This is a genomic window from Marinobacter sp. es.042, assembly GCF_900188315.1.
Classification (GTDB): domain Bacteria; phylum Pseudomonadota; class Gammaproteobacteria; order Pseudomonadales; family Oleiphilaceae; genus Marinobacter.
Genome location: NZ_LT897781.1, coordinates 448,671 through 506,341, shown reverse-complemented (window position 1 = coordinate 506,341; position 57,671 = coordinate 448,671). Strand labels below are relative to the sequence as shown.

Here is a 57,671-nt window from a genome sequence, read left to right as displayed (position 1 = left end):
CCATCGGCATTCGGCTCCGCCTTGGTGCGCAGGGTGCCAAGATCGGAACCGCAGTGCGGCTCGGTCAGACACATCGTGCCGGTCCACTCGCCGCTGATCAGCTTGGTGAGGTAAGTCTGCTTCTGCTCTTCGGTGCCATGTTCTTCAATGGTGTTGGTTGCGCCGTGGCTCAGGCCGGGGTACATGCCAAAAGACCAGTTGGCAGTACCAACCATCTCGCTCATAACAATGCCCAGGGAACCCGGCAACCCTTGCCCACCATAGTTGGGATCAGCGTTCATGGACGGCCAGCCGCCCTCGACGTATTGCTGATAGGCTTCCTTGAAGCCAGTCGGTGTCTTCACACCGTCTTCGCTCCAGGTACAGCCTTCTTTGTCACCTACCTGGTTCAACGGAGACAGAACCTGCTCACAGAACTTGGCACCTTCCGCGATAATGGCATCCACCATATCCGGAGTAGCGTCTTCGGCACCTTCCAGGTTGGCATAGTGCTGCTCACTGTTCAGCAGCTCGTTCATTACGAATTTGATGTCACGCAGGGGCGCTTTGTACTCAGGCATGGAATCCACCTCGGTTCTCGGTCTCAGCTGAATCAGGTTTGACAGCTTCTGGCCTTGGGTTTGCTCAGACACCGCAACGCTCTGCGCTGCAGCCTTAATTAAACACTTGTTTGAAACATACGTTTAGAGGCACAGAATTGTCAATAGCCGGATGCAAAATTTGTGTTGCGATCTGTCACCGGATCACGCGCCACAGCAGCGCATGGAGCCGGATCGCACCTTAAGTGCCGGATATCCATGGAAGGACCTGGATGTTGAAAATTAACCGGTCAGGCAGACACCGGTTGGAAAGAGGAAACGCGGTTTTCGTCACCGTTCTGATCAGACTCTCCCATGGCGGAGACCTCACGATAAGCATCGCTCGCGGTTCTTGACGAAGCGCCCGTTTCGGCGGCCAGCTCCGACTGGGCCTGGAGCATGATCTGCATCGCCTGGGCAGCCACCGCTCGATCCTGGCCGGACGGCTCCGCCGGGGCCATGGCCGCCGCCCGGACAATTCGCATTTTCTCGATAGTGGCCTGGGGATCACCCTGCACCGGGGACAGGTCAATGGAGACTTCACCTCCCACCGCATACTGGGCGCCGTCCGGCCCCCGCTGGTAGGTGAACGACATGGCGCCGGCGTACTGGCCGCCAACCGCCTGGTGCGCGGCTTCGTGGGCACGAACTTCACGATCCCGCGCTTTCAGCTCGGTCAGTTGTTTCAGCTCTTGGTCTGTGAGTCCCTGAGGATTGTCGGCTTCCCCGCTTCTGGGCCCGGAGTCGGGATTTTCCCGCGCAGATTCGGCTTTGCCTGCAGCCTCAGTAGATCTGGCTCCGGCGGTCGGCGCCTCCGGCTTTGCCGATACTGGACCCGTGGCCTGGACTCGCGGAGAAGCCTGGCCCTGAAACGAGGCCGCTGGGATAGGTGGGGGAACAGGGGGGAGAGATGAAAGCACGAGCCGGGCGCCCTTTCAGTGCTCAGGCCATGATGTCAAGCAGCGTTCCGAGTGTTTCGTCGGCGGTTTTCACCACTTGTGCGGACGCTTCGACACTTCGCTCGTAAATCTTGAGATCAACAATGGGTTCAACGAGGCTACCCGCGCCTTCCGCGGTTCCCTGGGGACCATCGGTACCACCACGCGCAATCTTGCGGGCGGCATTTTCCATACCGACCATGCCATCCTGGATGCCCTGGATCCCAACTGAGAGAGTGTTACTGATCATAACTGCGCTGCCCGATGACCATAAATTGACTTTATTAAGCCACAAACCTGGTCAATTTTCAAACAGCCCATCAATATTCAGATAACCAGCCAGCATTTCAGGCCGCGCCTGCTCCAGCCACGGAAGAATACCCAGACAGGGCGCTCCCATGTGGTTGACCAGGTAGTTCAGGGTGTCCTGTTCGCAACTCATGGGCTCAGGCTCTGCGCGATTGGCAACCCACCCTGCCACTCTGAGACCGTCACTTCTGATGGCCTCTGCGGTAAGAAGCGCATGATTGATACAGCCAAGGCGCAGTGAAACCACGAGAATGACCGGCATGGACAGCTGTCTCGGAAACTCTGAATAGGTTTCCCGATCGTTGAGGGGGACCCGCCAGCCGCCGGCTCCCTCAACCAGCAGAAGGTCCGCCGGACGAATCTGCAATCCGCGGCAGAATCCAACCAGACGATCAGACGTAATGTGTCGCCCAGCCTGTTCAGCCGCAACATGCGGTGCAATGGCAGGCTCCAGCGCCACCGGGTTGATCAACTCGTAGGCCAGTGGCTCAGTAATGGCGTTCTGCAGAATAAGGGCATCTTCGTTGCGAAGGCCTTCCGGCGTCCGATCGCAACCCGAGGCGATGGGCTTCATCGCCAGGGTGTGCTTACCCATGGCCTTTGCCGCCTGAAGAATGGCTGCGGATACCAGGGTTTTCCCAACCCCGGTGTCGGTGCCCGTTACAAAAAAGGATTGCTTGGCCATGTGTGTTTCCAGTTAACGACTCTTATGGTTTTTGCCAGTACACCCAGGCAGCCTCATAGCTTGCCATGATAGTGCCGTCCGGCTCTTTGGGGTACTGCCTGCACATTTCCCGCATCCGCCCCGGTGCCGTGGCCGCTCGTCGACGCCCAGCGCCGCGGAAACCCGCGCCAAGATGGCGAAGCTCACCCGCCAGGGCCATCGGCGATGCGTAGGGTAATCTGATAGTGCGCTCTTCAACAACGGCATCCGGTAACTCGGCACGCACCTTGGCCTGCAAGGCAAGGCCAGTCTCGAAGCGATTTACGTGCAGGTGGCCAGGATCCGCCGCCTGCCAGGCCGATTTCAACTCACGGAGCGTACCGTCAAGGAGTGTAGAGACCATCAGATCCCCACCTGGACGCAAGATCCGGCGGCATTCCCGAAGCACGGCGCCGGGGTCATCACACCACTGAATCATGAGATTGCTGAAAATCACATCGACACTGCTATCCGGCAAAGGCAGGTGTTCGGCATCGCCCAGGATCCAGCTGATTCCCGCAGGCCCATTCTTGCGAGCCTGTTCCAACATTCCAGGCGACAGATCAACCCCGCTCAACGATTCAATCTGCCCGAAATCCGCAAACTTTCGGGTAAACCAACCCGTGCCACACCCGAGGTCCAGTAATGTTAGATCAAGATCCTGACTTTCCCGGAACTCAAACTTCTGCAGCATGGTATTGCCCATGAAGCGCTGCAGTCTGGAGGCACTTTCGTAGGTGCCACTGGCAATGCCAAAGCCCCGGGCAATATCAGACTTGCGAGTGTCGGAAATGCCCCTGGCTATCTGGTCGGTCGAGATGCTCATAACGCCCATGACAACGCCTTTTGAGTGGCAAAAAACGCCTGGATCGCCTCCCAGCAATCCGAAGCCGAGCAGCCGCCCGGCCAGTGCGCCATACCCGGTACGACCGCATGACCGCTTGACGTCGGGACAGCGAGATCATCCGTCCACGATCTGACCACAATATCGTTCTCACCCATCACATGGAGGGCCGGCGTGGCGAGTGAACGCCATAACGCCCTCTGATCCCCGCTTTCGAGCCAGGCAAGACTCTTGACGAGGTGTTCGTGCGAGACCAGAGTGCCTTTCTCAAGCCACGGTTTGAGCCTCTGCCGCTCCTGTTTTTCGTCCGCAGAACCGTTGATCATCAACAAAAGAAAGTGCAGCCAGTAGCGCTGTGGGTCCCGGCGGATACCACGGGCAAACGCCCGAAAGTCGCTTTCCGCCATACCACTGAGCCAGCGCTCGTCGGCCACAAACTTCGGAAAACCACCGAGGGTAATAACACAGGACACTGCACCGGTCTCACGCCCGGCGGCCTCCATCACAACCTGACTGCCCAGGGACCAACCCATCCAAACTGACGGCTCCGGATAAAGTGACAACAGCTCGTCAGTCACCTCCGAGAGCGATTGGCAGCGGCTCAGCAGCTCATCGTCCAGAGACACTGGAACCACCTCCCCCGGCCAATAACCATAGAGCCCAGATAACATTTCTGCACGAACGCCCCAGCCAGCAACCACCAACAGACGCGGACAGACCCTGCAGGAACTCATACCGCCATGTCCGTTTTTTGAACCAGATGCCGACAGTCTGACAGCGCGGTCAACAGACAATCCAGGTTCGCCTGGGAATGAGCGGCACTGAACGTAACCCGCAAACGCGCCTCCCCCGCGGGAACCGTCGGCGGGCGAATGGCCGAGACCAGCAAACCGCGCTCCTCCAATGCCTGACTGAGCGCCAGCGCGTCGTGATTGTCGCCAACCATGATCGGCTGGATCGGAGTACGTGAAGGCATCAATTCATACCCCATGGCCGAGGCCTCCCGACGAAACCGCGAAACCAGACCCAATACATGCTCGCGGCGCCCCTGATCCCGCTCAATAAGATCCAGACTCGACATGGTTGCCATGGCAAGAGCCGGCGGCATCGCCGTCGTATAGATATAGGTTCTGGCCCTCTGAACCAGATAATCCATCAGCAGCGATGGCCCGGCCACGAATGCGCCACTGGTTCCGACCCCCTTGCCCAGGGTGCCGATCAAAACGGGGACATCCTCTTCGGACAACCCCGCTTCAGCGACGCTGCCCCGCCCCTCAGGTCCGAGTACGCCAATTCCGTGAGCATCATCAACCACCAGTAACGCATCGTGGAACCGGCAGACCCGGGACAGCTCCGCCAGGGGCGCAGTATCGCCGTCCATGCTGAAGACCCCGTCGGTCACCACCAACTTGTGCCCGGACGTCTCCGCCAGCATCGCCTCCAGTGCCGCGACATCGCCATGGGCATAACGGCGAACCCGGGCCCGGCTCAGGATACAGCCGTCGATGATGGATGCATGATTCAGCCGATCCGAAAAAATCGTATCGCCCCGCCCGGCCAGTGCCGAAATAACGCCCATATTCGCCATGTAGCCAGTGGAGAAAAACAGCGCCGAACTGCGTCCGGTAAACTCCGCCAGACGAAGCTCCAACTGGTGATGGGCATCATGGTGACCACAAATCAGATGGGAAGCCGCGCCCCCAAGGCCTGTCTCCGGAAGCGCATCACGGAGGGCCTCGATATTGGCAGGGTTATTGGCAAGACCAAGGTAATCATTACTGCAGAACGACAACAAAGGTTTGCCGTCAGCAATGAGAGAGGGCCTCTGAGGACCGGCTACATGCCGACGCGTCCGATACAGACCGGCCTGTTTCCGCTCTTCAAGTTCAAGGGCAAAATCCCGCACGATAGCACCTGGAGGTTAACTCAACGGTCCGGGTAACGAGCGGGTAAGGCTCCCCGGGATTGTAGAGGGCCAAGGATGGCCCGAAACAAGCGCACATGGATGTGCTCGTAGCGTATCCCGGGGAGCCTTACCCGCTCGTTGCTTCCCCAGGATCAAGTACTCAGGCAGATTCCCGCGTAGCGTCGTAGAACATGTGACGGGTCGCCTCATACTCCACGGCCTCGGCAATCGCCTCCTCTTCCTGCTCCTCCGACGCACACTGCTCCCGCTGCTCTGGGCGAATACCCAGGCGTTTGAACAACAGCATATCTGCATCGGCCTCCGGATTGGCGGTGGTCAGCAGCTTCTCGCCGTAGAAGATCGAGTTGGCACCAGCCATGAAACACAGAGCCTGCATCTGCTCATTCATGTTTTCACGCCCAGCCGACAGGCGAACGTGGGAGGCCGGCATCAAGATCCGCGCCACCGCAATAATCCGGATGAACTCGAACGGATCCAGGTCCTCGACGTCCTCCAGAGGCGTGCCTTTCACCTTCACCAGCATATTCACCGGCACACTTTCCGGATGATGGGGCAAGTTCGCGAGCTGAACCAGCAGCCCAACCCGGTCATCCTCGTCTTCGCCCATACCCATAATGCCACCGCAACAAACCTTCATTCCGGCCTTGCGAACATTGTCGAGAGTGTCCAGTCGATCCTGGTAGGTTCGAGTGGTGATGATGTGACTGTAGTACTTCTCAGAGGTATCCAGGTTATGGTTGTAGTAATCCAGCCCGGCATCGGCCAGTTCTGCCGCCTGCTCCTCTTTGAGCATGCCAAGGGTCATGCAGGTCTCAAGCCCCAGGGACTTGACCTGTTTGACCATGTCCAGAACATAAGGCATATCCTTCTTCGAAGGGCTGCGCCAGGCGGCGCCCATGCAAAACCGGGAAGCCCCCTTTTCTTTCGCAGCCCTGGCCTCAACCACCACCTTTTCAATTTCCAGAAGCTTCTCTTTCTCGAGGCCGGTGTTGTAATGACCGCTCTGGGGACAGTATTTGCAATCCTCCGGGCAGGCGCCGGTCTTGATCGACAGCAAGGTGCTTACCTGCACCTCGTTAGGATCAAAATACTGGCGATGCACACTCTGGGCACGGAACAGTAGATCGTTAAAAGGGAGTTCGAAAAGCTCGCGAGCTTCCTGCAATGTCCAGTCGTGGCGGAGTTCTGTAGCGGTCATGTAAAAGTCCTGTTAACCTTTCCCGGTCTCTGGGTTTACGGATGAATCAGATGATAAAGGGACTGAACTGGCTGTCAACCTTCATGGATAAAAAGGTTAACAGCATCAGGCGCGGCGGACTGTGTGTCGCCTGCCTTTCCTCGCACGCTTTCAACGGCTTATGCCAGCCCTGCCGGGGCGACCTACCAGTGAACCGCTGGCACTGTCGCTGCTGCGCCCTGCCCCTGGCTTTTCCGTCGTCGGAGCTGCTCTGCGGTGACTGCATGAAACATCCGCCGGCTTTCGATAGCTCTTTTATACCCTGGCGCTACCAGTACCCGCTCGACGGCATGATTGGCCGATACAAGTATCGGGGCCAACGCAAGTTCGGAAGACCATTGATCGCGGATTTTGCTGACTTGGTGCAGAAGGCTCGGCTCGATGGTGCCATCGCAATGCCAGAGGTACTGGTACCCGCGCCAATGGATGCGCGGCGACGCCGGCAACGCGGATTCAATCAGGCCCAGGACATTGCCGAGACGATTGCCAGCGCCCTGGACCTCCCGGTCGCCAACGGACTTGTCAGAAGGGTTCGCCGTGTCCGGTCGCAACGGGAGCTGAACCGGGAGGCGCGACTGGCGAATCTTCGCGGGGTATTTGAGGTCATCCCGCCAGTGCCAGAGCGAATAGCGATTGTGGATGATGTGGTGACCACCGGCGCGACCGTCAGGGTTTTATCATCAGCACTTCGGGAGGCCGGGGCCCGGGACATTCAGGTTTGGGCACTAGCCCGGACGCCAGGTTAAGACAGCAAAGCTTTTACACGTTCAGCAATTGCCAGGCAGGATGTCAAACCCGGCGATTCGATACCGAACAGATTAACCAGTCCCGGCAAACCGTGCATCTCTGGACCATCAATACGGAAGTCCGCAAAGCCGCCATCGGGGCCTTTCAGCTTCGGTCGGATGCCGGCATAGGCGGGCTGAAGTCGGGCCGGGTCGAGTCCTGGCCACCATTGGCGGATGCCTCTGGCGAAGCTTTCCTGGCGACTGGGTTCCACGGTGTAGTCTTCCTTTTCGATCCACTCTACATCCGGACCGAAACGGGCCTGGCCAGCGAGATCGAGAGTCAGGTGGATACCCAGGCCCCCAGGTTCAGGAACCGGATAGATCAGGGTCCTGAAAGGTGTTCGTCCGCTGTAGCTGAAGTAGACGCCCCTCGCGAGCCATTGCCGGGGAATGCAGTTGTCGGGCAGACCTGCCCAGTTTTTTGCCAGGGGGACGGCGCCGAGCCCGCCGGCGTTAATGACATTTTTCGCTTCCAGAATTAGCGGGATTTCCCCTGCCACGTTAAGACGGTGCCGCTGGCTATCCGATTCAGCAGCCGCTACCGGCGAGCGCAGAACGAGCTGGCCGCCGGCATCATGGAGTTCGCCAAGCAAGGAGAGCATCAGCCCGTGGCTGTCGACAATACCGGTTTCGGGGGACCAGAGCCCCAAGCTGGCGCAAATACCCGGAACGCCTCGGGCGACTCTTTCGCCATCATACAGGTCCAGTTCAACACCGTTGCTGGCTGCCGCAACCTGAATATCACAGAGCTTGTCATTCTGTGCCTCGTCGACGGCAACAATCCACTTACCGCATTTACGGTGTCCAACCTTGTGCGTCAAGCAATAGTCATAAAGCTGCTGTCGACCCTCAACACACAATTCCGCCTTCAGTGACCCTTGCGGGTAATAAATGCCGGCATGAACGACTTCGCTGTTTCGTGAGGAGATGCCCTCACCAAACCGGTCTGAGCTTTCGAGAACGATGACCTCATGCCCGGCTCTCGCCAGAGCGCGGGCAATAGCCAGCCCAATGACCCCGGCGCCGATTACAACGGTTTGGATTTCCAGCACTTCTGTCGACACTTATGGTTGTCCCTGCTCCACTGACAAGACATTGAGCATATCCTATACCGCCAGCCCGGCGAAAACGGGCGCCGGCAGGCTCAATACATTACTCAAGAGCCCATACCGGTTATACTTGCCTCCGGAAAGTAGTGCATGGAGCCAGGCTCATGATGTCTGACAGAAAGCAGTTTGTTCTGGTAATGGTGGTGGCGGCCCTTTTTGTCGGGTGGCTAGGCTGGCGGGGCTTTGAAGTAATCAGCCTGAACGAGCGCCTGAAAGCGGATGATGTGGTTGCCAGCTACCCCTACAAGCACCGGGTACTGAGGGTGGAGGGCGACACGGCCATTATGAGCTCACTGCGGTCCCACACCACGTCTACCCACAAAGCGCTGAGCGCGGTATTTCCGAGCATGCGCAATCTTGGGGACAGTCATCGCGACTGGCAGCGCGCAGAGCGCGAGCTTGCACAGGTTCAGGCCCGTGCCGGAGACGTTATTCTTGGGGTCTCTGGCATCAGTCGTATCCGCTGGGAGCTGGACGAAAACTGGTACCATCTGCAAACCATGAAATCCAAATACGACACAAGGCTCTAAAACGCCCTTTATGACCCATGACCCCTCACTTGCGGCATCCACCCACCCCTACGATTCCCTGACGCCGGATATCATTCTGGATGCGATGAACGAGGCAGGGTTTGCGGTAAGTGGCCGGCTGTTCGCATTGAACAGCTATGAAAACCGGGTCTATCAGGTAGGCCTGGATGAAGGCGCCCCGGTAATTGCCAAGTTCTATCGGCCGGGCCGATGGAGCGAAGCGGAAATCCGTGAGGAGCATACGTTCACCCTTGAGCTCCTGGAAGCGGACATTCCGGTTGTCGCACCCATGAAGTTGGCGACCGAAGACACGCTCGGGCGTCATGGCGCGTTCCTGTTTGCGGTATTTCCGCAGCGTGGCGGGCAAGCACCAGACACCAGTGTCACTGATACCCTTTACCGGCTGGGGCAATGGCTGGGTCAGATCCACAATATTGGCGCCAAAAAACCGTTTGTCCATCGCTCGGGCATGGATTTGCTGGATGGCATCGAAGCCAGCAATCGGCTTTTGTTACGGGGTGACTGGATTCCGACGGATCTCAGGCCAGCCTGGGACAGCCTGATTCCTGACCTGCAAAGACTCTGCGCCGCTCGGGTTGACGAAGCCGGTCCGGTGGAAACCCTGCGACTTCATGGCGACTGCCATGCCGGCAATATTCTCTGCCGTGACGAACAGATGCTGTTCGTGGATCTCGACGATTGCCGCACCGGACCCGCCATTCAGGATATGTGGTTGCTGCTGAATGGAGACGACTTCGAGCGCGGCGCCCAGCTGGGAGAGTTGCTGGAAGGCTATGAAATGTTCCGTGATTTCAATCGCCGCGAGCGCCATCTGATTGAGCCGCTACGCTGCTACCGGCAGATTGCCCATTGCGCCTGGCTGGCAAAGCGCTGGGATGACCCTGCATTTCCGCGCTTCTTTCCCTGGTTTGCCCAGCCACGGTTCTGGTCAGATCAGATTCTGTCGCTCCGGGAGCAGTTATCAGCCTTGCAGTCACCGGCCATCACGGTGCCGGGACAATACTGAACAACACTTTTAATTCGCTTGATTTGAGGTATGCATGAGCCAGAATGAGGCCAGTTACACCGTCCGTAGCCTGATCGTAACCGCCGTGGTTGCGGCTATTGGCACCGTTCTTGTTTTGGAAATGAGCGGCAAGATCAGCCATAGCGAGAACAAGGATCACATGCCTGTTGGCGATTTCCAGGCCATCCATGTAACCGAGGAGGATCCGTTTCGCATGTCACCCAAAGCCTCGGAACTGCACGCCGTTTGCGAAAATGGTTACCTGGCGATTGCCGCCGATGTGGATCCCTCGTTCCGGGGAATCCTGGTGGACTATAAAAATCGCGGCGTCCGCTGCTCCAGGCCCTCCCCGACCGGGCCTGCCGTTCTGCCCGCTCCCGAGACTCCGGACACCAATGAATAAATCCCGCAAGCCGTCTGAGGCACCCGAGCAGATCACGGACCGGCTGTTTGCCACAGAGCGCCGGCCGGAGGACTTCCGATTCGACGCATCGGTGGCCAGGGTGTTTCCGGACATGATCCGGCGCTCGGTGCCGGGCTACACCACTATCATTCCGATGATCGAGGTTATTTCGGAGCAATATGCCCAGCCCGCCACCAACTGCTATGACCTGGGCTGTTCACTGGGCGCTTCCACGCTGGCAATGCGCCATGGTATCGCCCATGCGGACTGCAACCTGATCGGAGTGGATAACTCGAGCGCCATGATCGAACGCTGCGAGCATTACATTGCCCTGGACGACAGTGCGCTCCCCGTTACCCTCAGGTGCGAGGATATTCTGGACACCGAGCTGAGTAATGCCTCGGTGACCACTCTGAACTTCACCTTGCAGTTTGTCGATCCGGAGAAGCGGGCCGGCCTGCTTGCGCGCATTGCTGATGCCACTCGTCCTGGCGGTGTCCTGATCCTGTCGGAGAAAGTTCGCTTTGAATCTGACGGCGAGCAAGCCATTCAGACCCGACTGCATCACGAATTCAAGCGCGCCAATGGCTATTCGGATCTTGAAATAAGCCAGAAACGCACAGCGATCGAGCAGGTGCTGATTCCCGAAACACTGGCTGCGCACAAGGCGCGCTTGTTGTCGGCAGGCTTCGATGACGTGGTGGTGTGGTATCAGTGCTTCAACTTTGTTTCCATGCTCGCCATAAAGGCCAACCAAACCACCGAATGACCATGGCAGACTTTGACTGGAAAGCCCGGTTCGGGCCTATCATCAATGAACTTGCGAAAGACGGCCTGGATAACTGGGCGACGCAACTCCAACAACAACTCACCCACCGCTTTGAGGACCGCCCCCACGGCGATCTTGATCGCTGGCAAGCTGCCCTTGACCAGCTACCCGGCCTGGCTCAGGTAGACGCGCAACTCGACCAATCCGCGGTAACGCTGACCTCCAGACAGCCCCTGACCGTAGCACAACGGGAGCAACTGGAACTCGGATTACGCGGCCTGATGCCCTGGCGCAAAGGCCCCTTCGACTTCTTCGGTACCTACATCGATACCGAATGGCGCTCTGACTGGAAGTGGGACCGCGTGTCGCCCTACCTTTCAGACCTTTCCGGTCGCCGCATACTGGATGTGGGTTGTGGCTCCGGATATCACTGTTGGCGGATGCTGGGCGAGGGCGCGGGCCGGGTGATCGGCATCGACCCGGGGCTGCTGTTCCTGTTCCAGTTCTTCAGCGTCAAGGACTACCTCGGTGATGTCCCGATAGACCTGCTGCCCGTTCGGATGGAAGACCTCCCCGCCGACCTTGAAACCTTCGACACCACTTTTTCCATGGGGGTTCTCTATCATCGGCGCTCACCGCTCGATCATCTGCTTGAACTGAAGGGAACGCTTCGCAGAGGCGGGGAACTGGTGCTGGAAACACTTGTCGTTGAGGGCCCTGAGGGCTTCAGCCTGATGCCCGAGGATCGCTATGGGCAGATGCGGAACGTCTGGTTCCTGCCCTCCTGCGACACACTGCTGCGCTGGCTGGACCGCACCGGCTTCCGGAATGCCCGGGTGGTCGATGTCACCCCTACGACCACAGACGAGCAGCGAAGCACCGACTGGATGCGTTTCAACTCCCTCCAGGACTTTCTGGATCCGGACGACCCCTCAAAAACTGTGGAAGGATACCCTGGGCCGTTGCGTGCTACCGTGATTGCCGAGAAGCCCTGAACACAAAAAAACCGCCGTGCCTTTCGGCAGGGCGGTTTTTTAACGTTGGCGATTATTCGCCGAACGGGTGACGCAATGTGATCGTCTCGATACGATCCGGACCAGTGGAGATCACATCGATCGGCGCTTCGATCTGCTCTTCCAGGAAACGGATGTAGGCCTTGGCGTTCTCCGGCAACTGATCGACGCTGGTGAGGCCAACGGTGCTTTCGCTCCAGCCGGGCAGTTCCTCATAAACCGGCTCGATGTCCTTGTAGCTGTCGCAGCCGATGGGCGGCCGGAAGATCTCGCCGTTAGGCGTCTTGTAGCCAACGCACACCTTCACGGTTTCCAGTCCGTCCAGCACATCCAGCTTGGTCAGACAGATACCGGACACACTGTTGATCTGGATAGCGTGGCGCAGAGCCACCGCATCGAACCAGCCACAACGGCGGGCACGCCCGGTTGTGGTGCCGACTTCGTTGCCCTTCACTGCGAGGTGGTTGCCCATATCGTCGAACAGTTCGGTCGGGAACGGTCCGGAACCTACACGGGTGGTATACGCCTTGGTGATCCCCAGCACATAGTCGAGGAACAGCGGGCCGAAGCCCGAACCGGTGGCCGTGCCGCCAGCGGTGGTGTTGGAAGAGGTCACGTACGGATAGGTGCCAAGATCGATATCCAGCAGCGAGCCCTGGGCACCCTCGAACAGGATATTCTCTCCACGCTTGCGGAAATCATGCAGCATGTCAGTCACGTCTGCCGCCATGGGCAAAATTTCCTCGCCCATCTGCTTCAGCTCTTCCAGTGCGGCATCAATGTCCTCAGCCTCTTCCTTGAAATACTCGGTCAGGATGAAGTTGTGGTACGACATGATCTCCCGGAGCTTCATTTCGAAGTCGGCGGGATTGCACAGATCGCCCAGGCGCAGGCCACGGCGGGAAACCTTGTCTTCATAGGCCGGGCCAATACCGCGACCGGTTGTGCCGATCTTGTCGACACCACGAGCCCTTTCACGGGCCTGATCGATTCGAACATGAGTACGCAGAATGATCGGGCACGCCAGACTGATGCGGAGGCGATCGCGAACCGCCACGTCATTGGCTTCCAGCTCACGCACTTCTTTCAGCAGAGCCTCGGGCGACAGGACAACACCGTTGCCGATGAGGCAATAGACGTGTTGCCGCAGTATGCCGGAAGGAATCAGGTGAAGCGCTGTTTTCTTGCCGTCAATTACCAGGGTATGACCGGCATTGTGCCCGCCCTGGAAGCGGACAACCGCTGCAACCTTGTCGGTCAGCAGGTCAACAATCTTACCCTTGCCTTCATCACCCCACTGGGTGCCCAGCACAACAACATTTTTACCCATGATTCTCTCTCAGTGCGGCTGCCCCGCAGGACAGGCGTTTCGCAAGTTTACCTGTAAATGAATTCACCGAGGCCCCGGAGGCATCAGCCCAGCTTCTGCACAACCCATTGGCCACCCTGTTTGACCAGCTTACGGTCACAGCCTCTGGTAGCAGGGTTAACGCCCTGGTCTTCGGGAAGGGCACGAACAACGGTTTCCGTCATTCTCAGACCGGAGATCACGCCTTCCAGGGCGGGGTCGTCATCCGCCGGCGCCCAGACAGCGCCGGCACTGCGAGTCACGCGCTCGCCAAGCGAGACCAGAGAGCGAATATCAAGACTGAACCCAGTTGCAGGGCGGGCCCGACCAAAGTCACTTCCGATGGCATCGTAACGGCCACCCTTGGCCACGGAATCACCGTGGCCCGGCACGTAGGCTGCAAACACAAGGCCCGTGTGGTAGTTGTAGCCACGAAGCTCACAGAAATCGAATCCGAAGCTGATATCCGGGTAATCCCTTCCCAGCATGTCGGACACACGCCCAAGCTGGTCGAGTGCCGCATCCAGGCTGTCAGACGCACCCTGCAGGATCCGACGGGCCTCGTTCAGGGCTTCCGGGCCACCACTGACCCGGGCAAGCTCACGCAAACGAGCACCCGCAGAGCCTGGAGGGCATTGGCCTAGCAGTTGATCAAGCTCCGGCACCGATTTGCGAGCCATGGCGTCAAAAATTGCGCTCTCCGTATCCCGATCAAAATCCGCCTCGCCGATCAGACTCTCATAGATGGCAACATGGGCCAGATCCAGATGGATACGTGGCAAGCCGGCCACCCTGAGGGTTTCCAACATCAGGCTGATCACTTCCATATCGGCTGCTTCGGAGCCACTGCCAAATAGTTCGCAGCCAGCCTGAATCGGTGTTCGACCTGTCAGCATGTGCTTTGGGCGGGTATGGAGTACGTGCCCGGCATAGCAAAGACGGGTGATCCCTTCCTGACCCAGGGTATGGGCATCAATGCGCGCCGCCTGAGGTGTCATATCGGCGCGAACACCCATCATCCGCCCGGTCAACTGATCGGTGAGCTTGAAAGTCTGAAGCTCCAGATCGTTTCCGGTTCCGGTAAACAGGGATTCGAGATATTCAATGAGCGGTGGGATTACCAGCTGGTAGCCCCAGCGCTGGCAGGTATCCATTACATCCCGACGCAGGGATTCGATCCGTCCGGCCAGCGGGGGAAGAATGTCCTCTACCCCGTCTGGCAGTAACCAGCGATCAGATACTGTCATGAGATTCCGTTGTCCGTTATATCCGCTCCGGCACAGTCGGCTGGGGGATCACACAGGATTTAAGGCGGCACTCGGCAAAAGCCCGACACAAAACCGGCAGAATTTTACACGGTTGCCGGGCACAAAAAAACCGGAATACAGAGGTATTCCGGTTTTTGGTCTCAACGTGCAGGGTTAACGGGCGCCCTGCGGATCGTTCAGGAACTTCATGAACGCGCTGTTGGAATCAATCACCATGATGTCATCCTTGCTCATGAAGGTATTGCGGTAAGCCTGCAGGCTTCGGTAGAAGCTGTAGAATTCCGCGTCGGAGCCGTAGGCATCGGCGTAGATTCTGGCTGCTTGACCGTCTCCCTCACCCCGAGTCTCTTCTGACTGAGCGAAAGCTTCCGCAAGAACAACCGTTCTCTGACGGTCTGCGTCGGCACGAATACCTTCTGCGAGCTCCCGGCCCCGTGAACGGAATTCCTGGGCCAGCTTTTCGCGCTCGGTCGCCATCCGACGATAAACGTTTTCGCTCACCTGACCCGGGAATTCGATCGCCTTAACGCGAATGTCGAGGACTTCAATACCGAATTCATTCTGGGCAGTCTGGTTTACGCGATCCCGCAGGGTGTGCATCAGCTCATCCCTCTGGCCGGAAACGACTTCGACCATGGTCCGAATACCGAACTCGTCCCGCAGCCCGTTATCAACACGGGAAGAAAGCAGAGACTGAGCACGGAACTCATCACCGCCGGTCGCCCGGTAGAACTGATCCACGTCCCGGATTTTCCAGGCGATGTAGGAATCCACATCCAGCGGCTTCTTCTCCACGGTCAGATACTGCCTGGATGGCAGATCCATGGTCAGAACCCGGATATCGAATTCACGAACCTGGTCGATGACCGGGACCTTGAAATGGATACCGGCCTGGATATCGGTCTCTACCAGCTCACCGAACCGGAGCAGAACACCCCGATGGGTTTCCGGAATGATGTACACACTGGACAGTACCAGCAGGACAACGATCAGGGCGCCTGCAAGGCCCACTACACCTTTAGGTCCCATAATTATCTGCTCCTCCGAACGGTAGTATCCTGCCTGCTTCGCAGTTCCTGAAGAACCTGATCAGTCAGGGTCTGGATGTCCACGTTGCCCTGGTTGTTGCCGGAGGATGATCCACCGGTACGGGGCAGCGAACCCTGGGTCAGTCGATCGAGCGGCAGATACATCATGTTGCCACTGCTCTCTGTATCCACGAGGATCTTGCTGCTGTTGGCCAGGACCTGCTCGACCGTTTGCAGATACAAACGCTCCCGCGTAACTGTCGGAGACATCTGATAGACGGCCAGCAGTTCAAGGAAACGGGCAGTTTCACCACGGGCCCGTTCAATCACCTCTTGCTTGTAGGCATTGGCTTCTTCAATCATGCGCTGAGCCTCACCACGCGCTTCAGGTACAACCCTGTTACGGTAGGTTTCGGCTTCTTCTTTCACCCGCTGTTCGTCTTCCCGGGCACGCTGGACTTCGCGGAATGCGTCCTGAACCGCTGGCGGCGGCTGGGTGCTCTCCACGTTGACCCGTACTAATTCCAGACCTGTACCGTAGTCCTGCAGGAACATCTGAAGCCGTTGCTCTACCCGAACAGCCAGTTCCGCTCGTCCTTCTGTCAGCACGTCGTCGAGTGTCGAACTGCCGACCTCGTGACGAATAGCGCTGTCTGTCGCGAAGGCCAGTGCCTGGTTGGAGTCACGCACATTCAGCACGTAGGCTTCAGCGTCGCCAACGCGGTACTGAACCTGCAAGTCGACGGTTACCAGGTTTTCGTCCTGGGTCAACATCTGGCCACTGGACTCAGCAGTACGCACGTTAGTGACACGGACCTTGGTAACACTGTCAATCAACGGCACCTTGAATCTCAGGCCGGGATTCTCGGTCTGGTGGTATTCACCAAACCGGAGAACCACCGCCCGTTCCTGTTCGTCCACCGTATAGAAGGACTGGAAGATGACATAGCCGACTACCAGTATGGCCGCCAGTGCGAGAATCGCCCCGAAACCACCGGAGCTGCCGCCGCTACTGCCACCGCTGCCGCCTGACTTGCCTCCCTTGCCGCCCAGCATCTTGTTGAGCTTGTCGAGACCTTTTTTCAGCGCCTCATCAAGGTCTGGCGGCCCCTGATCATTGCCGCGTCGACCACCACCGGTACCCCAGGGGTCATTGTCGTTGCGGTTTCCACCCGGTTCGTTCCAGGCCATAGTGCTCTCCGTTACTGACTTATAAATAGAATGGCTGCAAATACTAGGGATTTATCTCCGCCCCGGCAATAGCCGCAGCGGTTTCAGGCGTGACCCACGTCCAGCCTGACTGACTTTTCATTCACACCGGCGCGGCTCAGCAGCTGATGCCAATCCCGGTTCTGCAGGCGCACCTCAACGACCGTATCGCCGGTATCCCGGTATTCCTCGCTGATCACCGATCCTGCCTCATGCAACAGTGCACGCAATTTGCCATCTGCGGGACCCAGCAGAACAAAGTGGTGAACGACATCTTCGGCCACCCGCTCCACGATCGCATCGAACAACCCGTCCAGGCCTTCGCCAGTCACCGCGGAAACCCACGCTCTCACCGGGATACCCTCTTCGTTGCGCTCAACCCGAGGCGTGAAATTTTCGAGCAGATCAATCTTGTTGAACACCTGCAGCATGGGAATGTCATCCGCCCCGATCTCCGCAAGCACTTCCTCAACCTGCTCAATATTCTCCTCGCGGCGCGGGTCATGGCTGTCGATGATGTGAAGCAGCAGCGTCGCCTGCGTTGTTTCCTCAAGCGTCGCCCGGAACGCCTCAACCAGCTTGTGCGGCAGATGCCGGATGAAGCCCACGGTGTCCGCCATTACGACCGGCCCGACATCCGGAAGTTCCAGCCGCCGCAACGTCGGATCCAGCGTGGCGAACAGCTGGTCTGCAGCATATACGGAGGAAGTAGTAATACGGTTGAATAAAGTGGATTTACCCGCGTTGGTATATCCAACCAGCGATACCGTGGGAATGTCAGCCCGCTGACGGGCCCTGCGGCCCTGGTTGCGCTGGCGACGAACTTTTTCCAGACGCTTGTGGATAGACTTGATGCGCTCCCGCAAGAGCCGACGGTCGGTTTCCAGCTGGGTTTCACCAGGCCCGCGAAGCCCGATACCGCCTTTCTGTCGCTCAAGGTGGGTCCAGCCCCGAACCAGTCGAGTGGACATATGCTCGAGCTGCGCCAACTCTACCTGAAGCTTACCTTCGTGAGTCCGTGCCCGCTGAGCGAAGATATCAAGAATGACGCCGGTGCGGTCCAGTACACGGCACTTGAGCTCATGCTCAATATTCCGCTCCTGGCGAGGGCTCAGAGCATGGTTAAACAGCACAACATCCGCTTCGTTCGCCGCTACTGCATCACGAATTTCTTCCAGCTTGCCCTCACCAACGAAAAATCTGGGGCTGGGCTGCTTGCGGGACCCGGTAACGGTTGAGACAGGCTCAACACCGGCAGAGGTGACCAACTCCCGGAACTCACCGGGGTCTTCGGTACCATCGTGGGCAGTAAAATCGATGTGGACGAGGACCGCGCGCTCACCGACATCAGGACGTTCAAACAATTGGCATCAACTCCGGGGTAAACAAATGATGAGGGTCATAAAAACAAACACCCGCGGCCACAAGACCCCTTGTCGGGATCCTCTGGAACGCGGGTGGCAAGATCGGGAATCGGATGGATCAGTCTTCAGACTCGCCCTCTCCTCCCGGAGCCTGCTGCGGAATGCGGACATTTCGGGCAGGAACCACAGTGGAAATAGCGTGCTTGTAGACCATCTGGCTGACAGTATTTTTCAGCAAAATCACGAACTGGTCGAAAGACTCAATCTGGCCCTGAAGCTTGATACCGTTGACCAGAAAGATGGAAACCGGAATGCGTTCCTTGCGCAATGCATTAAGGTAAGGGTCTTGTAACGAATGCCCTTTTGACATGTGTTTTCTCCTGTTTTTAGTAAATGCAGATCGTCATTTGTTAAAATTAAATGTGGTGCGAAGTCGGATTTTTTTCAAGGCTACCTCAGCGATATGTTTGTCGCCGCTGTCCAGCCAGTCCACATCTGACCACTTACGCAACCAAGTCAACTGCCGCTTCGCCAGTTGGCGTGTTGCTGCCACTCCCTTGCTGACAAATGTCTCGTAGTCGTCTTCCCCGGACAAATAGCTCCAGGCCTGGCGATATCCGACACAACGCATAGAAGGGAGATCAGGGTGCAGGTCGTCCCGGATCATCAGTGCCCGAACTTCATCAACGAACCCCGCCTCCAGCATTTTCAGAAACCGCAGGCGAATCCGCTCATGGAGCACCCGCCGCTCAGGCGGTGTTATAGCAAGTTGAATAACAGTATACGGAAGCAAAGATGTTTCGTCTGCCTGCCAGCGAGTGAAATAGGTGTAATCCTCAATGTCGCCGTCCTGCGCCACTCCCGTTGTTTGCTCACAGCCACCCTGATCGGCTCGCCAGAACTCCGAAATCGGCTTGCCGGTAAGGCGCAATACCTCCAGGGCCCGCATCAGACGCTGCCGGTTGTTCGGATGGATCCGCTCGGCTGCCACCGGATCACTGCCCCGCAGCTCTTCATGCAAAGCCTCCCAACCCCGCTCTTCAGCCTCCTGCTCCAGCGCCCGTCGCACAGCGGGGCTGGCCGATGGCAGACCGGACATTCCATGAAGCAGCGCTTTGAAATACATCATGGTGCCGCCGACTAGAAGCGGGATCCTGCCTGCGGCCGTTATTTCGGCCATCGCGGCCAACGCGTCCCGACGGAAATCCGCAGCGGAGTACGTTTCCGCCGGATCGCAGATATCAATCAACCTGTGGGGCGCCCGCGCAAGCTCTGCGGCAGTCGGCTTGGCAGTTCCGATATCCATACCCCGATAGATCATTGCGGAATCCACGCTGATGATTTCGCAAGGCAGGTGTTCGCAGAGCGCTATTGCCAGGTCTGTCTTACCGGAAGCCGTAGGCCCCATCAGAAAGATGGCGGGAGGCAGTGACACCTCAGCGCCCCCGGAGAAACAGCTTGTCCAGCTCAGACATGGTCACCAGGGTCCATGTCGGCCGGCCATGGTTGCACTGGCCACTGCGCTCGGTCGCCTCCATGTCCCTGAGCAGCGAATTCATCTCGGGAATGGTCAACTGCCGGTTGGCACGCACCGAACCATGGCATGCCATGGTTCCGAGCAGCTCATGCGTCACCGCCTCGACGCGGTCACTCTGGCCGTGCTCAATGAGATCCGCCAGAACGTCACGCACCAGCTGTTCTGTGTCAGCACCACGCAGAAGCGCCGGCACCTGCCGCACGGCGAGGGTTTCCGGACCAATCCGCTCAATCTGGAGACCCAGCTTCTGCAGTTCTTCGCCGTGACTCTCGGTCAGGGCTGCTTCTTTCTGGCTGACCGCCAGCGACAGCGGCACCAACAACGGCTGGCTTTTCAGGTCCTGCTCGGCAAGCGCCCGCTTCATTCGCTCATAGGTAATGCGCTCGTGGGCCGCGTGCATGTCCACAACAATGAGCCCCGCCCGCCCCTGGGCAAGAATATAGATCCCGTGCAGCTGGGCGATGGCATATCCGAGCGGCGGCTCCTGGTCACTGTCTGCAGGCGGTGTTGGCATTGGCGTGGCGGCGCGATCGCTTGCGGGCATGGCCTGCTGTCCATCGCTTCCGCCACCGGCATTCAGGGACTGATAAAAGGCCATCTGATCGCTGGCGCGCCACTCCTGTTGCGGCTGCGACTGCCCGCCAAAGCCGGCGCCTGAGCCGCCGGAGTAACCATAGTTGGATACCGATGGCTGACCGTTCCAGCCCCCCTCGGCAGAGGCGCCGGTGGCCGGTACTGCTTCCTGACCCTGGGTGGCTGCTTCGCGACCAAAAGACTGCGCCACTGCGCCGCGGAAATGATCGTCCGGCCGGACATCGGCCAGCGCCTTGTGCAGGGTTCTGAAGATGAAATCGTGAACCAGCCGACCATCCCGAAACCGGACCTCGTGCTTGGTCGGGTGGACGTTTACATCGACGGTGGCGGGGTCGACTTCCAGATACAATACAAACGCCGGATGCCGGTTATTGTAGAGCACATCCCGATAGGCCTGGCGCACGGCATGAGCTACCAGGCGGTCACGAATAACGCGGCCGTTGACGAAGAAATACTGGAGATCGGCCTGGCTGCGCGAAAACGTGGGAAGAGCGACCCAGCCCCAGAGTCGCAACCCGGTGGCTTCCGCATCAATAACCACGGCGTTATCGATAAACTGCTGGCCGCAAAGTGAACCAATCCGACGCTCGCGATCCAGGGCCGACTCCGCTGGCCTGAGGCTTTGTACGACGCGCTGGTTATGGCGCAACGTGAAGCCGGCATCGAAGCGGCTCAGTGCCTGACGCCGCACACATTCCTCGACGTGATTGAATTCTGTCTTTTCAGTACGCAAAAATTTGCGGCGAGCCGGGGTATTAAAAAACAGGGCCCGCACTTCGACGGTCGTTCCGACCGGATGCGCTGCGGGCGAAATTCTCGCATCCATTTCCCGGCCCTCGACCTCGACCCGAGAGGCCGCTTCCTGGGACTCGGTCCTTGAGGTCAGGGTAAGCCGGGAGACAGAGCTGATACTGGCAAGCGCTTCTCCCCGAAAACCCAGGGACGCCACGGCTTCCAGATCGTCCAGACTGGCAATTTTGCTGGTCGCATGGCGGCTAAGCGCCAGGGGAAGATCGTCTTCCTCAATACCACTGCCGTCATCCCGAACTCGAATCAGCTTGACGCCGCCCTGCTCCACCTCAACATCGACGCGGTTGGCGCCGGCATCCAGGGCATTTTCAACCAGCTCTTTGACGACAGACGCGGGGCGCTCAACCACCTCACCCGCGGCAATCTGGTTCGCGAGCCGCGGTGACAGCAATCGAATGGGGGGCATGTTACGGAAAAACCTCTTGATCAGGACGCGGGAATACGAATGGTTTGCCCTACCATAACACGGTCGTCCCGAAGGTCGTTATACTGCATCAGCTCACTGACGGTCGTCTGATTCTTCCTGGCCACGCCGGATAGCGTGTCTCCACGCTGTATCCGGTAGTGGCTGATGCTGTTTCCACCCTGGCGATTCTGTTTTTGCGACGCCAGCAGGGTTCCAGGCGGCGGCGTTTTCTGGAAGTAGTCATCAATGCCTTTCATGATCGCGCCGGCCAGCTTGTTGCGATACCACTCAGTGGCCAGGTTTTTCTCTTCCTGGGGATTCGATATGAAGCCCGCTTCCACCAGGATGGAGGGAATATCCGGTGATTTCAGAACCGCAAAAGCGGCTTGCTCAACGCCAGGCTTGTGCAACTTGGCCACGCCGCCCAATTTGCCCAGGACCGAACTGCCAACCCCCAGACTGGCGTTGATACTGGCCGTCATGGAGAGGTCCAGCAGAACACCGGCAAGCATGTCGTCCCGGCCATCGAGGGACAGCCCGCCGGCCCCGCCGATCAGATCCGACCGGTTCTCACTGTTGGCCAGCCATCGGGCCGTCTCACTGGTTGCACCCCGCTGGGAAAGAGCGAACACGGAGGCTCCCCTCGGTTGCGGCGTTCGGAAGGCATCGGCGTGTACCGATACGAACAGGTCGGCATTGTATTTCCTGGCCAAAATCGTTCGATTGCGAAGGCCAATGTAATAGTCCCCCGTCCTCGTCAGTTTAGCGGTGTATCCGGGCCGCTCATTGATCAGGCTAGCCAGAGTTTTCGCCATTTTCAGAACCACATCTTTTTCATGGGTTCCTCTTGGGCCAATGGCACCTGGGTCTTCCCCACCATGCCCGGCATCGATAACGACGATAACGTCCCGCTTTCCGTTCGAGTCCTGAGTCACTGTGGGCGTGGTCGCCTTTTCCAGCCGACTGCCGCTTTCGTCAATCAGGTCGACCACCAGTCTGTGGCCATACTGCTGATTCGGCTCAAGCTGAAAACTCCGCGGCTTGATGTCTGCCTTCAGGTCCAGAACGACGCGAACATCGTTGCCGTTCCTCGGCGCACTGCGGATTCGCTTGATCGGACTGCCGGAAAGGTCCAAACCGGAAAAGTCGGTCTTCAGGTTGGTATTCTTGAGATCGATCACCAGCCGCGCCGGGCCGCTCAGGGAGAAAATGTTGTGCTCCACCTGCCCGCCAGTGTCCAGAACCAGCCGGGTATGATCGGGCGCGGGCCAGATACGGGCACTCTCGACCTGTGTCGCCGCCGAACCGTGAAACGCCAATGTCACAAGCAATAGCGCAATCGGCCAGACCAGTTGTTTACTCAGCTTTGCACAATTCATAAAGCTTACCTGCCAGTTTATTCCCGGTTCCGGGCTCGCTATGACGCCGGACCAATTAACTCCAGTTCGTTCAGCACCCCAGCGCCCAGCTCTGAGCGGGCCCTGAGGACCACAGACCGCCCCTCCCCCCGAGTTTCGAGATGAACCTCCAGGTCTGGCTCGGGCAATATCCCCTTGCCTCTCTCTGGCCACTCGATCAGGCACAGGTTTCCTGCGGAAAAATAATCGCGGATGCCCATGTATTCCAGTTCTTCGGCGTCGCCCAGGCGATAAAGATCAAAATGGTATGTCGGTGGATTCAGAGTCTCGTAGGGCTCTACCAGGGTATAGGTCGGGCTTTTTACTGCCCCCTCATGACCCAATCCGCGCATAACGCCCCGACTGATGGTGGTTTTCCCCATGCCGAGCTCACCATCCAGATAAACAACCAGGCCATGGCCAGACTCCACGACGGTCCTGGCCAGCTCCCGACCGAGATGCTCGGTTTCGGCCTCGTTCTCCAGAAAAACCCGACGCTCGTTACCCATTATGCTCATGACGATTCAGCCCCCGGACTCCTTTCAGATTCCCGAAACACCAACGGCAGCGCATCGATGACATCGGTCGGTATCAGTCCGATAAACCCCGTGGTTCTCGCAGCCCGGTCAGCCGCAGCAAGGTGCACGGATGCACCCAGCACTGCCGCTTTCTGTCCGTCACCAATCTGAGCCAAAACAGCCGCAACAATACCGGAGAGGACATCTCCCATTCCGCCAGTCGCCATTCCGGGATTGCTGCCACTGATGATATCCAGGCCGCCGTCCTCAGACGCGACAACGGTGCCGGCGCCTTTCAAAAGCACCGTGCCGCCATACAGCGCCTGCAGCTTTCTGGCGGCGGCCATCCTGTCTGCCTCAACCTCGGGCACCAGGCAATTCAGCAACCTGGCCGCCTCGCCCGGATGCGGAGTCAGGATGTGATTATCCGCTGGAATGGCTACTCGACCAGCCAAAAGGTTCAGCGCATCCGCGTCCAGCACCCTCGGCTTGCCGCTGGCAACCACCTGCTCGAGCATCTGCTGGCCCCAGGCGCTTCGCCCGATACCCGGGCCACACACGACAACCGAGGCAGCATCAAGCAACGTCGGCAACTCCGAGCCATGGATCAGGCCATGAACCATGACGGATGGACATCTTGCCAGGGCCGCTGTCAAATGCTCGGGGCGGGTCGCCAACGACACGAGCCCGGCACCCGATCGCGCCGCAGCCTCTGCCGCCAGCAGACCGGCCCCACCGAATCCGCGATCACCCGCAACCACCAGCACATGCCCGAATCTTCCCTTGTGAGCGTTGGCAGGCCGGGGTGGTAGCCAGGGCATCACAGAACCCCAGTCACGACGGCGGGCAACGGGCTTCTGGCCGCTACCGGCGATACCCTCGTCGGTATCCAGAGATTCGAAAACCACCTCGCCGCACACTGCCGCACCTTGCCCCGTGAACAAGCCAGCCTTGAGCCCGATAAAGGTCACTGTCCTGGCCGCATTAACCACATCCCCCTCGGCCGCTCCCGTGGTCGCATTAAGCCCGGAGGGCAGATCCACCGCAAGGACAGGCGCTGAAGCGCTGTTACACCGGCTTATCAGAGTCGTAAACGGTTCCCGGGGGGCACCGGACACGCCAGTACCGAGCATGGCATCAACAATCAGGCCCGCGCTGGCAAACAGATCGTCCAGCGATGACTCGCCGAGAGCCTCGAGGTCAAGAACATCTACACCGTCCGCCAAGGCCTTTTGCCAGGCTTTACGGGCGTCGCCGGACAATTTGCCGGTCGGCGCAACCGCGACACAGCTGACGTCCAGACCGTGCCTTTTCGCACTTGCCGCGACCAGGTAACCGTCACCACCGTTGTTACCCGCACCGCACAGGACCAGCACCGAGCCGCAGTTTGGCCAATGCCGTACCAGGCAACGAAAAGCGGCGTGGGCGGCGGACTGCATCAGCTCAAAACCATCAACACCTTGCTGATCAATCACATAGCGATCGATCTGCCTCACCGCATCGGCGGAAAACAGTGCGTCTGGTAGACTGTGCCCAGCGGACGGCGGCATGAAGCTTTGCTCCCGTTACAGAAACCGGTTTAAGAAAATTGGCCAGCTATCTGTAAAGCATAGCAAAACAGTAGAAAAGGTCATAACTTAATCAGATTAAATATCCGTACACGGGTTCAGCACCGAACTCCAGCATCGGCAGTCACTATGAGCACCACAGCAACCTGGACCACGACACACCCGGAACTTGCGGATCTGCCGTCGCTCATCCACCAGTGGGCAGCTGAATTCGGGTTTGCCGATGTGGGCATTACCAACGCGGACACGGGCGAGCACGCCGACCACCTGAAGGACTGGCTTGCGGCAGGTTACCAGGGCGAAATGGATTACATGGCCCACCACGGGGACAAGCGCTATACGCCTGACTCTCTGGTGCCGGGCACCACGCGGGTTATATCCGTGAGAATGGATTATTTGCCCTCACCAGACAGTCCGAAAGAAGCGCTTACTAACCGGGAGGGTGCTTATGTCACGCGTTATGCGCTGGGTCGGGATTACCATAAACTGATCCGTAAGCGTCTTGCACAGCTGGCAGCGAAGATTGATGAGGCCGTGAGCGGATACGATTACCGGGCTTTTGTAGACAGCGCTCCGGTGCTGGAGCGCGCACTGGCGCAGAGAGCGGGTCTCGGCTGGATCGGCAAGAACAATATGCTGATTCACCCGAAGGCCGGCTCGTTCTTTTTCCTCGGGGAAATCTTCACCAGCGCCCCCCTGCCCATCGATGAACCCTTTGAAACGGATCATTGCGGCAGCTGTTCGGCCTGCCTCGACCTTTGCCCGACGGACGCCTTTGTTGGCTCGCACAAGCTTGATGCCCGACGTTGCATAAGCTATCTCACCATCGAGCTGAAAGGGAGTATCCCAGAGGAGCTGAGACCTCTAATGGGCAACCGGGTTTTCGGTTGCGATGACTGCCAGCTGGTGTGTCCATGGCAGAAGTTCAGCAAACCAACCAGCGAGAAGGACTTTCAACCGAGGCACGGGCTGGACAACAGTTCCTTGGCAGAGCTTTTTCTATGGACCGAGGAGCAGTTCCTCAAACGCACCGAGGGCTCTGCGATTCGGCGAACAGGCTACGAGGGCTGGCTGCGCAACCTGGCGGTCGGGCTGGGCAACGCGCCGTCAACCATCCCGGTGATTGAAGCCCTGAAGCAGCGGGCGGACCACCCTTCGGAGATGGTCCGCGAGCACGTCCAGTGGGCGCTGAAGCGGCATGGCCTATAGCTTGAAGAACTGTTCCCGGTAATGACGCAGTTCGTTGATGGAGTCTCGGATGTCGTCGAGTGCAAGGTGGCTACCTTTCTTTTTTACGCCGGCGAGGACATCCGGGCGCCAGCGGCGGGCAAGTTCTTTCACTGTGGATACGTCAAGATTCCGGTAATGGAAGAAGTCTTCCAGTTCGGGCATGTATTTGACGAGGAACCGGCGATCCTGGCCAATGCTGTTGCCGCACAGGGGTGACTGGCCCTTTTCTACGTATTTTTTCAGGAATTCGATGGTCTGCTGTTCGGCTTCAGACTCGGAGATATCGCTTTCCTGAACGCGCTTGGTCAGTCCGCTTTCACCATGGGTTCTGGTGCACCATTCGTCCATGGAATCCAGAAAGGATTGTGGCTGATGGACGGCAATAACCGGTCCTTCCGCGACAATATTGAGTTCCGAATCGGTGATGATTGTGGCCATTTCGATGATCCGTTCTTTTTCCGGATCCAGGCCTGTCATTTCCAGATCGATCCATACGAGGCGATTGCTTTCTGCCATTTTGTTACCAGCCCTCTAAGTGCGGTGGTAGTGGGACTGGGTCCGGCTTTCCGGAAACCGCTACGAGCACATCCATGTGCGCTTGGCGTCGGCCATCCATGGCCGCCGACATTTCCGGAAAGCCGGACCCAGCCCCACTGCGAAATCAGGTGATATACCCTCAACGTCTCGGCATTGCCCAAGCCGAGTAGCTACGATTGCCGTATGATGGCACACCAAGGGCGAAACTTTCATCTGGTTATCCGGGACATAAATGGCAAAACGGCGACTGAACAAACAGCAACAATTCCGCATCAAGAAAGTCCAGGAAGAGCGTGCGGCCCGGGCGGCGCGCAAGGAGAAGAAGGTTCAGGAGCAGGCCGACGCCGGTGAGCTCGGGCCTGAGCAGGAAGGGTTGGTCATTGCTCACTATGGGCAACAGCTGGATGTCGAAGCGCTTGAAGGCGACCAGGAAGGCAATGTGGTTCGCTGCTTTGTTCGGGCCAATATCGATTCCCTGGTAACTGGCGACAAGGTTGTCTGGCGGCCGGGGAAGAATGAGACGGGGGTTATCGTTGCCCGCAGTGAGCGCCGCAATCTGCTGCAGCGGCCGGATAATTTTGGTGCCCTCAAGCCGGTGGCCGCAAACATTGATCATATTATTCTTGTGATTGCGCCGGAGCCGGAACCTCACGATAACCTGATTGACCGGTATCTGGTGGCATCCGAGATCACAGACATTCCGGCGGTGATTCTGCTGAACAAGACCGATCTGATCACCGACAGCAACCGGGAGTACATCGACGCGCTTCTGGGCCGATATGAGACACTGGGCTATGAGGTGGTTCGAACGTCTGCCGCTGAGTCCGGTGATAAACCTTCGCCAGAGGTTGAGGCACTGGTGAAGGATCAGACCAGTGTCTTTGTGGGGCAATCCGGGGTGGGCAAGTCATCCATTATCCAGACCCTGATGCCCGATGAGGCCATTCGCGTGGGAGCTGTGTCGGAGAGCACCGGCAAGGGGATTCACACGACAACCACGGCTAAACTTTTCCACCTGCCGCTCGGAGGCGATCTGATTGACTCGCCGGGGATCCGTGAGTTCGGGCTCTGGCATATGACAGCGCAGGAGATCGAGTATGGCTTTCGGGAAATTCGGGAGGTGATCGGCACCTGCAAGTTCCGCAACTGCCGGCACATGGGTGACCCCGGTTGCGCCATCGACAGAGCTGCGGAGGAAGGGAAAATCAGCCCGGAGCGGCTGAAAAGCTTCCACCGGATACTTCAGGATATGACGGAGCAGCAGGCCCGCGGGCTGAAGCTGGACTGACGGACCCGAACGGCCTTACCAGTTTAGCTCGCCCGGCGCCGGCTCTTCTTGTTCCTCCAGCCATTCGCCGCTTTCCAGGCGCTCACGTGCTTCCTCTTGCTCGTCTTCTGCCGGCTTCGTGAGGTCGATGAGCGGTTCATCGTACTGGCCAGCACTGGTCTGTATGTTATCGACAGTTTTCTTGTTCAGGACGATGATGGATATGCGGCGGTTCACCGGCGCATTCGGATCTTCCTTGTCGAAAAGCACGGAATCGCTCAGCCCCACAACGCGGGCAATCTGCTGCTGACGCACACCCCCTGCAACAAGGGCTCTTCGGGCGGTATTTGCCCGGTCTGCCGATAATTCCCAGTTCGTGTAACCCGGCCGGCCGCTGAATGGCGTGGAGTCGGTGTGCCCGGTAATACTAAGCTTGTTGTTAACTGAACCCAGAGTCTTCGCAAGCTCAAACAGAATGTCTTGGGAGTAGTACTTGAGTTCTGCCCGCCCGCTGTCAAACATGGGACGGTTGGAACGGTCGACAACCTGGATGCGCAAGCCTTCGTCGGTAATATCGAGCAACAGCTGGTCTTTGAATTCCTGCAAGGTTGCATCCTGTTTGATCTGTTCCTTTAACTCCTGGAACAGCTCACGCATCCGGCGTTGCTCCAGGGTTTCGGAAAGCTCGTCGACCATCTCGTCTTCAATCTGGATCTGACTGGATTCAATATCCGGGCTTGCCTCATTGACCACCGAAGCACTGCCCTCAAGATCCACCGGATTGGGCGAGCCGCCCTCGGTAAAGCCGACAGGATCCCGGAAATAACCCTCTACCGCTTTCTTCTGTTCCGGAGATGCCGTCGCGGTTAACCAGAGCACCAGGAAGAACGCCATCATCGCAGTGGCAAAATCGGCAAACGCGACCTTCCAGGAGCCACCATGATGCCCCCCCGCAACAACCTTTTTCCGTTTGATGATGATCGGCTGTTCTTCCACGAATCGGCTCCGGGTTCAGATAAGGACGGTATTACTTGGAACGAACGTGGTCGTTAAGCTCCTGGAACCCAGGGCGCTTATCCGTGGGCAACGCCTTGCGGCCGAACTCAATGGCCATTTGCGGCGCTTGCCCGGAAACCGTCGCCACAATCGCTGATTTGACGCACTCGTAAGCCTTCAGTTCATACTTCGCAGCGTGCTCCATGGCAACAGAAGCAGGGCCCACAAAACCATACCCCATGAAAATACCCAAAAAGGTACCGACCAGTGCTGCAGCAACACTGAGACCGATTTTTTCCGGCCCTTCAGTGAGAAAGTTCATGGTAATTACGATACCCAGCACCGCAGCAACGATACCGAGCCCCGGCAGCGCATCTGCAATCTTGTTGACCGCGTGGGCCGGCTCTTCAAGTTCGTGCTGGCGACTGTCGATCTCATTCTCCATCATGCCTTCCAGTTCGTGGGTCGCCATATTTCCGGAGCTGATGATCCTCAGGTAGTCAGTGATGAATGCCAACAATTCTTTGGATTTCATGACTGCCGGATATCGACTGAAAATCTGGCTCGCCTCAGGATTATCAATATCCTCCTCGATCGCCATGACTCCCTGTTTACGGGATTTATCGAAGATCTCGTAGAGCAGACTCAGGAGATCCATGTAGAAAGCCTTTTTGTAGGGCGAGCCTGTGAGCAGCTGAAGGCTTTTTCCAAAGACCTCTTTAACAGTGTGCACAGGGTTGGCAATGATAAAAGAGCCCAGAGCCGCGCCAAAAATAATCAGCACCTCAGTTGGCTGCCACAGAACGGCCAGATTGCCCCCATGCAGTACATAGCCGGTGAGCACACTGGCCATTACAATAATCGAACCGACGATCAGCAACATAAAGTCTTAGCACGCCTCGTTTTTTGGTTATCGGCCGGGGCCGGAAGCTGTCATGCAAAAAGTGAACTGATAATAGCAAGGCCGCGCCATAACCGCGAAGCCATGAAACAATTTCTATACAGGTAGCAGTCTTTGGTAAACTTCGCGCCTTTGAGCGCAAAGGATCACATCTAATGTTCGACAAGCTTTTTGTTCTTAGCCAGTACATCACGCCGCAACTGGGGGTATCCAACCTCGCCGGCCGTCTGGCGGACAATGACCGCTCCCCTGCGCTCAAGAACCGGGTTATAAAATGGTTTATCGGCCGCTATGGCGTTGACATGAGCGAAGCCGCCGAGCCGAACCCGGAAGCCTACGCCACGTTCAACGATTTCTTCACCCGGGAGCTGAAGCCCGGCATCCGCCCCCTGGCGGACGGCGAAAAAACCCTGGTCAGCCCCGTTGACGGCGCCATCAGCCAGCTCGGCCAGGTCACCGGAGACCGGGTTTTCCAGGCCAAGGGCCAGTCGTTCAGCCTGAGTGAGCTGCTAGGCGGCGAAGAAGCGACCACCGCCCCGTTTGCCAATGGCGAATTTTCTACAATCTACCTCTCGCCCAAGGACTATCATCGGATCCACATGCCGATGGCGGGCACGCTTCGACAGATGATCCATGTTCCCGGCAAGCTTTTTTCGGTCAACCCGGTAACCGCCGAAAATGTCCCGAATCTGTTCGCCCGCAATGAGCGGGTTGTCTGCATCTTCGACACCGCTTCCGGCCCCATGGCACTGGTACTGGTTGGCGCCATGATTGTCGGCAGCGTGGAAACCCGCTGGGCAGGCGTTGTTGTGCCCGGCAGTCGGCAGGTCACATCAACACGGTACGAAGGCGAGCAGGCCATCAGCTTCGATAAGGGTGAAGAAATGGGCCGGTTCCGCCTGGGCTCCACTGTGATTATGGTTATGCCAAAAGCCTCCGTCAGCTGGAACAGCGATCAGGTGGCCGGCAAGACCGTTCGCATGGGCGAGGCGTTCGGCGCCCTGGCGTGATCACGTTCTGCAGGGTCAAGCCCGCTCGAACGGAAACGCCAAAACCTCACGGATGTCCTGGACTCCCAGCTTGAGCATCAGCAGCCTGTCCAGCCCGAGTGCGACACCGGAGCACTCGGGCAAGCCCTGATCAAGCGCAGCGAGAAAAGCCTCATCCAGCCCCATTTCAGGCTTTCCGGATCGCCTGCGCAGCTCGTTATCGGTCTCAAAGCGCAACCTCTGTTCTCCTGGATCGGTCAATTCCCAGTAACCGTTACAAAGCTCCAGACCATCAACATAGAGTTCAAAACGATGCGCGGTCTCATAGCCGCTAGACTTCGAAACTCTGGCCAGTGAAGCCTGCGAGGCTGGATATCCCGTTATAAACACGGGCCTGCCCCGTCCCAGATTCGGCTCCACGACAAAACTCATTAGCAGATCGAGGCAGCCATCCCGACCAAGGTCAGCCAATTGCTCTGGCTCCAGCCACTCCTCACAGCGGCGCATCAGTTCACGGTCCGTCGCTGCGAACGGGTCAATGTGCGCCCATCGCCTGAGTGCATCGCGATACTGAATGACTTCCGGTCGCTCGCAGCCCAGCCAGCCACAGACAAGGTCCGACACCTCAGCCATGAGCGTCACATCATCAAAGCCTGTCCGATACCATTCGAGCATGGAGAATTCGGGGTTGTGACGACGCCCCTGTTCGCCATTACGGAACACCCTGGAGATCTGAAAAATGGAACCACAGCCGGCCGCAAGCAAGCGCTTCATGTGGTACTCGGGAGACGTCTGGAGCCATCCGCCTTCGCGTGTGCCGGCAGAAACCTGCGCGGGGATGCCGTCAAGATTGACATCAGTAACGCCACATCGCCCAAGCACCGGGGTTTCGACTTCCAGCACTTCTCGCTTCGCAAAAAAGCCGCGCACAAACGACAGTTGTTGTGCGCGGCTTTTCAGGGCAGCCTGCGAGGCAGAAGGCTGCCAGACAGGTTCGCGGGTCATGACCGGATCAACTGCTCTTTACCCGGCTCACGTACTCGCCAGAGCGGGTATCCACCTTCAGGACTTCGCCGATGGTGATGAAGAGGGGTACGTTGACAACCGCACCGGTAGAGAGTGTTGCCGGCTTGGAACCACCCTGGGCGGTGTCACCCTTCATGCCCGGATCGGTATCAACCACCTCAAGTTCAACGAAGTTGGGGGGCGTTACGGACAGCGGCGCGCCGTTGTAGAGCGTTACCGTGTAAACGTCTTGCTCTTTCAGCCACTTCAGCGCATCGCCAACCGCTTTGGCATCAGCCGGGTACTGCTCGAAGGAACCGTCAGTCAGCATGAAGTGCCAGAACTCACCATCGGTATAGAGATATTCCATGTCCTGATCAATGACATCCGCAGCTTCAAGACTTTCGCCGGATTTGAACGTGCGCTCCCAGACCCGGTTGGTCATGAGGTTACGCAGCCTTACCCGGTTGAAGGCCTGACCCTTCCCGGGTTTGACGAACTCATTCTCGAGAATGATGCAGGGGTCGCCATCCAGCAAAACCTTAAGACCGCCGCGAAATTCGTTGGTAGAATATGAAGCCATGAAATGTCCACCTGACAAAATGCTGTTTAGAATTCGAAGGGCGTTATGATACAGCGAACCCCCGCCCGTATAGAAGCCCACCTTTCCGACCACGAACAACGCAGCTGGCAGCAACTGCTGTCGGGCGCTATTACGTTGCCGAAGGAGCTGCTCCGCCGCCTGGAACTGCCCGAGGAACCATGGCTTTCAGGGGCAGAACAAGGCCACCGGCTTTTTCAGATCCGGGTACCTGAACCCTTCCTCAACCGGATGGAGAAGGGCAACCCGGCCGACCCTTTGCTCAGACAGGTGCTTCCGCTGGCGGACGAAGCCGGCCACGCGCCCGGTTTTGTCAGCGATCCTCTCGAAGAATCCGGCGCGATCGCCACCACCGGGCTCATCCGAAAGTACCGCAGCCGGGCCCTGCTCATGGTAACCGGACAGTGCGCGATCAACTGCCGGTACTGTTTCCGCAGGCACTTTCCCTACGAGGAGCAACGCCTGAGCCCTCACGACCGGCAGCGGGTAATTGATACCCTTGTCGCCAGCCCGGAAATCAACGAAGTCATCTTCAGCGGCGGCGATCCCCTGGCCGTCAATGATCGCCTGCTCAGTCAGTGGGCAAGCGCTATTAGCGGCATACCCCACATCCGCCGGCTGCGCCTGCATACCCGCTTGCCAGTTGTGATTCCCCAGAGGGTTTGCGACGAGTTACTGAAGTGGCTGTCGACGACTCCGCTCCAGGTAGTGATTGTCCTGCACATCAACCACCCGGCAGAGATCGACGGCCCCACTCGCCGTGCGCTCGGATACCTCCGGGCCGCAGGCGCAACGCTCCTGAACCAGAGCGTGATCCTCAGGGGTGTAAATGATCGAACGGCGGTGCTTGAAGAGTTGAGCGAGACCCTGTTTGATGCGGGCGTCCTGCCCTATTACCTGCATGCATTTGATCCGGTGACAGGCGCTCACCATTTCGACGTATCCGATGATGAGGCCCGAAATCTGGTGCGTGAGCTGCTGGCGCGCCTGCCCGGTTTTCTGGTGCCGAAGCTGGTGAGAGAAGAGCCTGGCAAGGAAAGCAAGACCCCGATCAACCTGTTCCCGTGACCGGCCTCACAAAAAACGGCCCAAATTCACTTGTCAAAGATTGTCAACTCATGATCTTCTCGCTTTTTACGACTGGTTTGCTACTTTAAAGTCCAGTACCGTTATTGATAAAAACATGTATTTACGGCGTTTTCCTGACAGGCCGGCGGACACCTGGTAACCGCCAGCCAGGCAGGGCGAACCCCGGAATACCACCTGTGGTCCAGACATTGGCATGCATTCATGGAAGGTAAGACCCTGAAACCTGATCTCCGCGTTCCCGAACAGAAAACGGCCAGCCTGTCGTTCTGTGACACGACGCCCAAGGCGTTCCGGGTCTGGATAGACCAATTGCCAATGGCCAATATCGGCGAGGTGTCACGACAGCTTTACCACGCCATTATCGAACTGAATCACCTTTTCCTGGCGCCCCAGCAGCGCATGCAGTTCCTGGAATTGATTCGCGAAAAGATTCATTTTGTCTGTAATGAGCTCTCCCGCCACTACCTCGGTCTTGCCGTGGCGCTGCCCGAAAAACAAAGGAAGATCGCCAATCTGTCCCAGGCGCTCCAATTACATCTGGCCGGCGGCTACAAGCTGAGCGTTCTGGAGTTTATCGACCACGGGGGACTGGACAAGAATCGGCGCCAGATTGCCACAGCCGCGCATCGGGCCATTTCCGAGCTGTCGGCAACCATTCTGAGATCGCACCAGCTCTACTGCCCGAGCCCTGCCCAGAGCTGGCTGGAGTGTCACCGTCTATTCCGTTTTGCACACCGCAACAAGCTCTCAGTGGCTCAAGTAGAGGACGACACACTTCAGCATCGCCGCACCAGCTCGGTCGCCGACAGCTACAAGCGCATCCTCCTGCTGGGCTGTGCGCGCCCGAATCAGCTGCGACAGGCTGAGCTTCTGCACGTCTATGAACTCTTCGAATCCTGGACTGACCATACCCGATGCGGACCGGATGTTGAGGACGACAGCCTGTTTGTAATCAACATGGAACGGGACAACCCGCCGGTTTACCGCAGCCTTCTGGAGCAGAAGCCAGGTGACGACAGCTTCGGCTTTGATACCCGGGATCTCTCGGCGATGCTATCGGAGACGCTCCATGCCCGTCGCGAGCACAAAGAAACCGATCACGAACTTCAGGTACCGGCAAAGGTAAGCGACACCCTGCTCACCCACCTCAGCCAGGCCCTTGGCATTCTCGCGAAGCGGAACTTCAACCGCATCGCGAGCCAGGGGTCCCTTGAAGTCTGCGTGGGCCTAACAGCGGCGCATTACTTCATTGCCGGCGAGAAAACCTTTACGGAATTCGTGAATGGCAACGACAGCGGCCTTCATGAAGAAGAGAACCTGTTCGTCCGGTCTTCGCGCCAGAAGCAGGACGCCTGGTCAGGCGCCCACGACGCCAGTCCCAGCGACGAACGGCTCCACGCCGGCGACACGCCGATCAATTTCAAGGGTTCCTACGGCAACTCCCAGGCCCCGTCGACCGACCGGAACCGGCCAAAGTCGCACCACTCTCTCCTGATCAATACCAGCCCCGGTGGCTACTGTGTTGCGTGGGAAAGCAATGTGCCTCCGTCATTGCAGGCGGGCGAGGTTCTGGGCGTTCGTGAGCAAAGCTCACATCCCTGGAGCGTGGCGGTGGTGCGTTGGATTCGACAGATCAAGAATCAGGGCACCCAGGTGGGCATTGAGCTGCTCGCACCGAGCGCTTCACCCTGCGGTGTGCGCCTGATCCAGAAAGTGGGCAACAGCAGTGAATACCTGCGCGGCCTGCTGTTACCGGAAATCAGCGTGGTCAACCAGTCAGCCACACTGATCACACCTCGCCTGCCATTCCAGTCGGGGAGCCGCATTTCCCTGCTCCATGATGGCCGGGAAGATCAGGGTCAGTTGTCTCGCAAGGTGTCCTCCACTGGCAGCATCAGCCAGTTCGAACTCAAGCTGCAGAACGCGGCAACGCTGAATGCTGGCGCGCCGCCTGCATCATCCGGAGCCAGCGAGGACGAATTCGACTCGCTCTGGCCATCTCTATAAGGTCTCCAAACTGAGACACCGGAAGCCCTCAGAGGGTTGTTATTGATCGGCAACCCCTGCATCATTCAGCGTTAGTGAATGAACCGTGTATCACGAGATGCCCTTCGAATGCAGAAAAAGAACGCGACCGTACACCTGCTGATTCTGGATCCATCGCAAAACGATGCCGAATCACTGGTCAGCCTGCTCCGTAACTCCGGCAAGGCTACCCGAGCCCACAGAATCACCTCGGAAGAAGATCTGGAAGAAACGCTCAAGGCTGGAAACTGGGATCTGCTTCTGGCCCGCGACCTGGAGCAGGAGTTTTCGGCCGACGACGCCCTCGCCATGATCCGCCGGATGGACAAGGACATTCCGTTCATTCTGCTGACGGAAGAAGAAAGCCGGGAGCGCACAGTAGGGATAATGAAGGCAGGCGCCCAGGATACGGTGTCGTTCGAGCACACCGATCTTATTGTGCTGAAGGTCAATCGTGAGCTGGCTGCTCTTGACGAACGTCGCCGGCGCCGTGTTCTGGAGTCCCATCTGCGGGAAGCGGAACAGCGGTGCCAGTTGCTGCTGGAAAGTTCCAAGGATGCAATTGCCTACATCAATGATGGCATGCACATCTACGCCAACCAGTCGTATATGGAGTTTCTCGGGTACGATGACATCGACGATCTCATCTGCGTTCCGGTGCTGGACACCCTCAATCCGGAAAGCCAGGAGAAGTATAAGGAGTTCATGAAGTCGTTTGCCGAAAAGGGCGAAGACGGCATGACCATGAATTGCATGGCTCGACGCAGCGACGACCACGAACTGAACGTGACCATGTCGGTCTCGGCCGCCACCTACGACGGTGAGGAATGCACGCAGATCGTTCTGCAGCCGGAGCACAGCGATGCGGAGCTGGAAGAAAAGCTACGCCAGATCAGCAGCCAGGACCTTCTGACTGGACTGTATAACCGTCAGTACCTGATGGATGCACTCGCTGAAGCAATTGCCAACGCCGGCAAGAAGAATGAAACCGGTGCACTCGCCTACATCGCCCTCGATAACTTCATGAGCATGAAGGGCCAGGTGGGCATTTCCGGCGCAGACCTTCTGCTTGGCGATCTCGCAAACCTGCTCAAGGAGCAGGCCGGTGACGACCTTGCCCTGGCCCGATTGAGCGATGATGCCTTCAGTCTGCTGAGTCAGCCCTGCGATGAATCTACCATGGCAGGACACGCCAAGCGCATCCGCAAGGCGGTTGAGGACCATCTTTTTGATATCAATGGGCGCACGGTCCAGCTGACCGTGAGTATCGGTGTCGCCGCGATTACCGAGAATTCGCCGAAGGCCGAGGAACTCATGGCCAGGGCGCATACAGCATCGGCGGAAGTGCGCAAGCTCGAGGGTCATGCCGAGGGCAACGGTGTGGTGGTCTACAACCCCGCCGACTTCGAGGCTCTGGATCAAAGCAATTCGGTGGAAGCGATTCAGAAGGCCCTGGAAGAAAACCGCTTCCGGCTGCTGTTCCAGCCAATCATCAACCTGCGTGGCGAAGGCGAAGAACATTACGAGGCCTTCGTGCGCATGCTCGACAAGGACGATGAGGAAGTTTCGCCCTATGACTTCCTGCCGCCAACAGGCCCGAGTGACACCGCGATCAAGATTGACCGCTGGGTCATTCTGCAGACCATCAAACAGCTTTCCAGCCATCGCTCACGGGGCCACGATACCCGCCTGTTCCTCAATGTGACGGCCGAAACCCTGCAGGATAAAACCTTCACTCCCTGGCTGAGCGTTGCCCTGAAAGCCGCACGGCTGCCGGGCGATTCCCTGATCTTCCAGATCCGGGAAGGCGATGCCAACAATTACATGAAGCAGGCGAAAGACTTCACCAAGGCGGTTCACGAGCTTCACTGCAAGGTATCCATTTCCCAGTTCGGCTGCGCCCTCAATCCGTTCAACACCCTGAAACACATCGATACGGACTATGTGAAGATCGATGGCTCCTTCACGGAAGAAATCCAGAAGAGCGACGAGGCCAAAGAACAGGTCAAGGAAATGGTCAAGAGCCTGCAGTCCAGCGGCAAGCTCACCATCATCCCGCTGGTGGAGAATGCCGGCGTTCTCGCCACCCTATGGCAGGCTGGCGTGAACTATATTCAGGGCTACTACCTGCAGGCACCAGTACCTGAAATGAACTACGACTTCGGCGACAACTGAGCCTGAACGGCTCAGAAGTCGGCGTTTTCCAGACTCTGGTTGGTTTCGCTCTCACGGAAACCAATCAGATACAGGATTGCATCCAGCCCCAGCGTCGAGATCGCGTGGCGGGCTGACTCCTTGACCAGGGGCTTGGCGCGGAAAGCCACACCCAGGCCGGCCTGGCTCAGCATCGGAAGGTCGTTGGCGCCATCACCGACAGCAATAACCTGTTCCCGGGAAATATGCTCTTTCCCGGCGATTTCCAAAAGCAGTTCTGCCTTTCGCTTGCCGTCGACAATCTGCCCGGAAACCTTGCCTGTGACCTTGCCATCCTCAATCTCGAGTTCATTGGCGTAGATGTAATCGATACCGAGTTTGCGCTGAAGGTGGCGCGCAAAGTAGGTGAAGCCGCCCGACAGGATTGCGGTGCGATATCCCAGCGCCTTGAGACTGAGGATCAGGTGCTCTGCACCCTCGGTCATCCGCAACCGCGAGGCGATTCCCTCGAGGACCGATTCATCCAGGCCTTTCAGAAGTGCCAGGCGCTCGGCAAAACTCTGGCTGAAATCCAGCTCGCCCTGCATGGCCCTTTCGGTAATTTCTGCTACCTGCTCCCCGACTCCGGCCTCCGCAGCCAGCTCGTCGATCACCTCGGCCTCGATCAACGTGGAATCCATGTCAAAGACCACCAGCCGACGATTGCGGCGGAAGATGGAATCTTCCTGGAAGGCGATATCCACATTCATTTCGCCAGCGATGTGCAGGAAATCCGCCCGAAGTTTCTCAAGATCTGATGGTGTGCCTCTTACCGAAAACTCGACACAGGCGATACGATTGTCTGCGGCATTCAGCGAGGGCCTGGCAGACAGGCGTGAGATGTTATCGATGTTCAGACCATGACGCGCCGTGATGGCGGAAACCCGGGCAATCTGCTCGGCTTTGATATCCCGGGCAAGCAGCGTCACGATATAGCAGGCTCGGTTCCGGGCCGCGGCCCAGGATTGGTACTCCTCGACGGTGATCGGAGCGAACCTGACCTGCAGATCCAGAGCGTGTAGCCGGAACAGCAGGTCACGAATGACGGGCGAGGATTTGGACTCATCCGGAATCTCGATCAGGATGCCCCACGTCAGGTGGTCGTGGATCACCGCCTGGCCGATATCCAGGATACGCACATCGTAGCGCCCCATGATGCCGGTGATTTCCGACGTCAGACCCGGCTTGTCACGCCCGGAGACATTAATCAGGACCAGTTCACTCACTGTCGGCACCCTCGCTATCAGAGCCCGCCTCTTCCTGGGCCCGGGCGGCAGAGGGAATCACGTCAATGCCATCCACCCGCTGTAGCCCTCTGGGCAGCTTGTGGCCGCGACGGCCTCGTTCACCGAGGTAGTGTTCAAGATCACTGAACTGTAGCCCCATCTTGCGCTTACCAGCGCGTATCTCCAGCTGGTCATCCTCGGCAAAGACTGCTACTGCCACCACATATTCTTCACGGCTCTGAACCCTGGCAGAGGGAATGCTGATGATCTTGTTGCCTTTACCCTTGGCCAGTTCCGGCAATTCGCTCAGCGGGAACACCAGCATCCGTCCCTCGTTGGACACCGCCCCCAGATACAGCGCTTTCTCGGTCGTCGGTATGGTCAGTGGGGGCATGATCCTCGCGCCCTTGGGGACACTGACTACTGCCTTGCCATTGCGGTTCTTGCTGATCATGTCGTTCAGCGACGTAACAAACCCGTAGCCACCGTCGGTAACCAGCAACGCCTTACGGGACGGATCTCCCATCAACAGGCCTGAGAAACTGGCACCGGAGGGCGGGTTGATGCGCCCCGTCAGCGGCTCACCCTGGCCTCTGGCGGATGGAAAACTGTGAGCCATCAAGGAATAGGCGCGCCCGGTAGAATCCAGGAATATCGCCTGCTGGTTGTTCCGTCCCCGAGCCGCGAGGGAGAAACGGTCACCGGCTTTATAACTCAGACCTTCCGGCTCAATGTCATGCCCCTTGGCGGCGCGAACCCAGCCTTTTTCAGACAGCACAACCGTAACGGGGTCGTTCGAGATCAGGTCCACTTCACTGAATGCCTTGGCCTCCTCACGCTCGACTATCGGTGAGCGACGATCATCGCCAAAGGTCTCGGCATCGGCTTGCATCTCGCTCTTGATAAGTTCTCGCAGGCGATCCTCGGAACCCAGAATGGATTGGAGCTCATCCCGTTCAGCCGCGAGCTCATCCTGCTCGCCCCGGATTTTCATTTCCTCAAGCTTGGCCAGGTGACGCAGCTTCAGTTCGAGGATGGCTTCGGCTTGATCGGCGGACAACCCGAAACGGGCCATCAGCTCGGCCTTGGGTTTGTCTTCGGTACGGATGATCTCGATCACTTCATCAATATTGAGATAAGCAATCAGCAAGCCTTCCAGGATATGCAGGCGAGCGAGAACCTTGTCCAGACGGTGCTGGAGCCGGCGGATGACAGTGGTGCGTCGGAAGGTCAGCCACTCGGTGAGGATCTGGTGCAATCCCTTAACGCCCGGTCGGCCATCGTTGCCGATCACATTGATGTTCACCCGATAGGTTTTCTCCAGATCGGTACTGGCAAACAGGTGCGCCATCAAACCATCCAGATCAACCCGGTTGGATCGGGGCACGATCACCAGGCGGGTCGGGTTTTCATGATCGGATTCGTCACGAAGGTCCGCCACCATCGGTAGCTTCTTGGTCTGCATCTGATGGGCAATCTGCTCCAGAACCCGGTTGCCAGAGACCTGATGCGGCAGATCCGTAACTACGATCTCACCACTCTCGCGGATCCAGCGGGCCCGCATCCGCAGCGACCCGCGACCGGTCTCGTACATCTGCCGGATGTCCTTGCGCGGGGTAATGATTTCCGCCTGGGTCGGAAAATCCGGGCCCTTGATGTGCTCGCAGAGTTCATCAACCGTCGACTCCGGCTGGTCCAGCAGGCGTATACAGGCTGCCGTGACTTCCCGAACGTTATGCGGCGGGATATCCGTGGCCATACCAACGGCGATACCGGTGGTCCCATTAAGCAGAACATGGGGCAACCGGGCCGGAAGCACTGACGGCTCATCCATGGTGCCATCAAAGTTGGGCACCCAGTCCACAGTTCCCTGCCCCAGCTCTCCCAGCAGAACTTCCGCAAACGGCGCCAGGCGGGATTCGGTATAACGCATGGCAGCAAAGGACTTGGGATCGTCCGGGGAGCCCCAGTTACCCTGCCCATCAACAAGAGGGTAGCGATAGGAAAAAGGCTGAGCCATCAGCACCATGGCCTCATAACAAGCACTATCACCATGGGGATGGAATTTACCCAGCACATCGCCAACGGTACGGGCAGACTTCTTGTACTTCGAGGTGGATTTTAGCCCCAGCTCCGACATGGCATAGACAATTCGTCGCTGAACCGGTTTCAGACCGTCGCCGACATTGGGAAGTGCCCGGTCAAGAATGACGTACATGGAATAATCGAGATAGGCCTTTTCCGTGTAATCCCGGAGCGCAACCCGCTCGAAACCTTCATCCGTTGTCTGAAACTCTGGCATGGATGCCTCTTTGATTGCCTGTATTGCCTGATTTGAATGGTGTCCGTGATGCTACTCCCTGCGCCCGGAATAATCACCGGTTCACAGGAGCGCACATTATATGGAGCAAGGCGCCGATACACCAACAACCTGCGGATTTATTGGCCAAAACCGGTCGGCTGTCGCACAGACGACTGATTCCAATAGCGGAATTCCCGCATGGAGAGTCCATAAGGTGAGCCGTATTCTGCATTTCAGTAAATAGAAGACCGTTTTACTTCTCTAACAAGCGGAACACTATGAAACCCAACATCAAAGCCTGCGGGCAAGCCATGGTGACAGCCCTGGTAAATGCGGTTCTGGCGGTGACGCTGATGCTACTGGTTGAGTTTGCAATCAGCGGCAGTTTCCAGGTTCCGGAGACCTATCTCTGGGCAGGGTTACTGATCTGGGTCGTTATTTTCGCGGGACAGTTCTGGCGCCAGAGGCACCTTTGCCGATCCGGTGACACTCACCGGGAATCACCAGACCCTTCCAGATAACCTGTCCATGCTCCCGGCGAGTCACTTCTAACTGATCGGGAGCAATTTCTCTAATGTTTCTCAAATCAACCGTCTTCCCAGTGCTATATTTGGCAATAAGCCATTCTGGCAATGCGGGAGAGACGTATGGATTTTGGTAAGCGCCTGGGACTCCGGGTAAAAATTGCTTTGCCTTTCGTTATCACGGCTGTCGCCCTGGTTATTATCGGACTGTTCGCTGTCAGTACTGTCCGAAACCTGGTATCCGACACTGACAATATTGCCGACACCTATCTGCCTTCCGTCAGCGAAATCCTCAACGGCGACCGGGATCTCTACCAGGCGCTGGTTGCCCAGATGGCCTATGTGGACGCCCAGTCCAATAATGAAGATGGTGAGAATTACCTGGCCAGTTTTGATGAGAATGCCGGCCAGGCCCTGGACCGCTTCAACACAGCAGTTGGCAGACTTGAGGGTACGGGCGTCTCCGACGTTGCTCGAGGATTCGACGCTGCCTATGAGCGCTGGCTGGGATCCGCCCTACGGGTTCTTGAGCTGGCAGAAACAGGAGACCCGGAGCAGGCAAGAGCCCTGGCAGCCAGCGAAACCAACAACTTCTTCGACAATCTCAGGAATTACTTCGACGAGGTCGGCGCTCACGCAGATGCCCAGGCCCAGATTCGCGCGGGTGAAGCCTCTGCAGAGGGCCAGAGCAGCTCGGTCACCATCCTGCTAATCACAGCCGTCGCTATCCTGATCAGTATTGGGCTGTTTGCCGTGTTCCTGAAAATGATCATCAGCTCTATCGCGGCGCTTCGGGATCAACTGGACAATATTGCCCAGGGTGAAGGCGATCTGACCCAGCGGATCCCTGTGGAGATGGATGATGATCTGGGCAAACTCGCAAAAAGCTTCAACCTGGTTCTGGAGAACCTGCAATCCATGATTGGTTCCATCCAGCAGTTGACCCGGGAGCTTGGCACCGGAGCTACAGATCTCGCCCGGGCGGCGAAGGACAATAATGATGGCGTGACTCGACAGACCGACTCCATTTCCATGGTCGCCACAGCCATAAACGAAATGCAGAGTGCGATCGAAGAGGTTGCCGGTAATGCCTCAAGAGCGGCCGAGATTACCCGCGACGCCGAAGAAAAAGGCAAGAACGGCGCACGAATTATCCGCAACTCCTCAGAGCAGGTGCATCGTTTGGCCGCACAGATTTCAAAAGCTGTGGAGGTTATCCGTAAGCTATCTGACGATTCCGACAACATCACATCCGTGCTGGACGTTATCAGGGGCATCGCAGAACAGACCAACCTGCTGGCGCTGAATGCTGCCATTGAGGCGGCGCGAGCCGGTGAGCAGGGACGCGGCTTTGCTGTGGTTGCCGATGAAGTGAGGACCCTGGCACAACGGACCGGCCAGTCGACGGAAGATATTCAGAAAATGATCACAACGTTGCAGGCTGGCGTTGCCGATATCGTGTCGGTGATGGAAACGGGCAGCAAAGAGGCGAGCGAAACCGAGAAGCTGGCCACCGATGCGGAGTCTGAACTCAAGGCCATTCTTGAAGCCATGGCCAATATTGCAGACGTGAATACCAGTGTCGCGTCAGCCACCGAGGAACAGACTCAGGTCGTGGATGAGATCAACCGCAGTATCACCGAGATCAACGATCTGGCTACGGAGAGCGCGAGCCGGTCGAGGGATATCGACGGAATTAGTGAATCCCTGGAAGGCTATGCGAGAGAACTGGAGACTCAGACCGGCAGATTCCGGGTCTAGGCCCGGAATCTGACAGTGGCAGGGTCAGCCAGTATTACTGCCGGATACCCTCGACAGAAATGATGATCTCGACGGTCTCGGAGGCCTTTCCGAGATCCATCGGGATACCGAAATCCTTGAGGCGAAGCTCGGTTTCAGCTTCAAAACCCATGCGGTAGCCACCCCACGGGTCTTCCCCGTGGCCCAGCATTTCCGCGTCAAGGGTCACTTCTTTGGTCACACCACGGAGGGTCAGGTCGCCGATGATGTCGGCCTCGCCTTCTTCATCCAGAACAACGCGCTTGCTCTTGAAGGAAGCCTCAGGAAACTCGTCGACGTACAGGAAATCTTCACTTCGAAGATGCTTGTCCCGCTCGGCGTGATTGGAATCCACGCTCGCGGTGTCAATCGTGACGTTAACGGTGCTGTTTTCCGGGTTCTCGGCGTCGTACACGAATTCGCCGTCGAAGTCGTTGAATCGACCGTAAAGCCAGCTGTAGCCAAGATGAGAAATCTTGAAGGTTATGAACTGATGGGCGCCCTTTTTATCAAACGCATAGGTGCCACTGTGTTCGTTAGCATTGACTGCACCTACAAGCGCCATCGACACGGCCGAGGCAAGCAGAACTTTTTTCATGGTTATCTCCCTTATTGCATTGGTGCCCGACTTCCGGGCGTAAAACGATAACTAAACGGCCGGCCAGTCACTTCCCTAACATACGCCGTAATGTGCGGTCGCGATCAAGCAGATGATGTTTGAAGGCGCCAGCCGCGTGAATGGCAGCAAGACCGACAATGGCCCAGGTGGACCAGTAGTGAACGGTTCCGGCGGTGTCTTCCATTCCCTTTATTTGGCCAGTAACTGATGGCACTTCAAACCAGCCGAACACGCTGATCGAAGACCCGTCGGCGGTCGATATCAGGTAGCCGCTGACCATGGCGACGAAAATTAGCACGTACAGGAGAAGGTGGGCCGCATGGGCGCTTCGAATCTCCCAGCGCTTGTGGCCGTCCAGCGGATCCGGCGAAACATTCACCGATCTCCAGACCACCCGGAAAAGCATCAATAAAAACAGCAATATGCCAATGCTTCGATGAATATCCGGACCGCGGCGGTACCAGTCGTCGTAGTAGGACAAATCCACCATCCAGAAGCCGAGGCCGAACAGGCCGAAAACAGCCAGAGCAACGACCCAGTGATTCACGATGGTTACAAGACCGTAGTTGGCTGAAGTATTCCTGATTTGCATGATGAGAATTCACCCTGTTCCCTGGTTACATCGTTGAAGCCAAGTCTAGAAACTTGGTCGTGTGAAAAAAATCAAAATCTTTTGCAGCGTTACATCAGAAATTCTGACCATTCGCCCGGGCTTTTGCCTTTGGTCGCATAGGGGTTTTACGGATTGTTCAAAATTATAGCAACGATAAACTTAGCCCATACTTGAATGCCCCGTCTGGGGCCTCATTGACCGAGAGGACAGGACATGGAACTCGAATTCGACGAAAGCGTGGTTGTACCCAGTAATAACTGATTCTCTGGCGGTCCGTCCGGACCGCTGGGCTCCCCTCTCTTCTTTCCTCTTGCAGACCCTCGAAGATACAAACCGTTTCCAGTTTCTATATGAAACAGTGGTAATAAATGCGTTTTTTTGGCAATCTTCCTTCCCACTATCAGTAACTCCCCGAATTTTCTGGCGAAACCTGTACTGATAAAAGACAGTTCGGGCGCCAGACTAGGGCGACTGATGCGTTCGTTAAATCAACCAGAATCATCTATGTCGAGACGCCTCCCTGAAACGCTGACAGCTCCGGAAGTGGACCTGTTGTCTCCTATGCTGAACAGGAACGGTGACACATGGACCGCAGATTTTCGCGGACTGACGTTGAGAACAGCGCTCCAGCCGATTTACAGCATTTCACACAAGCGTATCGTCGGCTATGAGGCCCTGATCCGGGCCTTTGATACGGATAACTCCGCGGTACTGCCGCTGCACCTGTTCCAGCTACCGGCCTCCGAGGCGGAGAACCTTCTCCTTGACCGCCTTTGCCGCTATCTGCACATACGCAATTACAGCGGCATCCGCGATCAGCTGAACTGGCTGTTCCTCAACGTTTCGCCGCAGGTGGTAACCAGCGGCAGCCAGGCCGATTCGTTCTTCGGACAGCTTCTGGCCAAAACCGGCCTACCTCCACACCGGATTGTCATGGAAATTGTTGAGCAACCCACAGACGACGCCGAAAGGCTTCGGGAAACGGTTGCCTACTACAAGAAACTGGGCTGTCTGACGGCCATTGATGATTTCGGTGCCGGCCACTCCAATTTCGAGCGAATCTGGAACCTGTCACCCGACATCGTGAAACTGGATCGAAAACTGCTTACCCGTGCGACAGACGATCACAAGGCACGCCAGATTCTGAACGGCATCGTGTCACTACTGCACCAGTCCGGCTGCCTGGTTCTTCTGGAAGGCGTGGAAACCCGGGATCAGGCAATGATTGCGATCGATGCGGGCGTGGATTTCGTTCAGGGGTTCTATTTCCGCAGACCGAGCACAGACCTCGACCAACTGACCCACTCACCCGCCGATTTCGATCATCTGTTGCAGGAATACAAAACCCGCAACCAGGTTACCCTGGACCCTACCCGGCAACTGGTGGACTTTTTCAGTGGCTTTTTCAACCACGCCATCACAAAGCTCCGCAGCGGGATGAGCATGCAGCAATCCTGTCTGGAATTGTTGAACCACCCAGCCGTTTCCCGCTGCTATCTGGTCGACGACAAGGGCGTTCAGATGGACGACACCCTGGTTTCCGATGCGGGCACACGCAGTATGGACCCGCGTTTCAAACCCCTGGAGAGCACCAGCAGCGCCGACTGGTACCGCCAGCAGTACCTTCGCCAGGCGCTGGCTCAACCGGAAAGTCTGCACGTAACCGCCCCCTACCTTTGCGTTACCGGAGCCTACATGTGCGTGACCCTGTCACTGGGGTACTTTCAGGACGGCAATCTTCAGGTGCTTTGCTGCGACATTCTCGCCAACCCGACCGAACAGCGCTCATAGACCGGGAGTGATGTCGTAGACCAAGGCAATAACCACAACGGTAACGGCACCAACAAACACGTTCATGGGTAAACCGACCCGCACGAAATCACTGAACCGGTAACCACCAGGCCCGAATACCATCATGTTGGTCTGATACCCCAGCGGCGTGGCAAAGCTGGCGGACGCGGCCATCATCACCGCGATCACAAACGGCTCCGCGGCCACACCCATACTGTTCGTCATCGACAAAACGATGGGAATGACCAGGACCGCCGCCGCATTGTTGGTAATAACCTCGGTCAGGACCGACACCACGAGATAAACCAGCAGGATCGTTAACAGCACGTCGCCCTGACTGAATTCAAGGATGCCTGCAGCCACAAAGCCTGCCGCTCCGGTCTGCTCCAAGGCCCCGCCCATGGCAAAGGAGGCCGCAATGGTAAGGATCACCGGCACATCCACGGACTTCTGGGCCTGGCCGACCGAGCAGCAGCCGGTGAGAATCATTCCTGCGGCGCCCAGCAGGGCCGCGTTAAGCATACTCAAGGTGCCACAGGCAGCGAGACCCACCAGCACCAACAGGATGCCCCAGGACAGCCACGCCCGGTCATGCCGGGGCGTCTCGGTTTCCAGGTCGTTAATGAGCAGGAAGTCCTTGTTATAGCGCTGCCGGCTGACAAACGCGGGGCGGGCTTCGAGAAGCAGCACATCGCCGGGTTTGAGGCGGATATTCCCCAGGTTGCCGGAAACACGCTCCCCACCCCTGGCAACGGCCAGCACAACAGCACCGTAACGGTCCCGGAACCGGGCGTCGCGAATGGTCAGCCCCAACACATCGGACTGGGGCGATAATGCCGCTTCAACCAGACGCCGTTCCGCCCGATCCTTGCTCAAACTCGGCTCGTCTTCATGGACTGACGGGACGATACCGTTGATCCGCAGGAGGTCGGAAATGGCCTGGGTATCACCGGCAAACACCAGACGATCGCCACCCCTGAGCCGCTCCTCCGAGGGCACCGCCGTAACCACGCTGCCATCGCGTTCGATCTCAACCAGATACAATCGCTCAAGCTCCCTGAGCCCGGCTTCACCGACAGTCTTGCCGACCAGCGGTCCGTCGAACGACACCGCGACCTCCAGGGTAAATTCCCGCATGGAGCCAAATTTCTGCTGATCCTTACGATCCGGAAGCACCCGGGGCATAACCAGCAGCAAAGCGGCCACGCCGATGACCGCCACCGGCAGCCCGACCGCCGTGATCGAGAAAATGGAGAAGCCCTCCTCGCCGGTTAGCTGCTGGTACTGGCCGTTGACGACCAGATTCGTGCTGGTGCCGATCAGTGTCAGGGTACCCCCGAGAATGGCGGAGTAGCTCAGGGGAATCATCAATTTGGACGGTGAGATACCGATCTTGCGGGACCACGCATGCACCGCCGGAATCATGGTGGCGACAACCGGGGTGTTGTTGAGAAAACCACTGAGAAGGGATACCGGGAGGGCAATCCGTGCCTGGGCAGAACGAACGGTCTTGGGATTGCGAAGCAGGTGATGCACCAGCAGATCGACACCGCCGGAATGATGAATGCCCGCAGCTACCACAAACATGGCAACCACGGTGATCAGACCACTGTTGCTGAACCCGGCGAGCGCCTGGTCCGCGGACACAATCCCGCTGGCACTGAGCACCACGAGCACCCCCATCATCACCAGATGGGGCGCAAATCGCCCTGCACTCATCAGTATCAGCGCGGTGCCTGCGAGGCCCAGCGCAAACCAGCCCTGCCAGTCCATCAACGGTTCTTCCCGATCAGAAAACTGGCAGGATAACGACTTTGCAGAAGACAGAGAAAGAATAAAGGATACTTTTTATAGCATCTTATCGAATATTAAACTTCGATGTCCGCCATGTTGCCGTAGGTCTCGAGCCACGCCCTTCGATCGGATGCGCGCTTCTTGCCCAGCAACATGTCCATGCGGCTATCGGTATCATCCCCGTCTTCGATGGTCAGCATGACCAGGCGACGGGTGTCCGGGGCCATGGTGGTCTCACGCAGCTGCAGCGGGTTCATCTCACCCAGACCCTTGAAGCGGGTCACCGAAATCTTGCCCTTGCGCTTCTCCGCGGCAATACGGTCGATAATGCCCTGCTTTTCATGTTCATCCAGGGCGTAGAAGGTTTCCTTGCCCAGATCCACCCGGTAAAGCGGCGGCATGGCAACGAACACATGGCCGGCGGCAACCACAGGGCGGAAGTGTTTGACGAACAACGCGCACAGCAACGTGGCAATGTGGAGGCCATCCGAGTCCGCATCAGCGAGGATGCAGATCTTGTTGTACCGAAGGCCATCCAGCTGGTCAGAACCGGGATCTACACCAATGGCAACGGCAATATCGTGAACTTCCTGGGACGCCAGGATCTCGCCGGAATCAACCTCCCAGGTATTGAGGATTTTCCCCCGAAGCGGCATCACCGCCTGAAACTCCCGGTCCCGAGCCTGCTTGGCGGAACCACCTGCAGAATCACCTTCTACCAGGAACAGCTCGGACCGGGCGGTATCCCCACCGGAACAGTCCGCCAGCTTACCCGGGAGTGCGGGGCCCGAGGTGACTTTCTTGCGGGCCACCTTTTTGCTGGCTCGCAGCCGACGCTGAGCATTGCTGATGAAGAGTTCGGCCAGCGCTTCTGCCACATCGGTATGCTGGTTGAGCCAAAGGCTGAAGGCATCCTTTACCACACCGGAGATGAACGCCGCGGCCTCACGGGAAGACAGACGCTCCTTGGTCTGCCCCGAGAACTGGGGCTCCTGCATCTTGAAGGACAGGACGTAGGCTGCCCGTTCCCAGATATCTTCCGGAGAGAGCTTAACGCCGCGGGGTAGCAGGTTGCGGAACTCGCAGAACTCGCGCATGGCTTCAAGCAGGCCGGTACGCAGCCCGTTCACATGGGTGCCGCCCTGGGCCGTGGGAATCAGGTTTACGTAGCTTTCCATGATCGCTTCGCCGCCCTCGGGCAGCCACTGGATGGCCCAGTCCACCGCTTCCTTGTTCCCGGAAAAGCTGCCGGTAAACGGCTCAAGCGGCACAACCTCGATATCGGCCAGGGCCGTGCGCAGGTAGTCCCGCAACCCGTCCTCGTAAAACCATTCGTCTTTTTCGCCGGTTTTTTCCTGGAGAAAGGTAACCGTCAGGCCCGGACACAGAACCGCCTTCGCCCTCAGGTTATGGCGAAGCCGGCTAACGGAAAAATTGGGGCTGTCGAAATAGGTTACGTCGGGCGTGAACTTCAGGCGGGTACCGGTGTTGCGCTTGCCTACGGTATCGACCACTTCAAGCTCAGACGCCTTGTCGCCGTTGGCGAACGTCATCCGGTGCAATTGGCCATCGCGCTTGATGGTTACTTCCAGATTGGTGGACAGTGCGTTTACTACGGATACACCGACACCGTGGAGACCACCGGAAAAGTTGTAGTTGCCCTGAGAGAATTTGCCGCCGGCGTGCAGGCGGGTAAGGATCAGTTCAACGCCAGGCAGGCCTTCCTCTTTGTGCAAATCCACCGGCATGCCCCGGCCATCATCTTCAACGCTCAGCGAGCCATCGCTGTACAACACCACGTCGATGCGTTTGGCGTGCCCTGCCAGCGCCTCGTCCACACTGTTGTCGATAACTTCCTGCGCCAGGTGATTCGGCCGACTGGTGTCTGTATACATCCCCGGCCGCTTTCGCACCGGATCCAGGCCGCTCAGTACTTCAATAGCATCGGCGTTATATTGTTGCTGGCTCATGGGCAGGAACTGACTCCGCGATTGATATGAAAAGCTGAGCCATAGCTTAGGGATTCGTGAGGAAAGATCAACGGTTGTTTTCGGCGCGGGTGATCTGGATATCATCCCAGCCTTCAGCGGTCACCGCGATGACCGCGCAGGGGGTGGTCAGGGCCTGGGTGACGATGGTGCCGGGGGCGGGTTCAGCGACTCTGACCCTCAGCTCCAGGGTTCCGCCACGGATCTCAGAGGAGTCAAGGGTGACACTGTAGCCGCCGGTTGGCTTCTGGCCAATTGAAGCCAAAACGATGTGTTCTCTTTCAAACTCAATAGTTTTGAGCGCCTCGAGAGAGAGGTTTCGCCCGGGCAACGCTTCCAGCTTCTGAACGTCCTGACGGCTTGCCAGATGAACATGGCCGGGAGCCGTAAGGCCACAGTGCGCCGACTGCGTGATCTGGCGTGCTAGCGGCCCACCTTCTGCGGTTTCCGAACGACTGCTTGCACATCCGGATAGCATCAGCATTACTGTCAGAAGACAGATAGCGCGAAAGTGAATGGGCATCAACGATTGACCTCCAGGTTTCTCACCGGCTCAGCAGCTGTGCTCCCACGGTTTTTCAAACGATAGCCCTCGAAGCCGATTCGGGGCAAACCCATGGAAGCAATGGTCGGGCGCCGGAAGCTTGTGCTCAGGGTGACGCCGGTGACCCGCTCTTCCCCGATGACGATCTTCTCTGGCAAGCCATTTACCGGGTACTCGGCACAAGCCTCGCCGCTCTCACAAATAAAGCCATTGTTGTCCATGTCCGTTCCGGCCACCAGGAAATACTCCCCGGGTTCTATGTCGTCGAAGGAGAAGCTGTAACTTCCATCGCGGGCCGTCACCACGCGCTGCTCGATGGTTTCGCGGCTTTCATCAGGGCTTACCAGCAGTACATAGTGGCGACCGGCGTCTCGCTCATCAACCAATTCCCTGAGGTCTATCGAAACTGGAACCTTCAGGGTTCCGGTTTCGCCACCAGCACTGTAGTCAATCTGAATCGTCGTCGCATAACTCTGCCCGTCAACGACATTTTCCTCCAATGCCGAGACGGCCACCGAGCTCGGCAGAGAGTTGCCAGCTGAAAGCGCCGGATCGAGAGAGATCAAATTTGGATCGAAGGCAACGTTATCAACCACGACCGATTCGCCTTCGGGATAAACGGTAAAATCAAGCTCGCTATTGAAGCGTGCACGGTCAAACTCGATGGCAGAAGGCGAAGAAAGGACTATCGTGCTCACGGATCCGTCCAGAGCCGCGTCAACTGACTTGAGCGCATTTATCAAACCAGCACCATATTCGGTACTGTTGCCTAAGTTCTCTGTCAGCACACCACTGACCATCCAGGCCCGAAACTGGCCGGGAGTAACTCCCTCAGGGTTTGCCCCTTTCATCAAGGCATAAACGCCTGCAACGTGCGGAGCAGCCATTGAGGTACCCTGTAATCCTGCATAGGAACGGATAAAGTCACCACCATCATCAACCCCCCAGGTGCTGATGACCAGGTCGGCGTTACCATCCAGATTCGCGTCTCTGGTCGCATCCCCGCCCGGCGCAACAAGATCCACTGAACCACCAAAATTGGAGTATGAGGCGCGCACCTTCCCCGCATCGACGGCGCCAACGCCAATAACTCGCTCAAAGGCCGCTGGATAGGTCAACTCATCTGTACCCTGATTGCCAGCCGCAGCGACAACCAGCTTTCCATTTTCATCAGCCCGGTTTATGGCTGCTTCCAATACTGTGCTCGGACCAACCCCTCCGAGACTCAGGTTTATGACATCGATATCGGGGTTGTCAGCAGCCCAATTTACCGCTGCGACAAGGTCATCCAGCGTGCCCGCCCCATCACGCCCAAGCACTCTGACGGGCCAGAGTGTTGCTGCCGGCGCAACGCCCTCCACGCCGGCAGAGTCCTGCAGCGCAGCTACAATGCCCGCAACATGGGTTCCATGGAAGTTACTGCTCTGAGGTTTACCGTCACCCGGATCAGCCGGGTTGTTGTCGTAGCCCAAGGGGTCATTGAACTGTGGATCGATGTCCACTTCAGCAGACACATAATCGAGAATTCGTCCGGAATTGAACGGAATGACATTAGTGTTCAGGTCCAGGTGCCAATCACCATAGGTTTGCGGAGTGGATGTGAACAGGCCGGTATCCATCACAGCCACTCCAACCGAGTTACCAAGGGTCGGCGCCGCTTGCCAGGCAAGGGGCGTACTGATGAGAGGCAGATTCCATTGCAAAGATGACAGATCCCGGTCCGCCTGAGCCCGGTAGATATAGTTTGGCTCTGCCACCTGCACGCCCGGCTGCGACTTCAGATTGGTAATCCAACGAAGCGTCTGGTCCCGCAGGGCCCCGGAAGCGCTGGACGATTGGGAAGCGACGACACCAACAGGCTCACGCCTTACTAACCAGGCCCCCTGCCCCAGTGATTTCGCAGAGGAGGCCGACAAGGCTCCCGCGAGGCCCTGCGGATCCAGGCGCCCCTGTTCTTGCTGCGACATCACCACAATGGCCTCGTCCGGAACAAACTCCGGCTGGCTGTAATAAGAGCTCGGAAAATTGGTGACGCCGGTTGTCGAAACAGACAGCACGTACCGGAATGGACCGCCACCGGCTGTTCGGAGGCTTATCTCCGCGGGCCCTTCTGCGCGTGCAGTGACCATCAAAGCTGTATCGCCGGCACCGGAGTCTGAGTCCGAAACGCCGCTCTGATCAACCGACAGGCTAATCGAGGGCGCTAAAAAATCAGAATCCCCGAAAACCTGAACGGTAATCGTGCTTCCCGCTGCGAGATCCGCGCGGAATGTATCCTGCTGGTCAGCGAAATACTCGAAGATAAACTCGCCGGAATCGGGGTAGATGCCTGAAGTAGCGCTCAAATAGCCGCCCAGAATACCTGTTGAAGGCACTAACTGGGCGGTACTGAAAGAATCGTTGGACACTGCTTCATTGAGCCGACTGTCATCCGCCGTATCCGAGTCCACTCGCGTGCCGCTTTCGATGGTAATGGTGCCGCCAAGACCGGGCTCCTGAGCATCCAGAACATCGCCACCTCCACCTCCGCCGCAACCCACCAGGGAAAGCAGAACAAAGGAAAGCGGGATCAATTTTGAGGGGGCATGTGAATTCATAGTTCAGGCCACTGGCAGCAGATCGATTTTATTCCATAGGGTATAACAAACACGCACCCATTAAGTGTGCAGTTTCGTTCAAACTACGCTTCCTTTTGGATTCCAGATGCAAAAAGCCGCCTGAGGTTCCCCCCAGACGGCCCTCATCCTCTCAATTTGATATTAAAACGCGTAGAACAACATCGGCACAAAGGCAACGAACAAGAGTGTTGGCCCCATTACTGCCAGAGGCAGCAGCAAGCGCTCATAGCGATGCCAGAAAGACCCAGTGCGCTCTGCCGCCAGCACTTCGGTCTCACCCACCACCTGGCGGGTGAGCAGGTGGTTCAGCGCCACTGGCGGGCTCAGGTAGCCGAGCTCGAATGCCACCAGACACACAATCCAGAAGTGCAGCGGATCAATACCCAGCTGGATCGCCGGCTGGGCAATGGTCGCCGATACCAGGATGACCGCGCCGAACGGGTCCATAACCATGCCTATGATGGTGAGCATCACGACGATCACCAGCATGGCGATCCAAGGGCTGGTCAGGTCCTCCGGGAAGAGCGCATGAACGATATCGGAACGCTCCAGGATTCCCCCCAGGCAGATGGAAAAACCGATCAACGCCAGCAGCGCGCCAATGTGCACTGCCGAATCGCTGGCAGCGGCCGAGCTGCGTGCCCAGAACACCTGGGAACGGCTCTGGCCCTGCTCCGCACTGCTCCGACCGGAATCGAGCAGTACCAGACCCAACATAACCAGTGGCAGGATCAGCGGAGCACTGTATTCGTTGAACTTCAAGCCGAGAACACCCCAGATCGACAGGATAACCAGAGCTGCCACGGCCACATAAGGCAGCAGAGCCTGGCTTTCCGAGAGAGCCGCACGGAAAGCGCCCGGCGCCGGACGGGGCTTCCAGTTCCCCTGGGTCTTGCAGACGATCAGTGAAAACAGCGTCGCCGACATGATGAAGACCCAGAAACCCCAGCTGTACATCTCAGTGGTTGTCACTTCCTTATTAAGAGCCGCCACAACAACGATCAACAGGCATGGGTTGAGAACCACGCCGAGGCTTCCCGACATGGCAGTCGTTGCCAGGGAAAGCTGGCGCCCTGCCCCGGCCCGGCGCAGCTCGTCATACACAACACCACCCACGGCCAGGATGAAAATGCCCGATGCGCCGGTGAAGGCGGTCGGAAACGCCGTTGCGAAGATAATCACCGAAGCCAGCATCGGCGCTGGCAGATTAAAAGGTTTGATGAGATTGAGCAGGAGCTCGGGAATCCTGGTCTGCTTCAGCATCATGCCCACCAGCACATAAAGGCCGATATTGATGAACATGGATGACAGGTTGGACATCATTCCAAAGTAGATCGCGAGGCCCGAGGCATACCCGTCTACCAGGAAGAAATAACTCATGGCGATCAGGCCCATGGCACAGTACAGAGGAATCACCAGACCGGACGAGACGGAAAGACCGCCGGGGCGGATACGTTCCGGAACGTTCAGGAAGCGCGCTGCATTGATCACCATGAAGAGGCCGAAGACCCCGCCCCAGGCATATTGAAGGCTCATCGTACCGTCCGAACCCGGCGACGTGGAAAGCTTACCCAGGTAAGCGTTCAGCGACAGCACCATCAGACCATTAACCACAAACTGCACACCCTGGCTCAGCCGCCATTCAGCTCGATTGCGGGGCAGGCGCAGCGCTATGTGGTCCGTGTCCAGTGCAGCGATTGCCGCCGCCATCGCGAACATCGCAATGAACAGGTACTTGGTTAGCTCAATGTTCTCCAGCAGGAAGTTCGCGAATCCCTGCTCTACCGTCTTGAACACCCCAAGGGCTGGCGTGGCGTGGGCCAGGTTCTGTTCATAGACGTCGTATTGCTGCTGGCAGAGTTCCAGATTGCTCTGCAGCGATTTGCGGATGGCATCGGGATTGGGTGGTGAGCTGAACAAATCATCGGGGTCGGGCTTGTAATTGGCCACCCGGCGTTCAACTTCGGCATCAACATCCATTTCCAGCTGACAGGACGGCTCGGTCGCATCGGGATTCAGCAGATAATAGTTCGGCCAGGTCTGTTCTCCGACCCAAAGCAAACGGGAATGGAGCGAGTTGCCCATCCCCAGCAGCAGGGTAAACAGCAGGAGAAGCAGCAGAACCGCCCCGTACATGCGATGTACGGGGTATAGGGTCCGTGCTGCCGGAGCGGTAATTGCTCGCCAGTTCATGATGGTTCCGCCCTGTTATTCGCGGTTGGCCGCGGTGCACTCGGCTGCAGCAGGGTTACTTGCACAGCGGATCTTGCTGAGCAGCCCCATCATTTTCGGGTGATACACATCCGGCGCACCGTTCAGGCCATCGCGCATCTCGATCCGGTTCTCCCGGAACATTTCCTGATAGCCGCGGATGTCTTTTTCAGGAATGCGCACCCATTTTTCTTCGGGAATGGCTGCTTCCTGACCTTCAATCAGCCCCATGGCCTGGGGGAACATATTCCAGGCAACTTCACGGGCTTTCTGGGCGGTGTCGTCGTCCAGCACGTCATCACGGGCAACCATCTGAAGCGTCAGCTGTGCCAGCGGATAGTCCACAACCCCGCCGCTCTCGCCGATGCCCTTATAGAGTTCCAGAGCTTCGTAAGCAAAAGCCGGCGCATAGGCGGTATCCACCGAACCGTTGTTAAACTTGCCGGCGAAATTGGTGATGTCGGAGGGCACGACCGTGGCCTTGACGAAGTTCACCATGTGAATCGCGTCTTTCTGATAGTCGAGGGTCGCCATTCGCTTGCCCGCCAGCTCGCCGGCGGTATCAATACTGCGATCATTTACAAACAGGTAACCGGCACCCACCGGTATGATCCCGAGCACTTCGTACCCGTTATCTTTCATCAATGGCGCGGCTTTCGGCTGGACGAGCGTGGCCAACAAGGTTTTCAGGTTGTCGTAGGTGGGCAGCGCTCCGACGGCACTGATGCTGCCCGTGAACTTGTTGAACGGGCGAATCCGGATGTCCGTGGCGGCAACGGCATCGCATTGTCCGGCGTTAAAATCACCGATCGCCACGCCCTCATCGGTGTAGGGTTTCAGCTCGAAATCCACGCCGTGGCCCTTCATCTCAAGCGCATAATCTTTGACGAAGTTGTAAAAGTCCCCATTGGCGCCGATCACATCGAACACGCACATGGAAACAGACTGCGCCGATGCGAGCGGAGCGGCGGCCACCAGGGCCATGGCAGCGAGGGATTTGCGGATCATATCGACCTCCGGGTCATTCTTGTGTTTGTCAGTTTTCAGAGGATGTCGGCAACCTGCGTTACAGCAGGTCGTCCAGATTCATGGTTTCAACGTTCTCTGTTTGCCGCTCAGGGCTCATCCTGCCGAAGAAGGATTGCGGCGTCCGATAGCCGTAATTGGCGGTCCAGTGTTTGTCAGAGGAGAAGCGCACCACACCCGCCGCAACTTCATCCACCAGACGGTAATCGTCCCAGACCTCCATAGTTGCATCGGCCTCAGCGAAACTGGCGATGGCTTGCTCAAGCTTTTCCGGCCGACCAAAGGTTTCGGCGGCAACCGCCTGAAGCGCGTGCGGAACCCGCATGCCTTTCTCAACCCCCAGTTCCCGGCTGTGCTCAAGCACCTGCCAGGGGTCCGGCGCCAGAGCCGGACGGGTATCGGGCAGCAGCAGCCAGACCAGGGCACGGATGGCGTTTGGCATACCACCCCACTTTTCATTGTCCAGACAGGTGGCGGCACGCTCGGCCTGAGGAGCGATGTTCCTGGGGACTCCGGCGATGGCGCCGGAATTGGCATCGTTTACGATTGCCTGCATACCGGTCAGCAAGCCCAGCAGGAAG

At 57.8% G+C, this 57,671-nt stretch carries 51 protein-coding genes (2 of these 51 cut by a window edge); 15 read left to right on the top strand and 36 right to left on the bottom strand.

Annotation, left to right across the window (positions count from 1 at the left end):
* From CFB02_RS02520 to bioB, 8 genes are all read right to left on the bottom strand, one after another.
* A protein-coding gene (locus CFB02_RS02520) for an acyl-CoA dehydrogenase C-terminal domain-containing protein (protein WP_088559138.1) crosses the window boundary here: on the bottom strand, window positions 1-560 show its 5' portion. Its footprint begins 1,240 nt before the window's first position; the window shows 560 of its 1,800 coding nt (coding positions 1-560); it begins with the start codon at window positions 558-560; its stop codon lies off the left edge, out of view.
* Window positions 561-829: 269 nt separating this feature from the next.
* Window positions 830-1,498 (bottom strand): putative metalloprotease CJM1_0395 family protein, encoded by a 669-nt coding sequence (locus CFB02_RS02515; RefSeq protein WP_088556744.1) that lies wholly within the window; start codon window positions 1,496-1,498, stop codon window positions 830-832.
* A 22-nt stretch (window positions 1,499-1,520) separates the two neighbouring features.
* The gene (locus CFB02_RS02510; protein ID WP_088556743.1) at window positions 1,521-1,766 is read right to left on the bottom strand and encodes a flagellar basal body rod C-terminal domain-containing protein; all 246 of its coding nucleotides are present in this window, start codon (window positions 1,764-1,766) and stop codon (window positions 1,521-1,523) included.
* A 51-nt stretch (window positions 1,767-1,817) separates the two neighbouring features.
* Entirely contained in the window at window positions 1,818-2,510 is a 693-nt protein-coding gene (gene bioD / locus CFB02_RS02505) for a dethiobiotin synthase (protein ID WP_088556742.1), read from the bottom strand.
* 22 nt (window positions 2,511-2,532) lie between these two features.
* On the bottom strand, window positions 2,533-3,363 hold the full coding sequence (bioC, locus tag CFB02_RS02500) for a malonyl-ACP O-methyltransferase BioC (RefSeq protein ID WP_227519298.1): 831 nt from the start codon (window positions 3,361-3,363) through the stop codon (window positions 2,533-2,535).
* On the bottom strand, window positions 3,351-3,998 hold the full coding sequence (locus CFB02_RS02495) for an alpha/beta fold hydrolase (RefSeq protein WP_227519297.1): 648 nt from the start codon (window positions 3,996-3,998) through the stop codon (window positions 3,351-3,353). Before CFB02_RS02495 ends, bioC begins: the two co-directional genes overlap by 13 nt.
* Window positions 3,999-4,102: 104 nt before the next feature.
* Window positions 4,103-5,278 carry an 8-amino-7-oxononanoate synthase gene (gene bioF / locus CFB02_RS02490; protein WP_088556740.1) on the bottom strand — a complete coding sequence of 392 codons (1,176 nt, stop codon included), beginning with the start codon at window positions 5,276-5,278 and terminating at the stop codon, window positions 4,103-4,105.
* A 160-nt stretch (window positions 5,279-5,438) separates the two neighbouring features.
* Entirely contained in the window at window positions 5,439-6,497 is a 1,059-nt protein-coding gene (gene bioB / locus CFB02_RS02485) for a biotin synthase BioB (RefSeq protein WP_088556739.1), read from the bottom strand.
* A gap of 263 nt (window positions 6,498-6,760) precedes the next feature.
* Between bioB and CFB02_RS02480 the strand changes: the two genes are divergently transcribed.
* Window positions 6,761-7,282, top strand: a complete 522-nt coding sequence (locus CFB02_RS02480) for a ComF family protein (RefSeq protein ID WP_227519296.1) — start codon at window positions 6,761-6,763, stop codon at window positions 7,280-7,282.
* Here CFB02_RS02480 and CFB02_RS02475 read toward each other — a convergent pair.
* Complete coding sequence (locus tag CFB02_RS02475; RefSeq protein WP_088559136.1) at window positions 7,279-8,376, bottom strand: NAD(P)/FAD-dependent oxidoreductase; 1,098 nt, start codon at window positions 8,374-8,376, stop codon at window positions 7,279-7,281. The genes CFB02_RS02480 and CFB02_RS02475 overlap by 4 nt on opposite strands.
* 161 nt (window positions 8,377-8,537) lie before the next feature.
* On the opposite strand from CFB02_RS02475, the gene CFB02_RS02470 reads away from it, so the two are divergent.
* The 5 genes from CFB02_RS02470 to cmoB are packed head-to-tail and all read left to right on the top strand — an operon-like array spanning window position 8,538 to window position 12,157.
* The gene (locus CFB02_RS02470) at window positions 8,538-8,963 is read left to right on the top strand and encodes a hypothetical protein (RefSeq protein ID WP_088556737.1); all 426 of its coding nucleotides are present in this window, start codon (window positions 8,538-8,540) and stop codon (window positions 8,961-8,963) included.
* A gap of 10 nt (window positions 8,964-8,973) precedes the next feature.
* On the top strand, window positions 8,974-9,990 hold the full coding sequence (locus CFB02_RS02465) for a serine/threonine protein kinase (protein WP_088556736.1): 1,017 nt from the start codon (window positions 8,974-8,976) through the stop codon (window positions 9,988-9,990).
* Between the two features lie 34 nt (window positions 9,991-10,024).
* Complete coding sequence (locus tag CFB02_RS02460) at window positions 10,025-10,393, top strand: kinase (RefSeq protein ID WP_088556735.1); 369 nt, start codon at window positions 10,025-10,027, stop codon at window positions 10,391-10,393.
* Window positions 10,386-11,162, top strand: coding sequence for a carboxy-S-adenosyl-L-methionine synthase CmoA (cmoA, locus tag CFB02_RS02455; RefSeq protein ID WP_088556734.1), 777 nt, complete (start codon window positions 10,386-10,388; stop codon window positions 11,160-11,162). The genes CFB02_RS02460 and cmoA overlap by 8 nt, the downstream gene beginning before the upstream one ends.
* Window positions 11,163-11,164: 2 nt before the next feature.
* On the top strand, window positions 11,165-12,157 hold the full coding sequence (cmoB, locus tag CFB02_RS02450) for a tRNA 5-methoxyuridine(34)/uridine 5-oxyacetic acid(34) synthase CmoB (RefSeq protein WP_172835793.1): 993 nt from the start codon (window positions 11,165-11,167) through the stop codon (window positions 12,155-12,157).
* Window positions 12,158-12,209: 52 nt separating this feature from the next.
* Here cmoB and CFB02_RS02445 read toward each other — a convergent pair whose 3' ends face one another.
* The 11 genes from CFB02_RS02445 to CFB02_RS02395 form a co-directional block, all read right to left on the bottom strand.
* On the bottom strand, window positions 12,210-13,505 hold the full coding sequence (locus CFB02_RS02445; protein ID WP_008170068.1) for an adenylosuccinate synthase: 1,296 nt from the start codon (window positions 13,503-13,505) through the stop codon (window positions 12,210-12,212).
* Window positions 13,506-13,588: 83 nt separating this feature from the next.
* A complete protein-coding gene (locus CFB02_RS02440) occupies window positions 13,589-14,770 on the bottom strand; it encodes an ATP phosphoribosyltransferase regulatory subunit (RefSeq protein WP_088556732.1) in 1,182 nt (393 codons plus the stop codon).
* Between the two features lie 174 nt (window positions 14,771-14,944).
* Complete coding sequence (hflC, locus tag CFB02_RS02435; RefSeq protein WP_088556731.1) at window positions 14,945-15,820, bottom strand: protease modulator HflC; 876 nt, start codon at window positions 15,818-15,820, stop codon at window positions 14,945-14,947.
* Between the two features lie 2 nt (window positions 15,821-15,822).
* Window positions 15,823-17,010, bottom strand: a complete 1,188-nt coding sequence (gene hflK, locus CFB02_RS02430; protein WP_088556730.1) for an FtsH protease activity modulator HflK — start codon at window positions 17,008-17,010, stop codon at window positions 15,823-15,825.
* Window positions 17,011-17,093: 83 nt separating this feature from the next.
* Window positions 17,094-18,392 (bottom strand): ribosome rescue GTPase HflX, encoded by a 1,299-nt coding sequence (gene hflX, locus CFB02_RS02425; RefSeq protein ID WP_008170060.1) that lies wholly within the window; start codon window positions 18,390-18,392, stop codon window positions 17,094-17,096.
* Window positions 18,393-18,510: 118 nt separating this feature from the next.
* Entirely contained in the window at window positions 18,511-18,762 is a 252-nt protein-coding gene (gene hfq / locus CFB02_RS02420; RefSeq protein ID WP_008170056.1) for an RNA chaperone Hfq, read from the bottom strand.
* Window positions 18,763-18,795: 33 nt separating this feature from the next.
* Complete coding sequence (miaA, locus tag CFB02_RS02415) at window positions 18,796-19,800, bottom strand: tRNA (adenosine(37)-N6)-dimethylallyltransferase MiaA (protein WP_227519415.1); 1,005 nt, start codon at window positions 19,798-19,800, stop codon at window positions 18,796-18,798.
* Between the two features lie 28 nt (window positions 19,801-19,828).
* Entirely contained in the window at window positions 19,829-21,739 is a 1,911-nt protein-coding gene (gene mutL, locus CFB02_RS02410) for a DNA mismatch repair endonuclease MutL (RefSeq protein ID WP_088556728.1), read from the bottom strand.
* Between the two features lie 20 nt (window positions 21,740-21,759).
* Entirely contained in the window at window positions 21,760-23,118 is a 1,359-nt protein-coding gene (locus tag CFB02_RS02405) for an N-acetylmuramoyl-L-alanine amidase (protein ID WP_088556727.1), read from the bottom strand.
* A 38-nt stretch (window positions 23,119-23,156) separates the two neighbouring features.
* Window positions 23,157-23,654 (bottom strand): tRNA (adenosine(37)-N6)-threonylcarbamoyltransferase complex ATPase subunit type 1 TsaE, encoded by a 498-nt coding sequence (tsaE, locus tag CFB02_RS02400; RefSeq protein ID WP_088556726.1) that lies wholly within the window; start codon window positions 23,652-23,654, stop codon window positions 23,157-23,159.
* Window positions 23,651-25,204 carry an NAD(P)H-hydrate dehydratase gene (locus CFB02_RS02395; protein WP_088556725.1) on the bottom strand — a complete coding sequence of 518 codons (1,554 nt, stop codon included), beginning with the start codon at window positions 25,202-25,204 and terminating at the stop codon, window positions 23,651-23,653. Before CFB02_RS02395 ends, tsaE begins: the two co-directional genes overlap by 4 nt.
* Before the next feature lie 147 nt (window positions 25,205-25,351).
* Between CFB02_RS02395 and queG the strand changes: the two genes are divergently transcribed.
* Window positions 25,352-26,431 (top strand): tRNA epoxyqueuosine(34) reductase QueG, encoded by a 1,080-nt coding sequence (gene queG, locus CFB02_RS02390; protein ID WP_088556724.1) that lies wholly within the window; start codon window positions 25,352-25,354, stop codon window positions 26,429-26,431.
* Here the strand turns inward: queG and orn are convergent.
* Entirely contained in the window at window positions 26,426-26,968 is a 543-nt protein-coding gene (orn, locus tag CFB02_RS02385; protein WP_088556723.1) for an oligoribonuclease, read from the bottom strand. The genes queG and orn overlap by 6 nt on opposite strands.
* Before the next feature lie 253 nt (window positions 26,969-27,221).
* On the opposite strand from orn, the gene rsgA reads away from it, so the two are divergent.
* Window positions 27,222-28,277 (top strand): small ribosomal subunit biogenesis GTPase RsgA, encoded by a 1,056-nt coding sequence (gene rsgA, locus CFB02_RS02380; RefSeq protein ID WP_088556722.1) that lies wholly within the window; start codon window positions 27,222-27,224, stop codon window positions 28,275-28,277.
* A gap of 15 nt (window positions 28,278-28,292) precedes the next feature.
* On the opposite strand, the gene motB is transcribed toward rsgA, so the two are convergent.
* Together motB and motA are read right to left on the bottom strand one after the other, a co-directional pair.
* Window positions 28,293-29,252, bottom strand: coding sequence for a flagellar motor protein MotB (motB, locus tag CFB02_RS02375; protein WP_088556721.1), 960 nt, complete (start codon window positions 29,250-29,252; stop codon window positions 28,293-28,295).
* Window positions 29,253-29,283: 31 nt separating this feature from the next.
* The gene (gene motA, locus CFB02_RS02370) at window positions 29,284-30,135 is read right to left on the bottom strand and encodes a flagellar motor stator protein MotA (protein ID WP_088556720.1); all 852 of its coding nucleotides are present in this window, start codon (window positions 30,133-30,135) and stop codon (window positions 29,284-29,286) included.
* A gap of 173 nt (window positions 30,136-30,308) precedes the next feature.
* Between motA and asd the strand changes: the two genes are divergently transcribed.
* Window positions 30,309-31,163, top strand: coding sequence for an archaetidylserine decarboxylase (asd, locus tag CFB02_RS02365; RefSeq protein WP_088556719.1), 855 nt, complete (start codon window positions 30,309-30,311; stop codon window positions 31,161-31,163).
* 15 nt (window positions 31,164-31,178) lie between these two features.
* Here the strand turns inward: asd and epmA are convergent, their stop codons facing one another.
* Both epmA and efp read right to left on the bottom strand, forming a co-directional pair.
* Window positions 31,179-32,147, bottom strand: coding sequence for an EF-P lysine aminoacylase EpmA (gene epmA / locus CFB02_RS02360; RefSeq protein WP_088556718.1), 969 nt, complete (start codon window positions 32,145-32,147; stop codon window positions 31,179-31,181).
* Window positions 32,148-32,154: 7 nt separating this feature from the next.
* Window positions 32,155-32,730 (bottom strand): elongation factor P, encoded by a 576-nt coding sequence (efp, locus tag CFB02_RS02355; protein ID WP_088556717.1) that lies wholly within the window; start codon window positions 32,728-32,730, stop codon window positions 32,155-32,157.
* 45 nt (window positions 32,731-32,775) lie between these two features.
* Here efp and epmB point away from each other — a divergent pair, with 45 nt between their 5' ends.
* The 3 genes from epmB (at window position 32,776) to CFB02_RS02340 (ending at window position 38,037) form a co-directional block, all read left to right on the top strand.
* Window positions 32,776-33,816 carry an EF-P beta-lysylation protein EpmB gene (gene epmB / locus CFB02_RS02350; protein ID WP_088556716.1) on the top strand — a complete coding sequence of 347 codons (1,041 nt, stop codon included), beginning with the start codon at window positions 32,776-32,778 and terminating at the stop codon, window positions 33,814-33,816.
* A 222-nt stretch (window positions 33,817-34,038) separates the two neighbouring features.
* Window positions 34,039-35,844 carry a GTPase gene (locus CFB02_RS02345; RefSeq protein ID WP_088556715.1) on the top strand — a complete coding sequence of 602 codons (1,806 nt, stop codon included), beginning with the start codon at window positions 34,039-34,041 and terminating at the stop codon, window positions 35,842-35,844.
* Window positions 35,845-35,952: 108 nt separating this feature from the next.
* Window positions 35,953-38,037 (top strand): EAL domain-containing protein, encoded by a 2,085-nt coding sequence (locus CFB02_RS02340; protein WP_088556714.1) that lies wholly within the window; start codon window positions 35,953-35,955, stop codon window positions 38,035-38,037.
* A gap of 11 nt (window positions 38,038-38,048) precedes the next feature.
* Here the strand turns inward: CFB02_RS02340 and serB are convergent, their stop codons facing one another.
* Together serB and parC are read right to left on the bottom strand one after the other, a co-directional pair.
* Window positions 38,049-39,281 (bottom strand): phosphoserine phosphatase SerB, encoded by a 1,233-nt coding sequence (gene serB / locus CFB02_RS02335; protein ID WP_088556713.1) that lies wholly within the window; start codon window positions 39,279-39,281, stop codon window positions 38,049-38,051.
* On the bottom strand, window positions 39,274-41,583 hold the full coding sequence (gene parC / locus CFB02_RS02330) for a DNA topoisomerase IV subunit A (RefSeq protein ID WP_088556712.1): 2,310 nt from the start codon (window positions 41,581-41,583) through the stop codon (window positions 39,274-39,276). Before parC ends, serB begins: the two co-directional genes overlap by 8 nt.
* Before the next feature lie 278 nt (window positions 41,584-41,861).
* Here parC and CFB02_RS02325 point away from each other — a divergent pair, with 278 nt between their 5' ends.
* Together CFB02_RS02325 and CFB02_RS02320 are read left to right on the top strand one after the other, a co-directional pair.
* Complete coding sequence (locus CFB02_RS02325) at window positions 41,862-42,104, top strand: hypothetical protein (RefSeq protein WP_088556711.1); 243 nt, start codon at window positions 41,862-41,864, stop codon at window positions 42,102-42,104.
* Window positions 42,105-42,230: 126 nt separating this feature from the next.
* Entirely contained in the window at window positions 42,231-43,868 is a 1,638-nt protein-coding gene (locus tag CFB02_RS02320) for a methyl-accepting chemotaxis protein (protein WP_088556710.1), read from the top strand.
* 34 nt (window positions 43,869-43,902) lie between these two features.
* On the opposite strand, the gene CFB02_RS02315 is transcribed toward CFB02_RS02320, so the two are convergent.
* Together CFB02_RS02315 and CFB02_RS02310 are read right to left on the bottom strand one after the other, a co-directional pair.
* The gene (locus CFB02_RS02315) at window positions 43,903-44,484 is read right to left on the bottom strand and encodes a YceI family protein (protein ID WP_014577815.1); all 582 of its coding nucleotides are present in this window, start codon (window positions 44,482-44,484) and stop codon (window positions 43,903-43,905) included.
* 67 nt (window positions 44,485-44,551) lie between these two features.
* The gene (locus tag CFB02_RS02310; RefSeq protein WP_088556709.1) at window positions 44,552-45,097 is read right to left on the bottom strand and encodes a cytochrome b; all 546 of its coding nucleotides are present in this window, start codon (window positions 45,095-45,097) and stop codon (window positions 44,552-44,554) included.
* 525 nt (window positions 45,098-45,622) lie between these two features.
* Here CFB02_RS02310 and CFB02_RS02305 point away from each other — a divergent pair.
* Window positions 45,623-46,909 carry an EAL domain-containing protein gene (locus CFB02_RS02305; RefSeq protein WP_088556708.1) on the top strand — a complete coding sequence of 429 codons (1,287 nt, stop codon included), beginning with the start codon at window positions 45,623-45,625 and terminating at the stop codon, window positions 46,907-46,909.
* Here the strand turns inward: CFB02_RS02305 and CFB02_RS02300 are convergent.
* The 7 genes from CFB02_RS02300 to CFB02_RS02270 form a co-directional block, all read right to left on the bottom strand.
* Window positions 46,904-48,682: an SLC13 family permease gene (locus CFB02_RS02300; RefSeq protein ID WP_088556707.1), complete on the bottom strand. Its 1,779-nt coding sequence runs from the start codon at window positions 48,680-48,682 to the stop codon at window positions 46,904-46,906. The two genes, CFB02_RS02305 and CFB02_RS02300, sit on opposite strands and share 6 nt — an antisense overlap.
* A gap of 95 nt (window positions 48,683-48,777) precedes the next feature.
* Window positions 48,778-50,673: a DNA topoisomerase IV subunit B gene (gene parE, locus CFB02_RS02295; RefSeq protein ID WP_088556706.1), complete on the bottom strand. Its 1,896-nt coding sequence runs from the start codon at window positions 50,671-50,673 to the stop codon at window positions 48,778-48,780.
* A gap of 67 nt (window positions 50,674-50,740) precedes the next feature.
* The gene (locus tag CFB02_RS02290; protein WP_088556705.1) at window positions 50,741-51,214 is read right to left on the bottom strand and encodes a protease complex subunit PrcB family protein; all 474 of its coding nucleotides are present in this window, start codon (window positions 51,212-51,214) and stop codon (window positions 50,741-50,743) included.
* Window positions 51,214-53,832: a S8 family serine peptidase gene (locus tag CFB02_RS02285; RefSeq protein WP_088556704.1), complete on the bottom strand. Its 2,619-nt coding sequence runs from the start codon at window positions 53,830-53,832 to the stop codon at window positions 51,214-51,216. Before CFB02_RS02285 ends, CFB02_RS02290 begins: the two co-directional genes overlap by 1 nt.
* A 162-nt stretch (window positions 53,833-53,994) precedes the next feature.
* The gene (locus CFB02_RS02280; RefSeq protein ID WP_088556703.1) at window positions 53,995-56,046 is read right to left on the bottom strand and encodes a TRAP transporter large permease subunit; all 2,052 of its coding nucleotides are present in this window, start codon (window positions 56,044-56,046) and stop codon (window positions 53,995-53,997) included.
* Window positions 56,047-56,061: 15 nt separating this feature from the next.
* Window positions 56,062-57,072: a putative solute-binding protein gene (locus tag CFB02_RS02275; RefSeq protein WP_088556702.1), complete on the bottom strand. Its 1,011-nt coding sequence runs from the start codon at window positions 57,070-57,072 to the stop codon at window positions 56,062-56,064.
* A gap of 58 nt (window positions 57,073-57,130) precedes the next feature.
* Window positions 57,131-57,671, bottom strand: the 3' portion of a protein-coding gene (locus tag CFB02_RS02270) for a hypothetical protein (RefSeq protein WP_088556701.1). 524 nt of this gene lie beyond the right edge of the window; only the last 541 of its 1,065 coding nucleotides appear in the window; its start codon lies beyond the right edge, outside the window; the stop codon is at window positions 57,131-57,133.

Excerpts from the sequence above, each read along its gene's own strand:
- orn (WP_088556723.1), bottom strand. The coding sequence starts at position 26,968 with ATGGCAGAAAGCAATCGCCTCGTATGGATCGATCTGGAAATGACAGGC.
- epmB (WP_088556716.1), top strand. The coding sequence starts at position 32,776 with ATGATACAGCGAACCCCCGCCCGTATAGAAGCCCACCTTTCCGACCAC.
- bioC (WP_227519298.1), bottom strand. The coding sequence starts at position 3,363 with ATGGGCGTTATGAGCATCTCGACCGACCAGATAGCCAGGGGCATTTCC.
- CFB02_RS02470 (WP_088556737.1), top strand. The coding sequence starts at position 8,538 with ATGATGTCTGACAGAAAGCAGTTTGTTCTGGTAATGGTGGTGGCGGCC.
- CFB02_RS02310 (WP_088556709.1), bottom strand. The coding sequence starts at position 45,097 with ATGCAAATCAGGAATACTTCAGCCAACTACGGTCTTGTAACCATCGTG.
- cmoA (WP_088556734.1), top strand. The coding sequence starts at position 10,386 with ATGAATAAATCCCGCAAGCCGTCTGAGGCACCCGAGCAGATCACGGAC.
- CFB02_RS02285 (WP_088556704.1), bottom strand. The coding sequence starts at position 53,832 with ATGAATTCACATGCCCCCTCAAAATTGATCCCGCTTTCCTTTGTTCTG.
- efp (WP_088556717.1), bottom strand. The coding sequence starts at position 32,730 with ATGGCTTCATATTCTACCAACGAATTTCGCGGCGGTCTTAAGGTTTTG.
- CFB02_RS02325 (WP_088556711.1), top strand. The coding sequence starts at position 41,862 with ATGAAACCCAACATCAAAGCCTGCGGGCAAGCCATGGTGACAGCCCTG.
- parE (WP_088556706.1), bottom strand. The coding sequence starts at position 50,673 with ATGAGCCAGCAACAATATAACGCCGATGCTATTGAAGTACTGAGCGGC.
- CFB02_RS02320 (WP_088556710.1), top strand. The coding sequence starts at position 42,231 with ATGGATTTTGGTAAGCGCCTGGGACTCCGGGTAAAAATTGCTTTGCCT.
- cmoB (WP_172835793.1), top strand. The coding sequence starts at position 11,165 with ATGGCAGACTTTGACTGGAAAGCCCGGTTCGGGCCTATCATCAATGAA.
- CFB02_RS02460 (WP_088556735.1), top strand. The coding sequence starts at position 10,025 with ATGAGCCAGAATGAGGCCAGTTACACCGTCCGTAGCCTGATCGTAACC.
- hflC (WP_088556731.1), bottom strand. The coding sequence starts at position 15,820 with ATGGGACCTAAAGGTGTAGTGGGCCTTGCAGGCGCCCTGATCGTTGTC.
- CFB02_RS02465 (WP_088556736.1), top strand. The coding sequence starts at position 8,974 with ATGACCCATGACCCCTCACTTGCGGCATCCACCCACCCCTACGATTCC.
- CFB02_RS02345 (WP_088556715.1), top strand. The coding sequence starts at position 34,039 with ATGGAAGGTAAGACCCTGAAACCTGATCTCCGCGTTCCCGAACAGAAA.
- CFB02_RS02395 (WP_088556725.1), bottom strand. The coding sequence starts at position 25,204 with ATGCCGCCGTCCGCTGGGCACAGTCTACCAGACGCACTGTTTTCCGCC.
- motA (WP_088556720.1), bottom strand. The coding sequence starts at position 30,135 with ATGTTGCTGATCGTCGGTTCGATTATTGTAATGGCCAGTGTGCTCACC.
- CFB02_RS02315 (WP_014577815.1), bottom strand. The coding sequence starts at position 44,484 with ATGAAAAAAGTTCTGCTTGCCTCGGCCGTGTCGATGGCGCTTGTAGGT.
- CFB02_RS02300 (WP_088556707.1), bottom strand. The coding sequence starts at position 48,682 with ATGGACTGGCAGGGCTGGTTTGCGCTGGGCCTCGCAGGCACCGCGCTG.
- CFB02_RS02510 (WP_088556743.1), bottom strand. The coding sequence starts at position 1,766 with ATGATCAGTAACACTCTCTCAGTTGGGATCCAGGGCATCCAGGATGGC.
- CFB02_RS02305 (WP_088556708.1), top strand. The coding sequence starts at position 45,623 with ATGTCGAGACGCCTCCCTGAAACGCTGACAGCTCCGGAAGTGGACCTG.
- CFB02_RS02280 (WP_088556703.1), bottom strand. The coding sequence starts at position 56,046 with ATGAACTGGCGAGCAATTACCGCTCCGGCAGCACGGACCCTATACCCC.
- hfq (WP_008170056.1), bottom strand. The coding sequence starts at position 18,762 with ATGTCAAAAGGGCATTCGTTACAAGACCCTTACCTTAATGCATTGCGC.
- CFB02_RS02340 (WP_088556714.1), top strand. The coding sequence starts at position 35,953 with ATGCAGAAAAAGAACGCGACCGTACACCTGCTGATTCTGGATCCATCG.
- CFB02_RS02290 (WP_088556705.1), bottom strand. The coding sequence starts at position 51,214 with ATGCCCATTCACTTTCGCGCTATCTGTCTTCTGACAGTAATGCTGATG.
- bioD (WP_088556742.1), bottom strand. The coding sequence starts at position 2,510 with ATGGCCAAGCAATCCTTTTTTGTAACGGGCACCGACACCGGGGTTGGG.
- epmA (WP_088556718.1), bottom strand. The coding sequence starts at position 32,147 with ATGACCCGCGAACCTGTCTGGCAGCCTTCTGCCTCGCAGGCTGCCCTG.
- parC (WP_088556712.1), bottom strand. The coding sequence starts at position 41,583 with ATGCCAGAGTTTCAGACAACGGATGAAGGTTTCGAGCGGGTTGCGCTC.
- miaA (WP_227519415.1), bottom strand. The coding sequence starts at position 19,800 with ATGGGGCCTACGGCTTCCGGTAAGACAGACCTGGCAATAGCGCTCTGC.
- asd (WP_088556719.1), top strand. The coding sequence starts at position 30,309 with ATGTTCGACAAGCTTTTTGTTCTTAGCCAGTACATCACGCCGCAACTG.
- bioB (WP_088556739.1), bottom strand. The coding sequence starts at position 6,497 with ATGACCGCTACAGAACTCCGCCACGACTGGACATTGCAGGAAGCTCGC.
- CFB02_RS02445 (WP_008170068.1), bottom strand. The coding sequence starts at position 13,505 with ATGGGTAAAAATGTTGTTGTGCTGGGCACCCAGTGGGGTGATGAAGGC.
- hflK (WP_088556730.1), bottom strand. The coding sequence starts at position 17,010 with ATGGCCTGGAACGAACCGGGTGGAAACCGCAACGACAATGACCCCTGG.
- tsaE (WP_088556726.1), bottom strand. The coding sequence starts at position 23,654 with ATGAGCATAATGGGTAACGAGCGTCGGGTTTTTCTGGAGAACGAGGCC.
- CFB02_RS02440 (WP_088556732.1), bottom strand. The coding sequence starts at position 14,770 with ATGACAGTATCTGATCGCTGGTTACTGCCAGACGGGGTAGAGGACATT.
- CFB02_RS02405 (WP_088556727.1), bottom strand. The coding sequence starts at position 23,118 with ATGAATTGTGCAAAGCTGAGTAAACAACTGGTCTGGCCGATTGCGCTA.
- queG (WP_088556724.1), top strand. The coding sequence starts at position 25,352 with ATGAGCACCACAGCAACCTGGACCACGACACACCCGGAACTTGCGGAT.
- mutL (WP_088556728.1), bottom strand. The coding sequence starts at position 21,739 with ATGCCCCCCATTCGATTGCTGTCACCGCGGCTCGCGAACCAGATTGCC.
- CFB02_RS02480 (WP_227519296.1), top strand. The coding sequence starts at position 6,761 with ATGAAACATCCGCCGGCTTTCGATAGCTCTTTTATACCCTGGCGCTAC.
- rsgA (WP_088556722.1), top strand. The coding sequence starts at position 27,222 with ATGGCAAAACGGCGACTGAACAAACAGCAACAATTCCGCATCAAGAAA.
- CFB02_RS02275 (WP_088556702.1), bottom strand. The coding sequence starts at position 57,072 with ATGATCCGCAAATCCCTCGCTGCCATGGCCCTGGTGGCCGCCGCTCCG.